The organism is Neisseria sp. Dent CA1/247, assembly GCF_022870825.1.
GTDB classification, from domain to species: Bacteria; Pseudomonadota; Gammaproteobacteria; order Burkholderiales; family Neisseriaceae; genus Neisseria; species Neisseria zoodegmatis.
In genome coordinates this window covers 288,358-346,028 of record NZ_CP091522.1, presented here as the reverse complement: position 1 = coordinate 346,028, position 57,671 = coordinate 288,358, and the positions used below count along the sequence as shown (strand labels likewise).

50 protein-coding genes, 6 tRNA genes, 2 pseudogenes and 1 riboswitch (2 of these 59 only partly in view) are annotated in these 57,671 nt (G+C 51.0%); of the genes and pseudogenes, 17 read left to right on the top strand and 41 right to left on the bottom strand.

The features are described from left to right. Nucleotides 1-836: the end of a hypothetical protein gene (locus LVJ85_RS01590; protein WP_244740877.1), read on the top strand. It extends 958 nt beyond the left edge of the window; 836 of the gene's 1,794 nt are visible here — the last part of the coding sequence; the start codon falls outside the window, past its left edge; it ends in the stop codon at nucleotides 834-836. A gap of 50 nt (nucleotides 837-886) precedes the next feature. On the opposite strand, the gene LVJ85_RS01585 is transcribed toward LVJ85_RS01590, so the two are convergent. The 3 genes from LVJ85_RS01585 to LVJ85_RS01575 all read right to left on the bottom strand — a co-directional run bounded on the left by LVJ85_RS01585 (nucleotide 887) and on the right by LVJ85_RS01575 (nucleotide 4,406). Then, nucleotides 887-3,055: a primosomal protein N' gene (locus tag LVJ85_RS01585; RefSeq protein WP_244740875.1), complete on the bottom strand. Its 2,169-nt coding sequence runs from the start codon at nucleotides 3,053-3,055 to the stop codon at nucleotides 887-889. Nucleotides 3,056-3,149: 94 nt separating this feature from the next. Further along, a complete protein-coding gene (gene aroG / locus LVJ85_RS01580) occupies nucleotides 3,150-4,193 on the bottom strand; it encodes a 3-deoxy-7-phosphoheptulonate synthase AroG (protein ID WP_244740872.1) in 1,044 nt (347 codons plus the stop codon). Between the two features lie 66 nt (nucleotides 4,194-4,259). Beyond that, nucleotides 4,260-4,406: a hypothetical protein gene (locus tag LVJ85_RS01575; protein WP_244740868.1), complete on the bottom strand. Its 147-nt coding sequence runs from the start codon at nucleotides 4,404-4,406 to the stop codon at nucleotides 4,260-4,262. 218 nt (nucleotides 4,407-4,624) lie between these two features. On the opposite strand from LVJ85_RS01575, the gene pgi reads away from it, so the two are divergent. Continuing rightward, complete coding sequence (pgi, locus tag LVJ85_RS01570) at nucleotides 4,625-6,262, top strand: glucose-6-phosphate isomerase (protein WP_244740866.1); 1,638 nt, start codon at nucleotides 4,625-4,627, stop codon at nucleotides 6,260-6,262. A gap of 264 nt (nucleotides 6,263-6,526) precedes the next feature. Then, complete coding sequence (locus LVJ85_RS01565) at nucleotides 6,527-7,972, top strand: hypothetical protein (RefSeq protein WP_244740864.1); 1,446 nt, start codon at nucleotides 6,527-6,529, stop codon at nucleotides 7,970-7,972. Nucleotides 7,973-8,051: 79 nt separating this feature from the next. Here the strand turns inward: LVJ85_RS01565 and LVJ85_RS01560 are convergent, their stop codons facing one another. Next, nucleotides 8,052-8,843, bottom strand: coding sequence for a methyltransferase domain-containing protein (locus LVJ85_RS01560; RefSeq protein WP_244740861.1), 792 nt, complete (start codon nucleotides 8,841-8,843; stop codon nucleotides 8,052-8,054). Between the two features lie 21 nt (nucleotides 8,844-8,864). Then, nucleotides 8,865-9,326, bottom strand: coding sequence for a cytochrome c (locus LVJ85_RS01555; protein ID WP_244740858.1), 462 nt, complete (start codon nucleotides 9,324-9,326; stop codon nucleotides 8,865-8,867). 126 nt (nucleotides 9,327-9,452) lie between these two features. Between LVJ85_RS01555 and LVJ85_RS01550 the strand changes: the two genes are divergently transcribed. Then, nucleotides 9,453-10,280 carry an SDR family oxidoreductase gene (locus LVJ85_RS01550; protein WP_244740856.1) on the top strand — a complete coding sequence of 276 codons (828 nt, stop codon included), beginning with the start codon at nucleotides 9,453-9,455 and terminating at the stop codon, nucleotides 10,278-10,280. Between the two features lie 149 nt (nucleotides 10,281-10,429). Further along, the gene (locus LVJ85_RS01545) at nucleotides 10,430-11,326 is read left to right on the top strand and encodes a patatin-like phospholipase family protein (RefSeq protein ID WP_085363457.1); all 897 of its coding nucleotides are present in this window, start codon (nucleotides 10,430-10,432) and stop codon (nucleotides 11,324-11,326) included. A 226-nt stretch (nucleotides 11,327-11,552) separates the two neighbouring features. On the opposite strand, the pseudogene LVJ85_RS01540 reads toward LVJ85_RS01545, so the two are convergent. Beyond that, nucleotides 11,553-11,714, bottom strand: a pseudogene (locus LVJ85_RS01540) (signal peptidase); the annotation flags it as partial. A gap of 109 nt (nucleotides 11,715-11,823) precedes the next feature. Then, nucleotides 11,824-12,300 carry a nicotinamide-nucleotide amidase gene (gene pncC / locus LVJ85_RS01535; protein WP_244740854.1) on the bottom strand — a complete coding sequence of 159 codons (477 nt, stop codon included), beginning with the start codon at nucleotides 12,298-12,300 and terminating at the stop codon, nucleotides 11,824-11,826. 518 nt (nucleotides 12,301-12,818) lie between these two features. Here pncC and LVJ85_RS01530 point away from each other — a divergent pair. Continuing rightward, nucleotides 12,819-13,427, top strand: a complete 609-nt coding sequence (locus tag LVJ85_RS01530; protein WP_244740851.1) for a YdcF family protein — start codon at nucleotides 12,819-12,821, stop codon at nucleotides 13,425-13,427. Between the two features lie 103 nt (nucleotides 13,428-13,530). Here the strand turns inward: LVJ85_RS01530 and LVJ85_RS01525 are convergent, their stop codons facing one another. Beyond that, a complete protein-coding gene (locus tag LVJ85_RS01525) occupies nucleotides 13,531-15,003 on the bottom strand; it encodes a YdiU family protein (protein ID WP_244742936.1) in 1,473 nt (490 codons plus the stop codon). Between the two features lie 277 nt (nucleotides 15,004-15,280). On the opposite strand from LVJ85_RS01525, the gene LVJ85_RS01520 reads away from it, so the two are divergent. Together LVJ85_RS01520 and miaB are read left to right on the top strand one after the other, a co-directional pair. Further along, nucleotides 15,281-15,661, top strand: coding sequence for a hypothetical protein (locus LVJ85_RS01520; RefSeq protein ID WP_244740849.1), 381 nt, complete (start codon nucleotides 15,281-15,283; stop codon nucleotides 15,659-15,661). Between the two features lie 21 nt (nucleotides 15,662-15,682). Beyond that, a complete protein-coding gene (miaB, locus tag LVJ85_RS01515) occupies nucleotides 15,683-17,002 on the top strand; it encodes a tRNA (N6-isopentenyl adenosine(37)-C2)-methylthiotransferase MiaB (protein ID WP_085363453.1) in 1,320 nt (439 codons plus the stop codon). Nucleotides 17,003-17,247: 245 nt separating this feature from the next. On the opposite strand, the gene LVJ85_RS01510 is transcribed toward miaB, so the two are convergent. The 3 genes from LVJ85_RS01510 to LVJ85_RS01500 all read right to left on the bottom strand — a co-directional run bounded on the left by LVJ85_RS01510 (nucleotide 17,248) and on the right by LVJ85_RS01500 (nucleotide 20,760). After that, complete coding sequence (locus LVJ85_RS01510) at nucleotides 17,248-17,742, bottom strand: heme-binding protein (protein WP_244740847.1); 495 nt, start codon at nucleotides 17,740-17,742, stop codon at nucleotides 17,248-17,250. 175 nt (nucleotides 17,743-17,917) lie between these two features. Beyond that, entirely contained in the window at nucleotides 17,918-20,077 is a 2,160-nt protein-coding gene (gene yccS, locus LVJ85_RS01505) for a YccS family putative transporter (RefSeq protein ID WP_244740843.1), read from the bottom strand. A gap of 263 nt (nucleotides 20,078-20,340) precedes the next feature. Beyond that, nucleotides 20,341-20,760: a hypothetical protein gene (locus tag LVJ85_RS01500; RefSeq protein WP_244740840.1), complete on the bottom strand. Its 420-nt coding sequence runs from the start codon at nucleotides 20,758-20,760 to the stop codon at nucleotides 20,341-20,343. A gap of 187 nt (nucleotides 20,761-20,947) precedes the next feature. Here LVJ85_RS01500 and LVJ85_RS01495 point away from each other — a divergent pair. Next, nucleotides 20,948-21,023 (top strand) — tRNA-Lys (locus LVJ85_RS01495). 577 nt (nucleotides 21,024-21,600) lie between these two features. On the opposite strand, the gene rpoC is transcribed toward LVJ85_RS01495, so the two are convergent. From rpoC to thiC, 21 genes are all read right to left on the bottom strand, one after another. Next, entirely contained in the window at nucleotides 21,601-25,779 is a 4,179-nt protein-coding gene (gene rpoC / locus LVJ85_RS01490; RefSeq protein WP_244740837.1) for a DNA-directed RNA polymerase subunit beta', read from the bottom strand. A 122-nt stretch (nucleotides 25,780-25,901) separates the two neighbouring features. After that, nucleotides 25,902-30,080, bottom strand: a complete 4,179-nt coding sequence (gene rpoB, locus LVJ85_RS01485; protein ID WP_244740835.1) for a DNA-directed RNA polymerase subunit beta — start codon at nucleotides 30,078-30,080, stop codon at nucleotides 25,902-25,904. 235 nt (nucleotides 30,081-30,315) lie between these two features. Further along, complete coding sequence (rplL, locus tag LVJ85_RS01480; protein WP_054599430.1) at nucleotides 30,316-30,687, bottom strand: 50S ribosomal protein L7/L12; 372 nt, start codon at nucleotides 30,685-30,687, stop codon at nucleotides 30,316-30,318. A gap of 50 nt (nucleotides 30,688-30,737) precedes the next feature. After that, nucleotides 30,738-31,238 carry a 50S ribosomal protein L10 gene (rplJ, locus tag LVJ85_RS01475; RefSeq protein ID WP_085364551.1) on the bottom strand — a complete coding sequence of 167 codons (501 nt, stop codon included), beginning with the start codon at nucleotides 31,236-31,238 and terminating at the stop codon, nucleotides 30,738-30,740. Between the two features lie 255 nt (nucleotides 31,239-31,493). Continuing rightward, nucleotides 31,494-32,186 carry a 50S ribosomal protein L1 gene (gene rplA / locus LVJ85_RS01470; RefSeq protein WP_244740832.1) on the bottom strand — a complete coding sequence of 231 codons (693 nt, stop codon included), beginning with the start codon at nucleotides 32,184-32,186 and terminating at the stop codon, nucleotides 31,494-31,496. A 1-nt stretch (nucleotide 32,187) separates the two neighbouring features. Continuing rightward, complete coding sequence (gene rplK / locus LVJ85_RS01465) at nucleotides 32,188-32,619, bottom strand: 50S ribosomal protein L11 (RefSeq protein ID WP_054599427.1); 432 nt, start codon at nucleotides 32,617-32,619, stop codon at nucleotides 32,188-32,190. A gap of 144 nt (nucleotides 32,620-32,763) precedes the next feature. After that, nucleotides 32,764-33,300 (bottom strand): transcription termination/antitermination protein NusG, encoded by a 537-nt coding sequence (gene nusG / locus LVJ85_RS01460; protein WP_085360684.1) that lies wholly within the window; start codon nucleotides 33,298-33,300, stop codon nucleotides 32,764-32,766. Nucleotides 33,301-33,302: 2 nt separating this feature from the next. Further along, nucleotides 33,303-33,584 carry a preprotein translocase subunit SecE gene (gene secE, locus LVJ85_RS01455; protein ID WP_085360700.1) on the bottom strand — a complete coding sequence of 94 codons (282 nt, stop codon included), beginning with the start codon at nucleotides 33,582-33,584 and terminating at the stop codon, nucleotides 33,303-33,305. 304 nt (nucleotides 33,585-33,888) lie between these two features. After that, nucleotides 33,889-33,964, bottom strand: a tRNA-Trp gene (locus LVJ85_RS01450). 6 nt (nucleotides 33,965-33,970) lie between these two features. Continuing rightward, a complete protein-coding gene (gene tuf / locus LVJ85_RS01445) occupies nucleotides 33,971-35,155 on the bottom strand; it encodes an elongation factor Tu (protein ID WP_085360686.1) in 1,185 nt (394 codons plus the stop codon). 45 nt (nucleotides 35,156-35,200) lie between these two features. Further along, nucleotides 35,201-35,275 (bottom strand) — tRNA-Thr (locus LVJ85_RS01440). A 10-nt stretch (nucleotides 35,276-35,285) separates the two neighbouring features. Further along, nucleotides 35,286-35,359 (bottom strand) — tRNA-Gly (locus tag LVJ85_RS01435). A gap of 42 nt (nucleotides 35,360-35,401) precedes the next feature. Then, nucleotides 35,402-35,485: transfer RNA gene (locus LVJ85_RS01430), tRNA-Tyr, on the bottom strand. A 134-nt stretch (nucleotides 35,486-35,619) separates the two neighbouring features. Beyond that, on the bottom strand, nucleotides 35,620-35,871 hold the full coding sequence (locus LVJ85_RS01425) for a YfhL family 4Fe-4S dicluster ferredoxin (RefSeq protein ID WP_244740828.1): 252 nt from the start codon (nucleotides 35,869-35,871) through the stop codon (nucleotides 35,620-35,622). A gap of 186 nt (nucleotides 35,872-36,057) precedes the next feature. Continuing rightward, nucleotides 36,058-37,461 (bottom strand): OmpP1/FadL family transporter, encoded by a 1,404-nt coding sequence (locus LVJ85_RS01420; protein WP_370686945.1) that lies wholly within the window; start codon nucleotides 37,459-37,461, stop codon nucleotides 36,058-36,060. Nucleotides 37,462-37,667: 206 nt separating this feature from the next. Continuing rightward, entirely contained in the window at nucleotides 37,668-37,952 is a 285-nt protein-coding gene (locus LVJ85_RS01415; RefSeq protein WP_244740825.1) for a hypothetical protein, read from the bottom strand. Nucleotides 37,953-38,199: 247 nt separating this feature from the next. After that, nucleotides 38,200-39,621 carry a deoxyribodipyrimidine photo-lyase gene (locus LVJ85_RS01410; RefSeq protein WP_244740823.1) on the bottom strand — a complete coding sequence of 474 codons (1,422 nt, stop codon included), beginning with the start codon at nucleotides 39,619-39,621 and terminating at the stop codon, nucleotides 38,200-38,202. 184 nt (nucleotides 39,622-39,805) lie between these two features. Continuing rightward, nucleotides 39,806-40,603, bottom strand: a complete 798-nt coding sequence (locus LVJ85_RS01405; RefSeq protein ID WP_244740821.1) for a thiazole synthase — start codon at nucleotides 40,601-40,603, stop codon at nucleotides 39,806-39,808. A gap of 137 nt (nucleotides 40,604-40,740) precedes the next feature. Beyond that, nucleotides 40,741-40,938 carry a sulfur carrier protein ThiS gene (gene thiS, locus LVJ85_RS01400; RefSeq protein WP_244740819.1) on the bottom strand — a complete coding sequence of 66 codons (198 nt, stop codon included), beginning with the start codon at nucleotides 40,936-40,938 and terminating at the stop codon, nucleotides 40,741-40,743. Further along, nucleotides 40,925-42,076, bottom strand: a complete 1,152-nt coding sequence (locus tag LVJ85_RS01395) for an FAD-dependent oxidoreductase (protein WP_244740817.1) — start codon at nucleotides 42,074-42,076, stop codon at nucleotides 40,925-40,927. Before LVJ85_RS01395 ends, thiS begins: the two co-directional genes overlap by 14 nt. Before the next feature lie 187 nt (nucleotides 42,077-42,263). Further along, nucleotides 42,264-44,138 carry a phosphomethylpyrimidine synthase ThiC gene (gene thiC / locus LVJ85_RS01390; RefSeq protein WP_244740814.1) on the bottom strand — a complete coding sequence of 625 codons (1,875 nt, stop codon included), beginning with the start codon at nucleotides 44,136-44,138 and terminating at the stop codon, nucleotides 42,264-42,266. A gap of 93 nt (nucleotides 44,139-44,231) precedes the next feature. Further along, nucleotides 44,232-44,332: riboswitch (TPP riboswitch) on the bottom strand. 81 nt (nucleotides 44,333-44,413) lie between these two features. Here thiC and LVJ85_RS01385 point away from each other — a divergent pair. Then, complete coding sequence (locus LVJ85_RS01385) at nucleotides 44,414-44,851, top strand: YiiD C-terminal domain-containing protein (protein WP_244740811.1); 438 nt, start codon at nucleotides 44,414-44,416, stop codon at nucleotides 44,849-44,851. Between the two features lie 79 nt (nucleotides 44,852-44,930). On the opposite strand, the gene rsmD is transcribed toward LVJ85_RS01385, so the two are convergent. Further along, the gene (gene rsmD / locus LVJ85_RS01380; protein WP_244740807.1) at nucleotides 44,931-45,500 is read right to left on the bottom strand and encodes a 16S rRNA (guanine(966)-N(2))-methyltransferase RsmD; all 570 of its coding nucleotides are present in this window, start codon (nucleotides 45,498-45,500) and stop codon (nucleotides 44,931-44,933) included. Between the two features lie 835 nt (nucleotides 45,501-46,335). On the opposite strand from rsmD, the gene LVJ85_RS01375 reads away from it, so the two are divergent. Further along, complete coding sequence (locus LVJ85_RS01375; RefSeq protein ID WP_085364130.1) at nucleotides 46,336-47,067, top strand: LytTR family DNA-binding domain-containing protein; 732 nt, start codon at nucleotides 46,336-46,338, stop codon at nucleotides 47,065-47,067. Nucleotides 47,068-47,161: 94 nt separating this feature from the next. On the opposite strand, the gene LVJ85_RS01370 is transcribed toward LVJ85_RS01375, so the two are convergent. The 4 genes and pseudogenes from LVJ85_RS01370 to LVJ85_RS01355 form a co-directional block, all read right to left on the bottom strand. Continuing rightward, complete coding sequence (locus LVJ85_RS01370) at nucleotides 47,162-47,650, bottom strand: TlpA disulfide reductase family protein (protein WP_244740805.1); 489 nt, start codon at nucleotides 47,648-47,650, stop codon at nucleotides 47,162-47,164. Further along, a complete protein-coding gene (locus LVJ85_RS01365) occupies nucleotides 47,647-48,036 on the bottom strand; it encodes a thioesterase family protein (protein ID WP_244740802.1) in 390 nt (129 codons plus the stop codon). Before LVJ85_RS01365 ends, LVJ85_RS01370 begins: the two co-directional genes overlap by 4 nt. 5 nt (nucleotides 48,037-48,041) lie before the next feature. Then, a complete protein-coding gene (locus LVJ85_RS01360; protein WP_085364132.1) occupies nucleotides 48,042-48,401 on the bottom strand; it encodes a VacJ in 360 nt (119 codons plus the stop codon). 111 nt (nucleotides 48,402-48,512) lie between these two features. After that, a pseudogene (locus LVJ85_RS01355) lies at nucleotides 48,513-48,652 on the bottom strand (signal peptidase); the annotation flags it as partial. Between the two features lie 325 nt (nucleotides 48,653-48,977). Between LVJ85_RS01355 and LVJ85_RS01350 the strand changes: the two are divergent. The 3 genes from LVJ85_RS01350 (at nucleotide 48,978) to rlmH (ending at nucleotide 51,094) form a co-directional block, all read left to right on the top strand. Beyond that, the gene (locus LVJ85_RS01350) at nucleotides 48,978-50,324 is read left to right on the top strand and encodes a Na+/H+ antiporter family protein (RefSeq protein ID WP_244740799.1); all 1,347 of its coding nucleotides are present in this window, start codon (nucleotides 48,978-48,980) and stop codon (nucleotides 50,322-50,324) included. Continuing rightward, on the top strand, nucleotides 50,324-50,542 hold the full coding sequence (locus LVJ85_RS01345) for a SlyX family protein (protein ID WP_244740796.1): 219 nt from the start codon (nucleotides 50,324-50,326) through the stop codon (nucleotides 50,540-50,542). Before LVJ85_RS01350 ends, LVJ85_RS01345 begins: the two co-directional genes overlap by 1 nt. Nucleotides 50,543-50,623: 81 nt before the next feature. Next, a complete protein-coding gene (gene rlmH, locus LVJ85_RS01340) occupies nucleotides 50,624-51,094 on the top strand; it encodes a 23S rRNA (pseudouridine(1915)-N(3))-methyltransferase RlmH (RefSeq protein ID WP_085360044.1) in 471 nt (156 codons plus the stop codon). Nucleotides 51,095-51,364: 270 nt separating this feature from the next. On the opposite strand, the gene LVJ85_RS01335 is transcribed toward rlmH, so the two are convergent. After that, a tRNA-Met gene (locus LVJ85_RS01335) sits at nucleotides 51,365-51,441 on the bottom strand. 131 nt (nucleotides 51,442-51,572) lie between these two features. Continuing rightward, a complete protein-coding gene (gene mgtE, locus LVJ85_RS01330; protein WP_244740794.1) occupies nucleotides 51,573-53,009 on the bottom strand; it encodes a magnesium transporter in 1,437 nt (478 codons plus the stop codon). A gap of 186 nt (nucleotides 53,010-53,195) precedes the next feature. On the opposite strand from mgtE, the gene LVJ85_RS01325 reads away from it, so the two are divergent. Together LVJ85_RS01325 and LVJ85_RS01320 are read left to right on the top strand one after the other, a co-directional pair. Further along, nucleotides 53,196-53,363, top strand: coding sequence for a hypothetical protein (locus tag LVJ85_RS01325; protein ID WP_244740791.1), 168 nt, complete (start codon nucleotides 53,196-53,198; stop codon nucleotides 53,361-53,363). A 47-nt stretch (nucleotides 53,364-53,410) separates the two neighbouring features. Beyond that, nucleotides 53,411-54,070, top strand: a complete 660-nt coding sequence (locus LVJ85_RS01320) for an HAD-IA family hydrolase (RefSeq protein ID WP_244742929.1) — start codon at nucleotides 53,411-53,413, stop codon at nucleotides 54,068-54,070. Between the two features lie 396 nt (nucleotides 54,071-54,466). Here the strand turns inward: LVJ85_RS01320 and LVJ85_RS01315 are convergent, their stop codons facing one another. Further along, the gene (locus LVJ85_RS01315) at nucleotides 54,467-55,273 is read right to left on the bottom strand and encodes an inner membrane protein YpjD (protein WP_115134962.1); all 807 of its coding nucleotides are present in this window, start codon (nucleotides 55,271-55,273) and stop codon (nucleotides 54,467-54,469) included. Nucleotides 55,274-55,395: 122 nt separating this feature from the next. Here LVJ85_RS01315 and ffh point away from each other — a divergent pair, with 122 nt between their 5' ends. After that, nucleotides 55,396-56,766 (top strand): signal recognition particle protein, encoded by a 1,371-nt coding sequence (gene ffh / locus LVJ85_RS01310; protein WP_244740788.1) that lies wholly within the window; start codon nucleotides 55,396-55,398, stop codon nucleotides 56,764-56,766. Nucleotides 56,767-56,968: 202 nt separating this feature from the next. Here the strand turns inward: ffh and LVJ85_RS01305 are convergent, their stop codons facing one another. Continuing rightward, on the bottom strand, nucleotides 56,969-57,671 hold the 3' portion of the coding sequence (locus LVJ85_RS01305) for a hypothetical protein (protein WP_244740786.1). It continues 569 nt past the right edge of the window; only the last 703 of its 1,272 coding nucleotides appear in the window; the start codon falls outside the window, past its right edge; its stop codon occupies nucleotides 56,969-56,971.

Below are 57,671 nucleotides of genomic sequence, written 5' to 3'. Positions count from 1 at the left end.
CGGAAGAAAAATACCAATTGTCCTTAGCCCTCAAGCCTGATGATTATGGAGTTGCCTACAACTGGGGAAATACTTTAAATCACGAAGCCCAAGTTTTGGCCACACAGGGCGATACCGAAACAGCATTTAAAACATGGCGCAGGGCGGAAGAAAAATACCGACTATCCTTAGCCATCAAGCCCGACAATAATGGAGCCGCCTACAACTGGGGAAATGCCTTAGACAACGAAGCACAAGCCTTGGCCGCACAGGGCGATACCGAAGCGGCATTTAAAACTTGGCTCAAGGCAGGAGAAAAATACCAACTATCCTTAGTCATTAAGCCCGATGATTATGAAGCCGCCTACAGTTGGGGAATCGCTTTAAATAATGAAGCACGGATGTTAGCTAAGCAGGGAGAAACCGCAGCGGCATTAGAAAAATGGCGCGACGCAGGAGAAAAATACCGACAAGCATTGGCTATCAAGCCTGACATGTATCAAGCCGCCGATAACTGGTTAGGTACTTTACTGCGCGAGCACCATACTTTAAAAGAAAAAGACAATCAACCTGCCGAAGTACAAACCAAACTGCAACAAGCCCGCGATTTGGTTAATGACTTTTTAAGCAAAAATCCGCAACATCAAGAAAAGCTGGCTTACAACCATGCCTGCATATACGCCTTAGAAGGGAATGTAGCCGAAGCGGTAAAACAATTACGCCTTGCACAACAAGTAAATAACTTCCCCGACAAGGATCATATTGAAACAGATCCCGACTTCGACAACATCCGCCACACCCCCGAATTCCAAGCATGGTTTAAAGAGGCTTTTCCCGAATCTTCTGCCGAAAGCTAACCATTCATAACCTTAAAGGCCGTCTGAAAAATCATTTTCAGACGGCCTCTTCACATCTCTTGCGGGTCGATATCCACCGACCATCTCACTTTGCCGTCGCGGTACTGCTGCAACACCTGCACCCACAGGCTCACGGCGTGGTGCAGGTCTTTGCGGGAGGCGGATTCTAAAAACACTTGTGCGCGTTCGCGTTCGGCCAGCCGCGCCATCAGCATGGGCACGGGGCCGAAGGCGGATACAATTTCGGGCAGCAACGGTTGGGTAACGGCTTGGATGTCGTTGAGAAACTGCACGGCTTCGTCGATTTTGACGGCATCGGCGCGGATGGCTGTCTGAAAACCGAAGGGCGGCATATTGAATGTTTGCCGTTCGTTCAGCTCGTTTTCGGCGAAGATGCGGTAGTTTTGTGCTTTTACGGCGGCGAATACGGGATGTTCGGGCAGTTGGGTTTGGATAAGCACTTTGCCGGCGGCTTCGGCGCGCCCTGCCCGGCCGGAAACCTGCATCAGTTCGGCAAACAGTCTTTCGGGGGCGCGGAAGTCGGCGCTATAGAGGCTGCCGTCGGCGTTTAATACGATCACGAGGTTCAGCCGTGCGAAGTCGTGGCCTTTGGCGAGCATTTGGGTGCCGACGAGGATGTCGATGTCGTTGGCGGCGATGCGTCGGTATAAATCGGCCCAGTCGTTTTTGTGGGCGGTACTGTCGCGGTCGACGCGGGCAACTTTGGCTTGCGGGATGAAGTTGCGCAGGGTTTCTTCGACGCGTTGGGTGCCGTGGCCGACGGCGGTGAGGTCTTGGTTGCCGCATTCGGGGCATTTGTAGGGTACGGGCCGTCTGAAATCGCAATGGTGGCAGCGCAGTTGGCGGGCGCGTTGGTGCAGCACCATTTTGGCGGAGCAGCGCGGGCAGCCGAAGGTGTGGCCGCAGTCGCCGCAAAACAGGGCGGGTGCGAAGCCGCGGCGGTTGAGATACACCAGCGACATGCCGCCTTGTTCGTGGTTGGTTTTGAGCAGTTTCAGGGCTTGCGGCGAGAAGCCGTTATCGAGCGGCAGGCGGCGCACGTCTAGGATATCGACTTGCGGCAGTTGGGCGGCGGAATGGGCGCGTTCGGTCAGTTCGAGCAGTTGGTACGCGCCGGTTTGTGCTTTGTGCCAGCTTTCCAAACTGGGGGTGGCGCTGCCGAGCACGATGGGGCAACTGCTTTGCCGTGCGCGCCAAACGGCCAAATCGCGGGCTTGGTAGCGCAGTTCGTTGTCTTGTTTGAATGAGGAATCGTGCTCTTCGTCCACCACCACCAAGCCCAAATCGGGCAGCGGGGTGAACACGGCCAGCCGCGTGCCGATAATCAGTTTGGCCTGCCCGAGCATGGCGCGCAGATAGTCTTGCGTGCGTTTGCCGGACGCGGTTTGGCTGTGCAGCACGGCGGTCGGCACGTCGGCAAAACGGGCTTCCACGCGCTTGAGCAGTTGCGGCGTGAGGTTGATTTCGGGCAGCAGAAACAGCACTTGCCTGCCCGCCGCCAGCACTTTGGCCATCACGTCGAAATAGACTTCGGTTTTGCCGCTGCCGGTGATGCCGTAGAGCAGGAAGGGTTTGAAGGTATCGGTGGCCGTCTGAACGGCTTGCGCGGCGGCTTGCTGCTCGGCGTTTAATCGGTGTTCAGACGGCCTCAACACGGGCGCGGCGGCTTGGGAGGTGCGTATCCAGCCGTTTTCCATCCACTCTTGCAGCAGTTTCGGCGCTTGGTTGTTGATGTGTTTCAAGGCCGCCATGCTGAGGCCGTCTGAAAACAAAGCCTGCCACAAGGCGTGTTTTTTGTGGAAACGCTCCGGCGGCGGGGTTTGCGCTTTGCCTGCTTCGTTCAAAGCATAAAACTGCGGCGGCTGCGGTGCTTCAACGGGCTTGGTCTCTTTCAAGCCCAAAGGCAGCGCGGTAAACACGGCCTGCCCGAGCGGATAATGGTAATAGCGCGAAGTGAACTCCAGCAGCTTGCACCAGCTTTCGGGAAACAGCGGCTCGTCGGTAAAGGCCGTCTGAACCGGCAGGATTTTCGCCGCATCAATCTCCGGCGCTACGCCGCCCGCCCACACCACACCGGCAACGGGTTTGCCGCGAAACGGCACCACTACCCGACAACCTTTGGGCAAGGCGGTCGGGTGGCCGTAGGTTAAGAGGCCGTCTGAAATGGGGATGTTGAGGGCGATGTGGTGGTAGATCATGCGGGTATTATAACTGAGGCCGTCTGAAAAGATTTCAGACGGCCTGTATTCTAGCGTAGCATTATGCCGTTTACTTAAAAAAACACCTAACGGATTACACGCGGCTGCGGTTGGCTTCTGCCAGCAAGGCGAGCAGCTCTTCGGTTTGCTCCCAGCCGATGCAGGCGTCGGTGATGCTTTGGCCGTAGCATTCGGGCTTGTCTTGGCGGCCTTCTACCAAGTGGCTTTCCACCATCACGCCCATGATGTTGTTTTCGCCGTCGCGGATTTGCTGTGCAACATCTTGGGCAACTTCCATTTGGCGGCGGTAATCTTTGCGGCTGTTGGCATGGCTGAAATCGACCATCAGTTTGGGCGTTACGCCTGCCTGCGTGAGCTGTTCGGCTGCGGCTTTCACATGTTCGCTGCTGTAATTCGGCTCTTTGCCGCCGCGCAAAATCACATGGCAGTCGGGGTTGCCGGCGGTGTGGACAATCGCGGAGTGGCCGGCTTTGGTAACCGACAGGAAATGGTGCGGATGGTTAGCGGCGCCGATGGCATCGATGGCGATTTTCAGGTTGCCGTCGGTGCCGTTTTTGAAGCCGACCGGGCAAGACAGGCCGCTGGCCAGCTCACGGTGCACTTGGCTTTCGGTGGTACGCGCACCGATGGCGCCCCATGAAATCAGGTCGGCATAGTATTGCGGGGTAATCATGTCGAGAAACTCGGTCGAAGCGGGCATACCCATATCGTTGAGCGTAAGCAGCAGCTTGCGGGCTTGGCGCAGGCCGAAGTTGATGTCAAACGTGCCGTCGAGGTGCGGGTCGTTGATCAAACCTTTCCAGCCGACGGTGGTGCGCGGTTTTTCAAAATAAACGCGCATCACGATCAACAGTTCTTTTTCGTATTTTTGACGCAGCGGCAGCAGGCGTTGCGCATATTCGAGCGCGGCTTTGGGGTCGTGGATGGAACACGGGCCGATAATCACCAGCAGGCGGTTGTCTTTACCGTGTACGAGATCGGCCACTTCATGGCGGGTTTGGTGAACCAAATCGGCCGCTTTTTCGGTGATGGGCAATTCGTAAAGATGGGCAATCGGGGGGAGCAGTTCTTTAACTTCTCTGATTTTTACATCGTCTGTTTGGTGGCGTGGTGTCATGATTGTTCTTTTCTGTGCAATGAATCAGGCTGCAAGGTTAACGGTTCGCACCGTTAATGGCAAGGCTCACAGTTTATTTTTAGCTATTTTATTGTCTAAATCTATGATTTTATCTTTCGTGAGAATTAAAATTTTTCTTTTTGGAAAATATTGGTATTTTATTTTAATAGAATGCTGAAAAATTAAACCAGCATGAGCATTTTCAGACGGCATGAACTTTATCCGCCTGAATTTGCCCAATCCATAGACTGCCCGTTACGGCGCGTCTTGGCTTCCATTCAATCACAAAGATAAAAATAACCTTGCGGATTGTTATATACTACACGGCACTACATCGAGATAACTGCTGCTCCGCTGAAACCGTTTTCAGACGGCCTGCAACAACCGTTTAAACTCACTAACCACAAGATTTCATTAAAGCGTCCCACCATATGACTAAAGAACTGACTGCCATCTGGCAAGACCTGCAAGCCCATCAGATCAATACCTCGTCGCTCAACATGCGCGACCAATTCCAAGCCGACCCTGCGCGTTTCGACAAAATGCACGAAACCCTGCACGGCCTTTTGCTTGATTACAGCAAAAACCGCATCAGCGAAGAAACCCTCGATTTATTGTGCCGCTTGGCCGACGCCTCAGGCGTCAAACAGCAGGCCGAAGCCATGCGCCGCGGCGACAAAATCAACCTCAGCGAAAACCGCGCCGTGCTGCACACCGCCCTGCGCTTACCCGCCGGCTCGCCCGCCGTGTATGTGGACGGCGAAAACGTCCTTTCCGATATCCACCGCGAACTGGAACGCGCCTCAACCTTTGCCGACAGCCTGCTCAACGGCTCGCACACCGGCGCCACCGGCAAACGCATTACCGATTTCGTCCACATCGGCATCGGCGGCTCCGATTTAGGCCCCCGGCTTGCCGTTCAAGCCTTGCAGCCTTACCTGCAAAACATCCGCGTGCATTTCGTTTCCAACTCCGACGACGCCAACATTGCCCAAGTGCTGGCACCGCTCAACCCCGAAACCACCGTATTCTGCGTGGCCAGCAAATCGTTCGGCACTCCCGAAACCCTGCTCAACGCCCAAGCTGCGCGCAATTGGTTCTGCAACGGCGGCTTAAACGAAGCCGACATCGCCCGCCACTTCACCGCCATCTCCAGCAATGTCGAAGCCGCCCGCGATTTCGGCATCACGCCCGAGCATGTGTTTGCCATGTTTGACTTTGTCGGCGGGCGTTATTCCGTCTGGTCTGCCATCGGCCTGCCCGTGATGGTTGCCATCGGCAGCGCCCGCTTCCGTGAATTGCTCAACGGCGCACACGCTATGGACGAGCACTTCTTCCATACCGATTTCCGCCACAACATGCCCGTTTTGCTCGCCTTGCTCGGCGTGTGGTACGGCAATTTCTGCAACGCTTGCGGCCACGCGGTCGTGCCGTACAGCCACAACCTCCGCCGCCTGCCCGCCTATCTGAAACAGCTTGATATGGAGAGCAACGGCAAACGGCGCACCTTGCAGGGCGAAACCGTGAGCTGGCACACCGGCGGCATCGTGTTCGGCGAAGAAGGCGTTAACGGGCAGCATGCCTTTTTCCAGCTGCTCCACCAAGGCACACGCCTGATTCCTACCGACTTCATCGTGCCCATGCGCACACCCTACAATATCGGCCGCCAACACTGCTTCACCGTTGCCAACGCTTTCGCGCAGGCCGAAGCGCTGATGCTGGGTAAAACCCTAGACGAAGCCCGCGCAGAGTTGGCCGGTTTGCCCGAAGCCGAACGCGAAGCATTGGCACCGCACAAAGAGTTCCCCGGCAACCGCCCCAGCAACAGCATCCTTATCGACGAGCTAAATCCATTCAACCTCGGTATGCTACTCGCCTTATACGAACACAAAATCTTTGTGCAAGGCGTGATTTGGAACATCAACCCGTTCGACCAATGGGGCGTGGAATACGGCAAAGTGCTCGCCAAAAACATCGAACCCGAGCTGGAGCAAACCGCCGAACTGCATCACGATGCCTCCACCAACGGCTTGATCGGTTTCTACCGCCGCTGCACCCGCGATACTTAACAGCAGTCCCCCCCTAAACCCAATGAGGCCGTCTGAAAATCCTTGTGCAGATTTTTCAGACGGCCTCAAGTTTGATATCACATCCCATCGGATCCAAAATCCATCATACTTGTTTGCAGCATTTCAGCCTTCAAAATCCACACCCATAATTCATAACGAACACTCAAGCAAACATGCTGGACAAATAATTCACTCTTCCCGATAATCGGCGAAATTTACACAACCCCATCCAACAACCAACCACTTAAATCCCAAAGGAAAATAATGAAAATAAGCGCATTAACCGCAGCCTTGGCCTTAATCGGCTTGAGCGCGTGCAGCACTTTAGACGGTAAAAGTCCTCACGAAATGATCAGCCACTCCGTAGAACGCGGCCTGACCAAAGATTACAGCTACAACTTCCAAGGAGAAATCAAAGTTGCCTTTACCCCGTTCGACAAAGGCTACGCACCGAAACAGGCAGCCAAAGAAAAAGCCGCTGCCGACTTAGCCGCCGGCCTTGAAGCAGCCAGCCTTGAAGCTGCATCCGAAGCAGAAACTGAATTTGAAGCAGCATATGAAGAAGTTGCCGCAGCCTATGCCGAACCCGTAGAAAGCGACAACGAATATTCAGACGGCACCGATACCGAAAGCGATAGCGAAAACAGTTCCAAGGACTACCGTGCAGCAGCCTTCATGCTCAAAGCCATGACGCCGTCGTTGCTGACTACCCTACCCTCCAGCGCCAACAATACGGGCAGAAAAGTGGCCGACTATCTTCACGACCGCCCGGCCATGGCACGTTACCTTGAAAACGCCCGCATCAAATATTCCGGCGCTTTGGATTTAAGCCGCAAAAAATTAGAACTGACGCCGGAATTTTCAATGGTTAACCGCAATGAAAGTACCCGCATCAGCATGCCCATGGTGTTTGACGGCGAAGAAATGAGCGTGATCGTCGATCTGCCCGCCTCCGTGCCGGCCGCACTCAACCTCGTTGCCCCGCCGTCCCTGCGCGAACGTTTGATTCACGAACCGATTTATCTGAAGCTGTCTGATTTGGATGAGTTGGTAAACGAAGAAGAAGACAAAGAAAAACAAGATTCGCCGAAAAACTATCCGCTCAAAACCATGGTAAAAGCCATGTTTATCGCCGCTTACCGTGCTTATGCCGATATTCCGCCGCAGTATTACCACAGCCTGCCGCCCGACGAATACACCAAACAGGCCGGCGGCACATACCGCATCCACTATCTGATGGACGATAAATTCGAGAAACTCTTCACGCTGGCGATGAAAAAACATTTCTCGCAAGAATTCGACCGCTTGCAGAAAGAAAAACCCGAACCCACCGTCAGCAAGGAGAAATACGAAAAAACCAAACAACTGTTTCTCGGCGCGTTTGACAGCCTCAACGACAGCGCCCGCTTAAGCGACATCGCAGGCATGCCCATTTCATCCGATTGGTATCTCGATAAAAAAGGACGCTTGGTCGGCGTGCGCCATTATATGCAAATCAACGGCGAATTACAGGCGCTCAATATCGACTCCGTTCTCTATATGAACCGCTTCGGTAAGCCGGTGTTTACCTTTAACCCCGACAAAACCAAAACCATCAGCCTGAAAGAAGCCATCAAAGCATTTAAGGGCGATAAAAGCGATGAAACGGCCGATATTCCCGACAACGAAGATCAAGAGCCATACAAAATCTACGAACACGTCGAGCGTTAAGCCCGCTGTATTCCATTGATTCGCATATAAAAACACCTGCCGCAAGCCAAACCCGCGGCAGGTGTTTTTATATGCGCTTCTATTGCGGCTTTTTCGGATAAAACTGAACCGGGCTTTCCCCTTGCGGCAACATCAGTTTCTTCACCGCATGGCCGTACACCGTTTCCAGTGTCACCGCCAATTCACCCTCTTCGGCAAACACCGCCTCCACCGCTTCCCGCGCCGCAGCTTGATCATCAAACACCAGCGACGCCCACAAGCCCAGAGTATCCATATCCTGCCAAAACGTTTCCGCCCGACGGTAATGCAATTCCAGCTTGGCCGTATCCATCACCGGATCATAAAAGCCGTGATGAAACAGCATATCGCCCAAATCGTGCATATCAAACAGCATCGGCGTTTCCACCGCAATGCCCCGCTTTTTCAGACGGCCTGTCAACCCGCTTAAAGTATCAATGCCGAAATGGGTAAAAAACAGCAAGCCGTTGGTCTTCAACGCACGCGCCCAGTTTTCAAACACCGGCACAGGCTCTTTGGCCGTGATCAAGGCCAGATTCGCCCACAACATATCCGCTGCGGCTTCAGGCAGCGCCGCTTCAACGGCTTGGCAATGCTGCACCACTTTCTTGCCCGTGAGCTTCTGCCACAAACCCGACTTACGCGCTTGGGCGGCCGCTTCCAAAAAATCAGGGCGCGGGTCGTATTCCGTAAACACGGCTTTAGGATAACGGGCGGCAAGCAGGCTGCGGCTTTCATCGGCATCCGCGCCCACCAAAACAATCTGTTGCGGCACATGGCGCACCAGCTGCAAACGCTCGTCGGTATTTCGGGCAAGATAGCGGTGAATCTGCCAGCGGTCGGAGGAACTCATATTTTTACGGTATCCGGCAAATTATTTAGGACGGCGGAACGTATCGTGGCAAGATTTGCAGTTGGCGCCCACTTCGCCGTAAGCCGCTTTGATTTCTTCCAAATTGCCGCCTTGTGCTTTGGCATTCAGATTGGCCACTGCCGCGTGGAACTTCTCTTCCGCCGCTTTGAATTCATCCGGCTTTTCCCATGTTACCGGCAGCGTATCGCCGTCGCCCTGTTCGTCTTTTTGGAAGTGTTCAAACGGTTTTTTACTCTCTTCCACAAACACGGCAGCCGCGGTTTTGAATTTTTCCACTTCGTAAGGCTCGTCACCTTTAACCATTTTTCCCATGCTGCTGAAATTGGGCATCATGGATTTGAAAGCGGTGGTGCGTGCTTCGGAAATCGGCCCTTTGGCAACTTGAGGTTCCGCGCCTCCGCAGGCGGCAAGCGTGAAAACGGTTGCGGCGGCTAAGGCTGCCTGTGTGATTTTTGCGTTCATGCTAATGTGTTCCTTTCGGTATGGTAATATTGTCGGGATTTTTCGGCATCATACCTTATAAAGTTAAAGTGATAAAACGGGGCCGGCGACAACGTTCAGACGGCCTCATACCAATAGGAGAAGATTATGGCGATTTTAATTACGGGCGCATCGGCCGGATTCGGCGAAGCAATGTGCCGCTCATTCGTGACGGCAGGCCACTACGTTATCGGCGCAGCCCGCCGCATTGAAAAATTACACACCTTGCAAGCCGAGTTGGGCGAGCGTTTTCTGCCGCTTGAAATGGACATCACCCGCAGCGAATCTGTGGATCAGGCTTTGCAAAACCTGCCTGAAAACTTTGCCGTTATCGACTGCTTAATCAACAATGCCGGCCTCGCTTTGGGCTTGGATGCCGCCGACAAAGCCGATTTTGCCGATTGGCAGACCATGATTCAAACCAACATCATCGGCTTAACCTACCTCACCCACAAAGTGTTACCACAAATGACCGGGCGCAAAAACGGCTACATCATCAATATCGGTTCCATCGCCGGCACTTACCCCTACCCCGGCGGCAATGTGTACGGCGCCACCAAAGCCTATGTGCGCCAATTCAGCCTCAATCTCCGCGCCGATTTGGCCGGCACAGGCGTGCGCGTGAGCAATATCGAGCCGGGTTTGTGCGGCGATACCGAATTTTCCAACGTGCGCTTCAAAGGCGACGACGAACGCGCCGCCAAACTGTATGAAAACGTGCAATTTATCCGCCCGCAAGACATTGCCGACACCGCTTTATGGCTCTACCAACGCCCCGCGCACATGAACGTTAACACCATCGAAATCATGCCGGTGGCACAAAGCTTCGGTGCACTTCCCGTCCACCGCGAAGCACCTCCGCCCGTTACGGCTGAAAACGGATTCGACAAGCAAAGCATGTCGCTGTTTCAAAAGATTAAGTCTTGGTTTAAATAAGCCGGCTGCCTATCGAGGTCGTCTGAAAAACCCGACAAAACACCGTTAAATCCCGTGCTGCTGTTCAAAACCGGCGGCACGGGTATTTTTCCGCCACGCGCAAACCGTTACAATAAGCGGTTTTTGAACCAACCATGCCATCTGAAAATATGAATAAACTTTATACCCGCCGTGCATTAATCGCGGCAGCAGCGGCATTGGCACTCTCCGCCTGTGTAACCCAAACACCTTCCGGCCAATCGTCCAAACCCACCACCCAAGCCAAACCCAAAGCCGTAGTCGGCTTAGCCCTCGGCGGCGGCGCATCGAAAGGCTTCGCCCATATCGGCGTGCTTAAAGTGCTCAAAGCCAACAATATTCCCGTCAACGTCGTTACCGGCACCAGCGCCGGCTCGATTGTCGGCAGCCTCTACGCCGGCGGCATGTCGCCCGACCGTTTGGAATTGGAAGCCGAAATTTTGGGTAAAACCGATTTGGTGGACTTAACCCTCTCCACCACCGGCTTCATCAAAGGCCAAAAACTGCAAGACTACATCAACCGCAAAGTAAACAACCGTCCGCTGCAAAACCTGCCGTTGAAATTTGCCGCCGTAGCCACCGATTTGGAATCGGGCAAAATGGTAGCGTTTAACCGCGGCAACACCGGCCAAGCAGTAAGAGCATCGGTAAGCATCCCCAACGTATTCCAGCCCGCAGTGATCAACGGACGCAATTATGTGGACGGCGGCTTATCCGCCCCCGTGCCGGTAACCGCAGCCAAAAATATGGGCGCGAATTTCATTATCGCCGTGGATATTTCCGCCAAACCGGCCAAACTTTCGGAAGCGGGCTTTTTCTCTTATCTCGACCAAAGCCTCAATATCATGAGCGCGGCGGCACTGCAAAACGAATTGGGCAAAGCCAACGTAGTCATCAAGCCCAAAGTTCAGCACTTGGGGGCGGTCGGCGGATTTGACCAAAAAACCCAAGCCATCAAGCTGGGCGAACAAGCCGCATTGGCCGCGCTGCCTGAAATCAAACGAAAACTTGCGGCATACAGCCGTTGATAAACAGGCATATCTTGGCAACATTCCGGATAACCGTCTCAAATAGTTTGAGGCCGTCTGAAAACGGACTTGGCGGGCTGAATTAAACCGGTTTCGCCAAGCATTTGGGGTGCAGCAAACCGCTTTCGCAGGGGCGGATTGCGTATCCGCCCGCGGGCAGTAGCCGGTAATCTATGCCAATCAGACAAAAAAGCCGTTCCCATCCATCGGGAACGGCTTTTTCGTAAGACTGAGACCTTTGCAAAACCTCCAGATGTGGATGCAGTTCAAGGCGTAGCAGCGCAGTGAGTGCAGACATATCATATAGATAGGCAAGCGAGCGGGCAGCGCACAACGCAGAAATGCGCCGCAGATGGGGGTTTTGCAAAGGTCTCAGACTGTTTTTCAGACGGCCTCAAGCACAATTATCTTGCTTGAGGCCGTCTGAAATATATTAAGAAGCTGATGGCGTGTTGCTTGACAACCAACCCAAATGACAACACGCAACCGCTACTCTCTCAAACCTCTTCTATCTTTTCACACAAAAAATCCAACGCAAACTGCACGGCTTGGGCGCGGATGCTGTCTCTGTCGCCGCTGAACAAAGCCGTTTTCGCCCAAATACGCTGCTTGGCGGCCAAGCCGAACCATACCGTACCAACGGGCTTTTCATCGCTGCCGCCGGTGGGGCCGGCAATACCGGAAATGCTGAGGGCAAAATCGGCTTTGGCGGCAATCAGCGCGCCCAAAGCCATTTCGCGCACGGTTTCTTCGCTAACAGCGCCGTAAAAAGCCAATGTGTTGTCTTTCACGCCCAGGAGCTGCTGTTTGGCTTCGTTGCTGTAAGTCACGAACCCGGCTTCAAACCATGCCGAGCTGCCCGGTAGTCGGGTCAGTTCGGCCGCTAATAATCCGCCGGTGCAGGATTCTGCGCAGGTAACGGTTTGCCCGCATTCGCTGAGTCGGGCGGTAATTTTGGCAAGGGTATTATGCATATGGTTGCCTTTACTTTATATGATGTGGTTGACGTTTGTGTGTGCAGTTAATGTGATGCGTCAGAACATATCATCGCGCTGTTTTGCGCCTAGCATATTCCGTTTGGGTATTCATGCTGCGCATTATACCTTTCTTTAATTTGTGTTTTTCGTTATGGTTTCAAATGGCATTATTTACAAACAAACGGTTCAACATACGTACAACACCCATATTTCAACTGTAATAGCGCGTGGATTATTTTTTATTTTAAAACATATCCGCAGGCAGTTTCAGAGCAAATGCACCCGCTTGGCAGGTTTTGAAACCGCTTGTTTCTAAGCTTTATGCCGATAATGCTTGGGTTTGGTAAGCTTGTATTATTACGCGGCCTGCCGGGCAATTTTTACACACATTTTTGTTTGCTGCCTTTTCTGCACATCGGTTTGCGGTAAAGTGTGCCCCAAAATCATGTTGCTTCCTTTTTATGCCGATTTACGCTGACGAAGCAACAGTCATCAACCTGTCTTTTCTGATATGCATGAGTAAAAAACGTATTATGTTTGTTTATGTGCCTGTGGTATTGGCGGTTATCTGGCTGATACTGCTGATGTGGGTGCATGTATCGGCTTTATCCTTCCGTTATATTACCGTAGATGAAATCCAACCGGCCGATGCTGCGCTGGTGCTGGGCAATTCTGTTTATAAAAACGGCAAACCCAATCCCTGCCTGCGTTCGCGCGTGGCTGCCGGTGCGGAGCTGTATCATGCGGGCAAAGTGCCGAAACTGGTGGTAAGCGGCGGCACCGACAGCGACGGCAGCAACGAAGCCCAACATATGAAAGCGATGGCGGTAGAAATGGGCGTGCCTGAGTCGCACATCCTCACGGAAGGCAAGTCGGAAAACACTTATGAAAACATCCTCTTCAGCTCGATTCCCTTGTCCAATAATTCGAGCGTGGTGCTTGTAACTGCCGATTACCACCTCAAACGCGCTTCATGGCTCGCGCGCCGCCAATGGCACGACAGCAAAACCATTCAGGCGTATTCGGGTAAAGTTGAATGCGACGATGAAAGCACCGGCTATCTGCGCAAAATCGTGCGCGAAAGCTTGGCTTGGATCAAAGCTTATTTCATGACTCCGGAGTGATTCATCCGGCGCATCATAAACCGGTCAACCAAATCTGAAACATCACACAAAGGCCGTCTGAAAAAACTTTTTCAGACGGCCTGATTCCTTGCAAAACCCGACATCAACTCGAACAACTCACACAAATCCCTTCCGCCCATTGCGGCGGCAGTTCGGCAAAATCGGCAAACTCTTTGCGCTCGACAAACGGATTCTGCATACAGCGGTGCAGGCGTTCGATTTCGCGGAAGTCGCCGCTTTTCGCCAACTGTATGGCCTGCTCCAGCAAATAGTTTCGCAACACATACAGCGGGTTAACGGCATTCATACGCTCGGCGCGTTCGGCAGGACGGCTGTTTTCCGCCCGCAGCCTGCCGCGGTAACGCCCCATCCACGCCGTAAACGCTTCGGTGGGGCCATGAAACAGCGCCGACAGTTTTTCGGGCAACGGTTCGCCGTGGACATTACCCACTTCGCTCAAGTATCTGAAAAACAGTGTGAAATCGACTTTACGGCTTTGCAGGGCGGTGAACATATCGGCCACCAGTTCGTCGTCGCCTTTTTCTTCCGTTTGCAAACCGAGTTTCGCACGCATTTTTTGCAGGTAGGCCGTCTGAAAAATATCGGGGAAGCGTTCCAACTCTGCCACCAAATCGTCTTGCGACACCAGCGGCAGCAGGCACGAGGCAACGCGCGACAAGTTCCAATGCACCACATACGGCTGCTCGTTGTAGGCATAGCGGCCGCCCGTGTCGGAATGGTTGCACACATGGCGGCGGTCGTAGGCATCGAGAAAACCGAACGGGCCGTAGTCGATGGTCAGCCCTAGAGCCGACATATTGTCAGTGTTCAACACGCCGTGGCAAAAGCCGACGCTCTGCCACGCGGCCACCAACTCGGCGGTGCGGCGGGAAACGGCTTGAAACAAGGCCAAATAAGGCTGGTCAACTTCGCGGCACTCGGGGAAGTGGCGGTCAATCAGAAAATCCGCCAACACGGGCAGGTTGTGATGTTGGCCGGTGTGATACATGTATTCAAAATGGCCGAAACGGATGAAACTAGGCGCAATGCGCGTAACCACCGCTGAAGTTTCGGCTTCTTCGCGGTAAACGGCATCGTTGCTGCCCGTAATCGCCAGCGCGCGCGTGGTCGGAATGCCCAAGCCGTGCATCGCTTCCGAGCAAAGATATTCGCGGATGCTCGAGCGCAACACCGCCCGCCCGTCGGCAAAGCGCGAATACGGCGTTTTGCCCGCACCTTTAAGCTGCCATTCCCAACGCAGGCCGTCTGAACCGACCGAATCGCCGATCAACACCGCACGTCCGTCGCCCAATTGGCGCACATACACGCCGAACTGATGACCGCTGTACACCGAAGCTATCGGCGCAGGATCATATTGTTTGGCACTGCCGGCCAAATAAAGCAGGTTGTCGGCGTTATCGAAAATTTCAGACGGCCTCAGGCCTATTTCTTCCGCCAAAACATGATTTTGCGCCACCCAATACGGTTCGCCCAAAGGCTCGGTGCTCACGCGGCTGTAAAAAGCCTCCGGCAACTCTGAAAACGCTTGGATGTGCAGAGGAAGTGTGTGCGGCATGTGTTTTTCCTTATCAGTATCGTCGCGCAAGAATACGCCAAGCTGCGTTTTCAAACAATCCTCATGCTGCCAACCCTGCTCGTGCGGCGCTTGAAGTTGATCAAGCATGAAAGCTTTCGATCGCACTCCCTATTTTTCAGACGGCCTCATTTTCAGACGGCCTCAGCGACACCATCTGTAAAAAATCCTATTAAAAACAACAAACCGCCTACGTTAAAAAGCGTGCTGTGCTATAATCCGCGGCTGTCCTACTCACTCAGATATAAGAAAAACCATCATGCGAAAATTTTTTACCCTTTTGATTTTATTGTGTTCTTCCCTAACTTGGGCGCAACGCACCGTTCCCGCCGATATGGATGTTGCCGTATTGAAGCAGGTAAATTATCCGCAAGTTGTGTTGAGCAACGGCGGTTTTCCGTGGCTGAAAATCCTCACGCTGGGCTGGCTGGATAACAACGTTTCCGCCTTCAACACCACACACGACCTGCGCATCAAAGACGAACGCAACCGCTTCATCGTGCGCGGCAGATTAGTGGGCCACATCGGCAAAACCGTCGCCGTGCGCCGTGACGATTCCGGCAATATCAGCGAAATCTGGGTGCTGACCGACAGCGAGCAAAAAGCCTTCGAGCAACGTGCCGCCGCCCTCCAACCATAATTATTTCCCTATCCACACAACATGAAAAAAGTATTTATCCGCACTTTCGGCTGCCAAATGAACGAGTATGACAGCGAAAAAATGCTGTCCGTGCTTGCCGAAGGCGACGACCTCGTGCAAGTCAGCGAAGCCGAAGAAGCCGACATCATTCTGTTCAACACCTGCTCCGTGCGCGAAAAAGCGCAGGAAAAAGTGTTTTCCGACTTAGGCCGCATCAAACCGCTGAAAGCGAAAAATCCCAATCTTATCATCGGCGTAGGCGGCTGCGTTGCCTCTCAGGAAGGCGAAGCGATTGTGAAACGCGCGCCTTATGTCGACGTGGTGTTCGGCCCGCAAACCCTGCACCGCCTGCCGCAAATGATCGTCGATAAAGAAACCACCGGCCTCTCGCAAGTGGATATTTCTTTCCCCGAAATCGAAAAATTCGACCACCTGCCGCCGGCTCGTGTGGAAGGCGGTTCCGCTTTCGTATCGATTATGGAAGGCTGCTCGAAATATTGCAGCTTCTGCGTGGTGCCCTACACCCGCGGCGAAGAGTTTTCGCGCCCGTTAAACGACGTGCTTACCGAAATTGCCAACCTCGCCCAGCAAGGTGTGAAAGAAATCAATCTGTTGGGACAAAACGTCAACGCCTACCGCGGCGCAATGGACGACGGTGAAACCTGCGACTTCGCCACCCTGCTGCGTATCGTTCACGAAATCCCCGGCATCGAGCGCATGCGTTTCACCACCAGCCATCCGCGCGAGTTCTCCGATGCGATTATCGAATGCTACCGCGACCTGCCCAAGCTGGTATCACACCTGCACTTACCGGTGCAAAGCGGCTCCGACCGCGTGTTGAGCGCGATGAAACGCGGCTATACCGCACTGGAATATAAATCCATCATCCGCAAACTGCGCGCCATCCGCCCCGATTTGTGTCTGAGCTCCGACTTTATCGTCGGCTTCCCCGGCGAAACCGAACGCGAATTCGAGCAAACGTTGAAACTGGTGAAAGACATTGCCTTCGATTTGAGCTTCGTCTTCATTTACAGCCCGCGCCCCGGCACGCCGGCCGCCAACCTGCCCGACGACACGCCGCATGAAGAAAAAGTGCGCCGCTTGGAAGCCTTGAACGAAGTAATCGAAGCCGAAACCGCCCGCATCAACCAAAGCATGCTCGGCACGGTGCAACGCTGCTTGGTGGAAGGTATTTCCAAAAAAGACCCCGACCAACTGCAAGCGCGCACCGCCAACAATCGTGTGGTGAACTTCACCGGCAATCCGCGTTTGATCAATGAGATGGTGGATTTGAAGATTACTGAGGCTTACACTTTCTCTTTACGCGGAGAAATCGTATAGCTATGAAACTGAATCTTTTATACTGCGTTGGCTCGCCTTAGCTCAAAGAGAACGATTTTGTAAGCCGCTGAAGCGGCAACAAAATCAATTTCGTACTATCTGTACTGTCTGCAGCTCGCCGCCTTGTATAAAAACTTCATTTTCACAGCCATAACCGCCGAATCGTAATCATCGTTTACGGCAACCATCAAACAAGAGGCCGTCTGAAAATCTTTCAGACGGCCTCTACCGTTATCACAACTCAATCAACGACCATGTAAAGCTTTAGCACCGGCTTTGGCCACCGTTTCATCTTCTTCCACCGTGCCGCCGCTCACGCCGATGCTGCCGACGATGGTACCTTTTTTATCGGTGAGCAGTTCGCCGCCGCCGAAAATCACCAAACCGCCGTTGGTCACTTCGATACCGTAAAGCGGCTGCCCGGGCTGCGACGCTTTGCCTAAGTCGCGGGTGGACATATTGAAATAGCGCGCCGTGCGGGCTTTGCGTTCGGCAATATCGATACTGCCCAAAAACGCATCATCCATCCGCGCAAACGCTTTCAGGTTGCCGCCTGCATCCAGCACGGCGATATTCATCGATACTTTGATGGCTTCGGCTTTCTTCAAGGCCGTCTGAACCACTACTTGCGCTTGGTTCAAGGTCAGATCGCCCGGTAGGGTTTTGGTTAAGCCCGCCGATAATGCCGAGCCGCTGAACAACAATGAGAACAACAATACTGCCGCTTTAGGGTAACGCATGTTTTTTCTCCTCATAAAGTGAACGACAATGTTCACTTTTGATTTAAAACCCTTTTTTTAGCAGGGTCAACCGTTGCCGCAGATTATTTTGACCGTTATCAGAGTTGCCGGGGCCGTCTCAATTTCTCTATCAACAACCTAAAAGCAAACCAACCGCCCTCTTCCCTGACGCCGATTACTCGGCTTGCGCCGACACGGCAGGAGTGCCTTCGACGCTGCCGTGCAAAGCGGTGTAGCAAGGGTCAAGCTGGCGGGCAATCAGGCTCAACTGCTGCCACAAAATACTGCTCTGCCTATCTTCGCCAATCAAGCCGTGCAAATGCTGCAAACCCTGATTGACCTGAGCTAAGGCCGTCTGAAAAGTTTCCGGCGAAGCAGTCGCAAGCGTTTCCAACATATCCGCAATTTGGTTGGCGGTTTGGAAAAAGCCTGCGGTAAATTCGGGCGCACAGCCGCCGACCATCTGGCTGCGGTAGGCGCCGAGAGCGGAAATATAGCCGATGAGGGCGTAGCTGAGTTTGAGCAGGTTGAAACCGTCTTGCAGTTTGCTGCCGTATTTTTCCGGCTCCCCGCTCATGTCCGACAAGGTGCTGCTCAATGCGGCGGCGGCTTCATGCGCTTGGCGGCGCACTACTCGGTAGGCAACGTCGTCGGAACCGCCGGTTTGAAGCTGGCCGAGAATATGGCGCAGATACTGGCCGTTGCGGTTGACGGCTTTTCCGGCGGTACGGCTGAGAGTTAGATAACGCCAGTCCGGCCACAAATAGCTGACCGCCACCCACGCAATCGCCGTTCCGGCAAGGGTATCGGTAAAGCGCGTCCATGTGAGCGCAAACACATCCTCACCCGCCAGCGACATTGCCGTCAACGCCTGCACGGTAATGAAAAACGTGGAAAAACTGTATTTATTGGTGCGGAAAAAGAAAAACAGCGTGGTGGCCGCCAACACAATCCACAATTTGGTTTCCACAGACGGCGTGAAGTAAGGCACGAGCGAGCCGACCACCACGCCCAAAAGCGTACCGGCAATACGCTGATAAATACGGCTTTTGGTGGCCGAATAGTTGGGCTGGCACACAAACAAAGCCGTCAGCAAAATCCAATAACCCATGTGCAGATGAAAAATCTCTACGATACTGCACGCCGTAAACACCACAATCGCCAAGCGTACTGCATGCCGAAACACCGCGGATTCAAAGTTCAGCTGGCTGCGCACCGTCCGCCACACATTGCGCAAACCGCCGCTTTCCATCGCCGCGATACGGGTTTTGTCCGAAGCCCCCTCATCGGCCGTCTGATCGCCGCTTTCGATATGGCTGAGTTGGTAATCGACGCTAAACAGGTTTTCCAGCAGCCGCTGCAATGTGTGCACTTCACTGCCGTTATGCCTTTCAGCATACACTTTCAACGACTGGCGGCATCCTTGAATCGCGCGCTCCAGCCGTTTGCTGTATTGGTAAGGATGGCCGCTGCGCAGACTCTCCGCCACATCACGGCACGCCTGCCCTTGCAGCTCCAGCAAACGGTTGATGCGGAAAATCAAATCGGTATTTTTCAAACGCTCCGCCAACTCGCGGTAATCCACATGCGCCGAGCTGATGCGCTCGTGAATATCCTGCGCGGTAAAGTAATAACGCAGCATACGCATCGTGCGCGGATGCCGGTGCTGCCCGCGCATACGGTAAAACAAAGCATTGCGGCAATGATTGAACACTTCGATGATTTCCGTGTTTTTCATCGCCAAGTCAATCTGACGGCTTTCCAACCAATCCGCCTCGTCCGGATCGAAAAAAGCCGCTTTCGCATCCAAATATCCGCCTAAAGCCGCATAAGCCGAAGCCATGTTTTCCTGAACCGGACGATGGGGAAAAATAATGTGCAGCACCAAAGTCATCATGCTGTACAGCAACGTGCCGCATAAAATCAGCACAGGGTTCACAAACCACGGCATCGCCGGCGTATAAGCCAGCGTGGTGTACGTTGCCACCGCCAACGTACCAAACGCCAGCGTACGGTAACGCAAGCCCACCGCACCCAGCAGCGTGAACACAAAAGTCAGCAGCGTCATCACCAAAATAAACGGCAAGCCCGAACCGTGCGTGAACTGCGCCGCAAGCGAAGAAACCGAAAACAGCAACAAAGTAATCACGATATTTTTCAGACGGCCTGTCAAACGGTTGTCCAAATCAACCAAACCGCCGGCGATGATGCCCAACACAAAAGGCGTCGTCAGCTTGGGCACATCAAAATACCAAATCAGCGTGGTGGCGATAAACACGCTAAAAAACACCGGCAAGGTGGCGATAACTTTGGGATTAACAGCAGGTGTGCGCATAAGACGTTGGCGGTAAGATAATCAATCGGTTAATGAACACAAATTGTACAGCATTCAAAGCAGTAACAAACGCAGGAAAAGCAATACAGGCCGTCTGAACATTTTCAGACGGCCTGTACTTTAGAAAGCAAAAACACATCATTCAAAAAGTTGTTTATTGAAAATGCGTTTCCAGCCCAAAATCATGTATCCGAACGAACCGTTTGGCCAAACAAAGCAGGTTTTAGACACTCTTTGCCGACACAGCCCGCTCTCTGCACAGATTACTTGGTTGCTTCTTTAGCTTTATCGCCGGCTTCTTGAGCGGCATTTTTCACGTCAGCCGCAGCGTCTTTGGCAGCAGCTTTAACATCAGCAGCGGCATCTTTAGCCGCAGCTTTTACATCGGCAGCAGCAGCTTTAGCATCAGCTACTGCATCTTGAGCGGCAGCTTTAGCATCGGCAGCAGCTTCTTTACCGGCTTCAGCAGCATTGGAAGCAGCATTTTCCGCTTTCGCACCGGCTTCTTTAGCCGCCTCAACCGCGCCGCTTACAGCAGAAGCCGCTTTGTCTTTAGCGTCTTGAACGTCGGTTTTCACTTCAGAAGCAACAGCTTGAGCAGCTTCTTTGGTTTCTTGTTTGGTTTCTTGCGAGCAAGCCGCCAAAGCAGCAGCTGCCATAAGAGCGATCAGAATTTTTTTCATCTGTGTTTATCCTTTTAAATATTTATTTAATGCCCAACGAATACATTTCATCGGAACGGCTAAAATCATAGCACAGTCACCCAACAGATAAAATAAATAAATTCTCTTCTTTTACATTGAGATGCAAAAAAAGAAGCAAATACCCATTGACAGAAAAACCCGTTATATCTAAAATGCGCAGCTTATCGGGTCGTTAGCTCAGCTGGTAGAGCAGCGGACTTTTAATCCGTTGGTCGAAGGTTCGAATCCTTCACGACCCACCAGATAAATCAACAAAACAGGCCGCAAGCAATTGCGGCCTGTTTTGTTTTTAGGTATTTAAAACATTCCAAAGCAACGGGAATCCGCACCGTTGCTTTTTTGTATTTGAGGCCGTCTGAAAAAGATTTTAACAAAACCAACGAAGCCCGTTTTCAGACGGCCTTCTGATCAATGTCAGCTATATTCCCGTTGTAGCATTGGCAGTGTCACTGAAAGCACGTTTCTATGTCAGATTTATTCCCTATCAAATGAGCAAATTCGTATTGACAGACGCTTGCCAGTATATTGCTGTACTTGGTATCAACTAAAACTCATCATTAAATACAAAGTGGCAAGCAATAAACACCGCAAAGGAAACAGAAACGGTTTTACAGGCTTCTCAAGCAGGAAAATCACGCGCACATTAGCAGTATTTATGTAACTGTATTCAAACTTTTGCCCCTTCGTATTTAAGATTTTTTATTTTCAGCACTCCAGCGTCTCTATTGAGGGTTGCGTCCATTTTTTGACTGATAAAATAAAAACGCCGACTGTATAAACACAGTCGGCGTTTTGTACTGGCTTTTAAGCCGTTTTATTTTACTCGGCTTCGTCAACCTGCTCGGCTACTTCGGCTTCGTGATGTGCCTGCCATGCTTGGCGACGGGTACGGTGGTAAGTCAAACCGGTACCGGCCGGAATCAAGCGGCCGACAATCACGTTTTCTTTCAAACCGCGCAGCTCATCTTGTTTGCCCATAATCGCGGCTTCAGTCAACACGCGTGTGGTCTCTTGGAACGAAGCGGCTGAAATGAAGCTGTCGGTAGACAACGAAGCTTTGGTAATACCCAACAACACGTTTTCAAAGCGTGCAGGTTCTTTACCGTCGGCCAATGCTTTTTCGTTGGCCAAAGCAACATCGCCACGCTCTACCTGTTCGCCGGTAATAAAGCCGGTTTCACCTGCATCGGCAATATTCACACGACGCAGCATTTGGCGAATGATCACCTCGATGTGCTTGTCGGAAATCTTCACACCTTGCAGGCGGTAAACCTCTTGCACCTCTTGGACGATGTAGCGGGCCAACGCTTCGATACCTTGCAGACGCAGAATATCGTGCGGGTCAACTGCACCATCAACAATGGTTTCACCGCGGTTTACCACTTGACCGTCGTGGACAAGAATCTGTTTCTCTTTGGAAATCAGTGTTTCGTAAGCCACGCCGTCCACATCGGTAATAATCAGGCGTTGTTTGCCTTTGGTTTCTTTACCGAAAGACACGGTACCGGTTACTTCGGCCAACATGCCGGCATCTTTGGGGACGCGTGCTTCAAACAGCTCGGCTACACGCGGCAGACCACCGGTAATATCGCGGGTTTTGGAAGACGCTTGCGGAATACGTGCCAATACGTCACCCTTGCCGACTTCTTGGCCTTCCCGAATGGTGATCACCGCACCAACCGGGAACGCCATAGAAACAGCGGTCGTCGTGCCCGGCATACATACTTCTTCGCCGTTTTCATCCAACAGTTTTACTGTCGGGCGCAACAATTTAGAAGCTGAAGCCGAACGGCGTTTGCCGTCGATCACCACCAAAGTAGACAAACCGGTTACATCGTCGGTTTGCTTGGCAACGGTTACGCCCTCTTCCACGTTTTCAAAACGTACTTGACCGGCATGCTCGGTAATCATCGGACGGGTATGCGGATCCCATGTAGCCAAGGTTTGGCCGGCTTTCACCGCAGCACCGTCTTGTACCAACAGAATGGCACCGTAAGGCACTTTATGGCGCTCGCGCTCACGACCGATTTCATCGTGAATCACCACTTCGCACGAACGGCCGATCACAACCAACTCGCCTTTGTTGTTGGCAACATAACGCATTTGGCTGCTGAAACGTGCGGTACCGTTTGATTTGGCTTCCACTTGGCTGGCGGCAGCGGCACGAGATGCGGCACCACCGATGTGGAAGGTACGCATCGTCAACTGTGTACCCGGTTCACCGATAGATTGGGCGGCAATCACGCCGACAGCTTCGCCGGTATTCACCAACTTGCCTCGCGCCAAATCGCGTCCATAACAGTGGGCGCACAAACCGTAGCGGGTTTTACAGGTGATCGGGGTGCGGACTTTAACCTCATCGACACCGGATTGGTCAATCAGGTCAACCAATTGTTCGTTCAACAGCGTACCTGCTTCAACAAGCGTTTCTCCGCTTGAAGGATCCACCACGTCTGAGGCAGCAACACGGCCGAGAATACGGTCGCGCAGCGGCTCAATCACATCGCCGCCCTGCACCACGGCTTTCATGACAAAACCGTCAGTCGTGCCGCAATCGTCTTCTACCACTACCAAGTCTTGGGTAACGTCCACCAGACGGCGGGTCAAATAACCTGAGTTTGCCGTTTTCAATGCGGTATCCGCCAAACCCTTACGCGCACCGTGGGTCGCAATAAAGTATTGCAATACCGTCAAGCCTTCGCGGAAGTTTGAAGTAATCGGCGTTTCGATAATCGAACCGTCCGGCTTGGCCATCAAACCACGCATACCGGAAAGCTGTTTAATCTGGGCTGCCGAACCACGGGCACCCGAATCGGCCATCATGTAAATGGAGTTGAACGATTCTTGGTCTACTTCGTTACCTTCGCGGTCAATGACTTTCTGTTTGGAAAGATTGTCCATCATCGCTTTAGCGATTTTATCGCCGGCACGACCCCAAATATCCACCACTTTGTTGTAACGCTCGCCGTTCGTTACCAAACCTTGGCGGTATTGGTCTTCGATTTCTTTAACTTCTGTTTGCGCTTCGGCCAACAAGGCGGCTTTTTCTTTGGGGATTTCCATATCGTCGACGCAAATCGAGATACCGCCTTTGGCTGCGAATGCAAAACCGGTATACATCAAGTGGTCGGCAAAAATAACAGTATCACGCAGGCCGCACAGACGGAACGATGCATTAATCAGCTTAGAAATTTCTTTCTTCTTCAGCGCCTTGTTAATGTATTCAAACGGCAGACCTTTAGGCAGAATCTCGCTCAACAAGGCACGGCCTACTGTGGTTTCGTAGCGTTTTACCACCGGTTCCAACTCGCCTTGGGCATTTTTCTCCCATTCGCGCAGACGCACGGTAATTTTCGTACCCAACTCGACTTGTTTGGTATGGTAGGCGCGGTGTACTTCTTTCACGTCTGCAAACAGGCTGCCTTCGCCTTTGGCATTGATACGGTCGCGGGTCATGTAGTACAAGCCCAATACGATATCCTGCGACGGCACGATAATCGGTTCGCCGTTGGCGGGAGACAGTACGTTGTTGGAAGCCAGCATCAAAGTGCGTGCTTCCATTTGTGCTTCCAAGCTCAACGGAACGTGTACGGCCATTTGGTCACCGTCGAAGTCGGCGTTGAACGCGGCACAAACCAGCGGATGCAGCTGAATGGCTTTACCTTCAATCAAAATCGGCTCAAACGCCTGAATACCCAAACGGTGCAGGGTCGGCGCACGGTTCAGCATGATCGGGTGTTCGCGGATCACTTCTTCCAAGATGTCCCATACTTCCGGCACTTCTTGCTCTACCAGCTTTTTAGCCGCTTTAACTGTTGAAGCCAAGCCTTGTTTTTCCAGTTTGTGGAAAATAAACGGTTTGAACAATTCCAAGGCCATTTTCTTCGGCAAACCGCACTGATGCAGGCGCAGGTAAGGTCCTACGGTAATCACGGAACGGCCTGAATAGTCCACACGTTTACCCAACAGGTTTTGACGGAAGCGGCCGCCTTTACCTTTAATCATATCGGCCAATGATTTCAGCGGACGTTTGTTGGCACCGGTCATGGCTTTACCGCGACGGCCGTTATCCAGCAGCGAATCTACGGCTTCTTGCAGCATACGTTTTTCGTTGCGTACGATAATATCCGGCGCATGCAATTCCAACAGACGTTTCAAACGGTTGTTACGGTTGATCACGCGGCGGTACAAATCATTCAGATCGGAAGTGGCGAAACGGCCACCATCCAGCGGTACCAACGGACGTAAATCAGGCGGCAACACCGGCAGCACATCCATAATCATCCATTCGAGTTTCATACCCGAACGTTGGAATGCTTCCAATACTTTCAAGCGTTTGGCGATTTTTTTGATTTTGGTGTCCGAGCCGGTAGATTCCAACTCTTGACGCAACACTTCTACCTCTGAAGCAATGTCCAAGCTGCGCAATAATTCGCGGATACCTTCAGCACCCATCTTGGCATCGAAGTCGTCGCCGTATTCTTCCAACTTGGCGTAATAATCGTCTTCAGTCAGCAATTGGCGGCGTTGCAGCGGTGTCATACCCGGGTCGGTAACCACATAGGCTTCGAAATACAACACGCGTTCGATGTCGCGCAACGTCATATCCAAAACCATACCCAAGCGGGACGGCAGCGATTTCAGGAACCAAATATGGGCAACAGGTGCGGCCAACTCGATATGGCCCATACGCTCGCGGCGTACTTTAGACAAGGTAACTTCCACGCCACATTTTTCACAAGTTACACCTTTGAATTTCAAGCGTTTGTATTTACCGCACAAACATTCGTAGTCTTTCACCGGACCAAAAATCTTGGCACAGAACAAACCGTCGCGCTCCGGCTTGAAAGTACGATAGTTGATGGTTTCCGGTTTTTTCACTTCACCGTAAGACCATGAACGGATGGTTTCGGGAGATGCAATACCGATTTTGATTGCATCAAATTCTTCTTCCATGCCGGCAGACTGCAACGGATTAAATAAGTTTAACAAATTCATTTTTGCTCCTTATGGAACGGTGGTTTTCAGACGGCCTGAGTTTGCTCGAAAGCTGTTTGCTTGCAACTGTCTTTTCAGACGGCCTGTAACTGATGAGGCCGTCTGAAAACCTGTTCCGATATTTAGTAACGTTCCAGATCGATATCCAAGCCCAATGAGCGAATCTCTTTAACCAATACGTTGAAGGATTCGGGCATACCGGCATCGATTTTGTGTTCGCCTTTAACGATGTTTTCGTACATTTTGGTACGGCCGGCTACGTCATCCGACTTCACAGTCAGCATCTCTTGCAGCGTGTAGGCGGCACCGTAAGCTTCCAGTGCCCACACCTCCATCTCACCGAAACGTTGGCCACCGAATTGGGCTTTACCGCCCAGCGGTTGTTGGGTAACAAGGCTGTACGGACCGGTAGAACGGGCGTGCATTTTCTCGTCAACCAAGTGGTGCAGTTTCAAATAATGCATCACTCCGACGGTTACTTTGCGGTCAAACGGTTCACCTGAACGGCCGTCGTAAAGGGTGATTTGGGTTTTACTGTTGTTGAAGCCGAGTTTTTCTACTTCAGGATCGTCGCTCGGGTAAGCCAAGTCGAGCATCTCGTAGATTTCGTTTTCTTTAGCACCGTCGAATACCGGCGAGGCGAATGTGGCTCCGCGTTTCAGATTCTCAGCCAAGGCTAAAATTTCTTCATCGCTCAGCTCGTCCAGATTTTCCTGCTTACCGCTGTTGTTATAGAGTTTATTCAGGAACTCACGGATTTCGCCTACTTTACGCTGCTCGGCCAACATGCGGTCGATGCGCTCACCAATACCTTTTGCTGCCCAGCCCAAGTGAACCTCAAGAATCTGTCCGATATTCATACGGGACGGTACACCCAGCGGGTTCAGAACGATATCGACGGGGCGGCCGTCTGCCATATAAGGCATGTCTTCCACCGGCAGAATGCGCGATACCACACCTTTGTTACCGTGGCGGCCGGCCATTTTGTCACCGGCTTGCAGGCGGCGTTTGATGGCGATAAATACTTTTACCATCTTCTGAACGCCCGGCTGCAGTTCATCACCTTGTGTCAGTTTTTTCTTCTTCACTTCATATAAGGCATCAGCTTCTTCGCGTTTTTGTTGCAAGCTGACTTTGATCAGCTCCATTTGCTTAGCCAGCGATTCATCAGCCAAACGGATATCAAACCAATCGTGCTTGCTCGGCAAAGATGCCAGATATTCGGCAGTAATTTCACTGCCTTTAGCCAACTTCATTGGGCCGCCATTGGCTTTTTGGCCGACAATCATGCGCTCGATACGGCTGAATGCGTCGTTATCAAAAATACGCAACTGGTCGCCCAAATCTTGGCGGTAACGTTTCAGCTCTGAATCAATAATCGATTGTGCACGTTTATCGCGTTGGATACCTTCGCGGGTAAATACCTGTACGTCGATTACGGTACCGCTCATGCCGGTAGGCATACGCAATGAAGTGTCTTTCACGTCCGACGCTTTTTCACCGAAAATGGCACGCAGCAGTTTTTCTTCCGGTGTCAGTTGGGTTTCGCCTTTAGGCGTTACTTTACCTACCAAAACATCGCCGGCTTCAACTTCCGCACCGATATAAACGATACCGGATTCGTCCAAACGGTTTTGCATGCGCTCGGATAAGTTCGGAATATCGCGGGTAATGTCTTCCGCGCCCAATTTGGTATCACGTGCCACTACATTCAATTCTTCGATATGGATAGAAGTGTAGCGGTCATCGGCTGCCACTTTTTCAGAAATCAGAATCGAATCTTCGTAGTTGTAACCGTTCCACGGCATGAAAGCGATGGTCATGTTTTGACCCAAGGCCAATTCGCCTAAATCGGTAGAAGCGCCATCCGCCACTACATCGCCGCGTTGCAGTACATCACCGGCTTTCACGACAGGACGTTGGTTGATATTGGTTGATTGGTTTGAGCGGGTAAATTTCACCAAGTTGTAAATATCCACACCCACTTCACCGGCAGTCGCTTCATCATCGTGCACGCGAACAACGATACGGTTAGCATCTACATATTCCACAACACCACCGCGACGGGCAACGATTGCAGTAGCAGAGTCTACGGCTACCGAACGCTCAATACCGGTACCTACCATCGGTTTTTCAGGGCGCAAGCAGGGCACTGCTTGACGTTGCATGTTGGCACCCATCAAGGCACGGTTCGCATCGTCATGCTCCAAGAAAGGAATCAGTGATGCGGCCACAGAAACCACTTGACCTGTCGCTACGTCCATGTATTGCACACGGTCGGCAGTTGCCATGATGGTTTCGCCCTTCTCACGACAGGTAATCAAGTCACCGGTCAAGCGGCCGTCTGAATCCAATTCGGCGTTTGCCTGTGCAATCACATAGCGACCTTCTTCGATAGCAGACAAATAATCGATTTCATCGGTTACCTTGCCATCCACCACTCGGCGGTATGGGGTTTCTAAGAAACCGTATTCATTGGTGCGTGCGTAAACAGACAATGAGTTAATCAAACCAATGTTCGGACCCTCAGGTGTTTCAATCGGACACACACGACCATAGTGAGTCGGGTGTACGTCGCGCACCTCAAAGCCTGCACGTTCACGTGTCAAACCACCCGGACCTAAAGCAGACACACGACGCTTGTGGGTAATTTCCGACAGCGGGTTGGTCTGATCCATAAATTGGCTCAACTGACTGGAACCGAAAAACTCTTTAATTGCGGCAGAAACCGGCTTGGCATTAATCAAATCATGAGGCATCAGATTTTCAGATTCCGCCTGATTCAAACGCTCTTTCACCGCCCGCTCAACACGAGCCAAGCCGCTGCGGAACTGGTTCTCCACCAATTCGCCCACCGAACGCACACGACGGTTACCCAAATGGTCGATGTCGTCCACTTCGCCATGACCATTGCGCAATTCAACCAAAGTGGCAATAGAAGCAACAATATCTTCCACGCTTAATACAAAACCGCCTTTTTCAGCCGCACCGGCAAAAGTTTGGTTCAATAAGCGTCCGTACCATGATTCAGCTTGAACATCGCTTAATTTTTGTTCATAAGTACGTGTATTGAATTTCATACGGCCTACACGTGACAAATCGTAGCTGTCTTCATTGAAGAACAAGCGATTGAACAGCAACTCCACAGCTTCTTCAGTAGGAGGTTCGCCCGGGCGCATCATACGGTAAATAGCCACTCGCGCAGCCTGCTGGTCGGCAGTTTCATCCGTACGCAGAGTGTTGGAAATATAGCCACCCTGATCTAATTCGTTGATATACAGGGTTTCTACTTTTTCAACACCGTGAATATCAAGTTTAGCCAGCAACTCTTCGGTAACCTCTTCGTTGGCGGTCGCCAACACTTCACCGGTATCAGGAACGATCAAGTCTCTAGCCAAAACTTTGCCTAACAAAGTTTCAGGGTCAACATCCAAGCGGGTTAAACCTGCATTGCTGATATCGCGGATATTCTTAGCCGTAATGCGCTTGCCTTTCGCAACCAATACATTACCTTCTTTATCTACAATATCGAGCTTCGCAGTCTCCCCTTTCAGACGGCCTGCAATTAAATCTGTTTGAACGCCATCTTTCGAAAGATAGAACGTTTCTTTATCATAGAAGGTATCCAAAATCTTTTCGTTATCATATCCCAAAGCTTTCAATAGGATAGATACGGGCATCTTACGACGACGGTCAATACGGAAATACAATAAGTCTTTAGGGTCAAACTCAAAGTCAAGCCAAGATCCACGGTAAGGAATGATTCGAGCTGAGAATAACAATTTGCCGGATGAATGCGTTTTACCGCGGTCATGTTCGAAGAAAACACCGGGAGAACGGTGTAATTGAGACACAATCACACGCTCAGTACCATTAATGACGAATGATCCGCTCGGTGTCATCAATGGAATTTCACCCATATATACTTCGTTTTCACGAACTTCTTTTACCGTAGGCTTGGAAGACTCTTTATCCAGTATGACCAAACGGATACGTGCACGCAAAGGAGAAGCGTATGTAATACCACGAAGTTGACACTCAGGAATATCAAACAATGGTTCACCCAAAACATAGTGAACAAACTCTAAGCGAGCATAACCATTGTGACTCACAATCGGGAAAATAGAATTAAAAGCAGCTTGAAGACCCTCGTCATTACGCTGATCAAAAGGCTTGCCTAACTGTAAAAATTTAGAATAAGAATCCAATTGAGTTGCCAAGAGAAACGGCACATCCAATACGTTGGCACGTTTAGCAAAACTCTTACGGATACGTTTTTTCTCGGTAAAAGAATAACTCATAAAAGAGACTCCAAGGTAGGGAGATTATTGTGTAAAACAAAAAATTTGATATTTAATGTGAAAGTGAAACAACAAAACAAATGTATTTTGATCAAACCAGAAACAGATTAAATATTTACATTTATTAACTATTTATAAATTTTTAATTGAAAATATACGTAAATATTCAAAATTAGGTTACAAATAAGCAAAACAAGGCTGGCAGAAAACTGCCAGCCTTTTCTTTAAAATGGAATTATTTGATTTCGACTTTAGCTCCGGCTTCTTCCAATTGTTTTTGGATATCTTCAGCTTCAGCTTTAGAAACGCCTTCTTTAACAGTCTTAGGTGCGCCGTCAACCATATCTTTAGCTTCTTTCAAGCCCAAGCCGGTAATAGCGCGAACAACTTTAATTACACCTACTTTTTGATCACCGGCAGAAGCCAAGATTACATCAAATTCAGTTTTCTCTTCAGCTGCAGCCGCACCACCCGCTGCAGGACCAGCAACAGCAACAGCTGCTGCAGAAACGCCGAATTTTTCTTCAAATGCTTTAACCAGGTCATTCAATTCCATAACGGTCAAAGAACCAACTGCTTCTAAGATATCTTCTTTAGTAATAGCCATGCTATTTAAACTCCAAATATTGTATTAAAAATTAACAGAAACAAAATCGATTAAGCGGCTTCTTCAGTTGCGTTTTTTTCAGCCAAGGCAGCCAACGCACGGGCAAAGCCAGATACAGGCGCTTGCATAACGAAGAGCAATTTAGACAGCAACTCTTCACGGCTCGGAATAGATGCCAGCTCACTTACTTGAGCAACATCTAAAACACTACCGTTATAAGAACCGGCCTTAACAATAATTTTGTCATCTTTTTTCGCGAATTGATGCAGTACTTTAGCAGCAGCAACAGGATCTTCAGAAGCAGCATACACCAAAGGTCCAACCATTTGGTCAGCCAGTGCAGCAAATGAAGTTCCTTCTACTGCACGACGAGCCAATGTGTTTTTCAGAACGCGCAAATATACGCCTTCTTTACGAGCATTAGCACGAAGTTCAGTCATACTGGCAACACTGATTCCACGATATTCAGCAACAACCATAGTTTGAGCATTGGCAATAGCTTTGCTAATCTCTTCTACTGTTGCTTTCTTGGTTTCAATATTGAGACTCAAGGTCTACCTCCCACTGTTAAACAAAGAAATACTTACGTATTCCACCAGCGCGGCAACCTAAAAAGATATTAATCACGAAACGGTTGATTATGATTATTCAATTCAGGACTACCGTCTGCGTAGGGCAATTACGATTAAATCTTACGATCCCTACGGTCTTGGACATCTACTTAAAATTAAGTAGCCCAAATTCAGATGGCCATACTTACCATGAAAATAAAGTATGTATAGTCATCCAAAAATTTTGCTTAAGTATTAATTCACGCTTGAAGTATCAACGCGTACACCCAAACCCATAGTGCTTGATACAGCTACTTTTTTAAGGTATTGACCCTTAGCTGCAGCAGGTTTAGCCTTAACAATCGCATCCAACAGCGCATTGAAGTTTTCACGCAAATCAGCTTCTGCAAATGAAGCTCTGCCAATAGTAGCATGCACAATACCAGCTTTATCTGTACGATATTGAACTTGACCTGCCTTGGCATTCGTAACAGCTTCAGCAACATTTGGAGTAACTGTGCCTACTTTGGGGTTAGGCATTAAACCGCGCGGACCCAAAATAGTACCTAACTGACCAACGATACGCATTGCATCAGGAGAAGCGATTACAACATCAAAATTCAAATTGCCTTTTTTCACTTCATCTGCCAAATCTTCAAAGCCAACAACATCTGCACCTGCAGCTTTAGCAGCTTCGGCATTCGCACCTTGCGTAAATACAGCAACACGGGTTGTTTTACCCGTGCCTTTAGGCAATACAACTGAACCACGAATCACCTGATCTGATTTACGAGGATCTACACCAAGGTTAAACGAAACATCCACTGATTCATCAAATTTGGCAGTTGCTGCTTTTTTTACCAACGCAATAGCATCATCAATAGAATATAATTTATTTGCTTCTACAGAAGAACGCAGTTCTTTTAAACGCTTAGAAATTTTAGCCATTTTACGCACCCTCCACATCTAAACCCATAGAACGGGCAGAACCAGCAATAGTGCGCACAGCCGCATCTAAATCAGCCGCAGTCAAATCAGGTTCTTTTGTTTTTGCAATCTCTTCCAATTGAGCACGAGTAATTTTACCCACTTTATTGGTTAACGGGTTAGAACTACCCTTCTGCAAACCAGCAGCTTTTTTCAAAAGAATAGAAGCAGGAGGAGTTTTCATCACAAAAGTGAATGATTTATCAGCAAACGCTGTAATCACAACAGGAATGGGCAGACCCGGCTCCATAGATTGCGTCGCAGCATTAAATGCTTTACAAAACTCCATAATATTCAAACCACGTTGACCCAACGCAGGACCAACAGGAGGAGAAGGGTTGGCTTTACCTGCAGGAATCTGCAGCTTAATGTAGCCTACAATTTTTTTTGCCACTTATAATTACTCCTAACAAAACGGGTATAACGCGAAAATAAATAATCGCTCCCCAAAAAAAGAGAGCGATTATTATAATTTAACCAATAAAAAACTTCAACTAAATCTTTATATCTAAGTTACTTAAGTTGGAATTAAATCAATTTATAAGATCTTCTCTACTTGGTTAAATTCAAGCTCAACCGGAGTTTCACGACCAAAAATCTGCACAGTTACTCTTAACTTATTTCGCTCATAATTAACTTCTTCAACAACTCCATTGAAGTCTGCAAATGGGCCTTCATTCACTCGTACCTGTTGGCCAACTTCAAATTCAACTTTGGGTTTGGGCTTTTCTACGCCTGACTGAACTTGTTGCAAAATAGCATCAACTTCTTTTTGAGAAATAGGCATAGGTTTATTAGCCGTACCACCAATAAAACCTGAAACTCTTGGTGTACTTTTTACCAAATGCCAAGAATCATCAGTCATTTCCATTTCAATCAGCACATATCCAGGAAAAAACTTACGCTCACTGATTGTTTTTCGACCATTCTTAACATCAACGACCTCTTCGACAGGCACTAGGATTTTTCCAAAATAATCATCCATTCCCTCTCGACTGATACGTTCTTTCAAGGTTTTTTGTACATTCTTCTCAAAGCCGGAATAAGCCTGCACTACATACCAACGTTTCGACATCTTTATCCCCTCTTCAGCAATAAATCAAAAAACAACCAAGAAATCAAACTATCTACCGCATAAATGAATAACGACAATATAGCCACAAAAACAACTACAAAAACTGTCATTCTAGTAGCATCTTTCCTCGGAGGCCAAACAACTTTTTTAAATTCTGTTACAGACTCTCGAATATAAGTAATTAGTCGTTTACCAAAATCACACCAGTAGAAAACTACTAACAACCCCAACAACAAACCAACAACAGGGAATATTAGTCTTACATAGATGGATAAATGCAGCATATTATAAAACAGCCACATACCACAAGAAGCCAATAGAACGGCAATAAGCAACTTAAACCAATCTGCACCTTTAAAAGCAGAGTTATCTTTATGCTCAGACAACTTTCCTTCCATTCGGCTAAAGTGTTCTTTTTTATCTTCCGCCATCTTTTATCCAATATTAAACATAAATTTAGAACCCACTTTTAAACAGAGCTTTGATTCTTTTTAAGTCAAAAAGAAGAATATTTTTAGTAAAGTGCATTTACAAACTTTACAGATAGTAAAAAAATTAACCGGCACTTAGGCCGGTTAATTTTTTTATTGGCAGGCCAGGAGGGTCTCGAACCCCCAACCCTCGGTTTTGGAGACCGATACTCTACCAATTGAGCTACTGGCCTCTAATATTAAGCGATGATAGAAGATACTACGCCAGCACCTACAGTACGGCCGCCTTCGCGAATCGCAAAACGCAAACCTTCTTCCATAGCAATCGGAGCAATCAATTCTACAGTAATGGTCACATTCTCACCGGGCATTACCATCTCAACGCCTTCTTCCAAAGTTACCGCACCGGTAACGTCGGTAGTACGGAAGTAGAATTGAGGACGGTAGTTAGCGAAGAACGGAGTATGACGACCACCCTCTTCTTTGCTCAATACGTACACTTCAGCTTTAAACTTGGTGTGCGGAGTGATAGAGCCGGGTTTAGCCAATACTTGACCACGCTCAACGTCTTCACGTTTGGTACCGCGCAACAGTACGCCAACGTTATCACCGGCTTGACCTTGATCCAGCAATTTGCGGAACATCTCAACACCGGTACAAGTGGTTTTTTGAGTCTCTTTCAGACCTACGATTTCAATCTCGTCACCTACGTTGATAATACCGCGCTCTACACGACCGGTTACTACGGTACCGCGGCCTGAAATAGAGAATACGTCTTCAATCGGCAACAAGAAAGGTTTGTCAACTGCACGCTCAGGAGTCGGGATGTAGCTGTCCAAAGCAGCAGCCAATTCAAAGATTTTTTCTTTGTAAGCTGCATCGCCTTCCAAGGCACGCAAAGCAGAACCTTGAACGATCGGGCAGTCATCACCGGGGAAGTCGTAGCTGCTCAGCAGATCACGGATTTCCATTTCTACCAATTCCAGCAGCTCTGCATCGTCAACCATATCGCATTTGTTCATGAATACGATGATGTAGGGTACACCTACTTGGCGAGCCAACAGGATGTGCTCGCGGGTTTGCGGCATAGGACCGTCAGCAGCAGAACATACCAAAATAGCGCCGTCCATTTGGGCAGCACCGGTAATCATGTTTTTAACGTAGTCGGCGTGCCCCGGGCAGTCTACGTGTGCGTAGTGACGGGTTTCGGTTTCGTATTCTACGTGAGAAGTATTAATGGTAATACCGCGGGCTTTTTCTTCCGGGGCATTGTCGATTTGATCGTAACCTTTAGCCTGACCGCCGAATTTTTCAGCCAAAATAGTGGTCAATGCAGCAGTCAAAGTGGTTTTACCATGGTCAACGTGACCGATGGTGCCAACGTTTACGTGCGGTTTGCTCCGCTCGAATTTCTCTTTAGCCATGGCAATTTCCTATTCCTAAGCTTTAAGTTTGGGTAAATTTAGTGATGGTGCCCATGGGCAGAATTGAACTGCCGACCTCTCCCTTACCAAGGGAGTGCTCTACCCCTGAGCTACATGGGCTGAATTATTTTGGAGCGGGTGAAGGGAATCGAACCCTCACCGTAAGCTTGGAAGGCTTCTGCTCTACCATTGAGCTACACCCGCTTACTTACATGCTTTTCTCTGCTCCAATTTTGATTGGATTTTTGGTGGAGGGAGAAGGATTCGAACCTTCGAAGCTTTCGCAACAGATTTACAGTCTGCCCCCTTTGACCGCTCGGGAATCCCTCCTAAAGAGAAACGCAATATTAGACAGTTATTTTTTTGCCGTCAAGTGCGTTTTTTATTTTTTTGCAGCTGAAAAGTTAGCATATTAATTTTAAATAGTTTTATTTTATGCCATCTTTGGTTTGATTTGAGTCGGATTACTTTTGTGCAATAATCCGCTCGTATTTGGCTTGCAATTCTTCTTGCGTTTCGGGATTTTCTTCATCAATCAGAATACAGTCTACCGGGCACACTTGCTGACATTGCGGCTCGTCATAATGGCCGACACATTGCGTGCACAGGCTGGGGTTGATTTCGTAAATCTCATCGCCTTGTGAAATGGCGTCATTGGGGCACTCGGGCTCGCAAACGTCACAGTTAATGCACTCATCTGTAATAAAGAGCGACATTTTCTTTCCTTTTATATAAATATTTATTCAAAACCGGGCTGGGATTATATCACAAACTTTTTTACGGTCATGAACTTACTGATATTTCAATAAATGTGTTCAGGCCGTCTGAATATTTTCAGACGGCCTGAACATCATGAAAAAGACTCATGCTTTTTCACAAGTATAAGCCATTCAATGCGGCAATTAGAATTTGTAGGTATATTGCAGACCTACGATATTACCGTGGCTCTTATAGTTTGCAGAAGATGAAACATTGCTGTCGATGGTGGTTACTTCTGCATTGGAACCTTTAGCCTGAACAACGGCTTTGGCTTTTTGGATGTGGATGTAGCTATAAGCAGCATTGATAGTGTGCTGTTTGCCCAAGTCGTATTTCATACCGACTGAGTACCAAATGCGGTTGTTGTCGGGCATGGTCACCAAGCGCTCTTCTGCTCTGCGTACGGGCGATTGGTCATACGCCACACCGAAACGCAGCTGCAACGGATCTTTAACTTGATAAGACGCACCTACTGCAACTTTATAGGTATCACGCCAATTCGGTGTGATCACGGTTTGGTTGGATGTTTTTCCGCTGGCCGTGAGCTTTTCGTTTTCAAATTTCAGCTCTGCGCGGTTGAAACGCGAGTGTCGCGTCCAAGTGACATCGCCAAACACATCCCAGCGGGGTGACACTTGATACATGCCGTGTACGGAAAGTGATTCGGGTGTCGTTACTTTCAGGCTGGCTTTTTCATGCGGCACATAACCCAAGCCGCCTTCTTTGATCGGCTTACCGATATTGGCTGCATAAATTCCTTTGGCCATCGCGCCGTCTGCTTGCCAATCAGCTGTACCTTTCAGATTGTGTTTAACGCGTGAGCGGTAATTTACGCCGACGCGGGCGCGGTCGTTAATGCCCCACATCCAAGCCAAGTGGTAACCCAAGCCCCAGTCTTTACCTTTCACTTCGGCATGGCCGTCGAGCAAACCTAAGCCTGCCGGATCTGCAAGAGGTCGTTTTGATGAACCCCAGTCTGCATATTTACGCAAGCCGGCGGTGCTGTATTGTGCAACCACACCTGCGGCCACCGAATGCTGTTCGTTCACTTTGTACGCCACAACCGGCTCAACAGCGATACTGGTCAGCTCGGTTTTATTCAGGTTGTAGCGCAACACGGATTTTTTGTCGTACTCGGTTTCCGAACCGAAAGGCACATAAATGCCCAAACCTGCTGTGAAGTTGTCGTTGATTTTATAAGCGCCGTACACATGGGGGGCAAGCACCACATCGGGAGTGATTTTTCCGCTGGTAGTGCCGACGGCAACTTTTTGGCCTTTGTTGTAAACGGCTTGGCCTTCGCTGTATTTCACGCTGGGCGCAACCACGTTTACCGACGCCGAAATTTCATGGCTGTCGAGTTTGCTCAAACCTGCGGGGTTGTAAAACAGGGTGGAAGCATCGGCGGCCTCGGCAGCGGAAGAGTTGGCGGTGCTTTGTGCGGAAACGGACTGCGTGCCGAAGTGATATCCGGATGCTTGAGCGGCAAATGCAGCCAGCGCAGCGTACATAGCCAAAGAAAAACGATGTAGTGAGTATTTCATAATCTTGAAGTTATATTTAAGGTGAAAATGATAAAAGGCCGTCTGAAAACAGCCGTATATGATGGAACATTCATTCTGCCCGCAAGAAAATCCGGGCTGTCTGCCATCTAGTGTAGAGACTCAATTCTATAACAATATTTTGCACTTCATGTGATATTTTTTCATTTCACCGCCAAACACCGCTCAAAACACCGGTTTTGCCAACATTTTCAGACGGCCTGTTGCCCTATTTTGGCCATCCACGCCAACGGAAAGCCGATTTGCCACAACATCAGCAGCAAACCTTGAATCACGATGGCGCTGTCGCGTTGGCGTAAGGCAAGCACTACGGCGGCGATGGCAACCAGCGCACCTAAAAACAACAATATCACGGCGGCAAAGGCGGCGACGCTCTCGGCGGAAGCATACCGCCACAGCAGCAAAGTGCCGACAACGGCAGTAAAAACCGCCAATCCGCGGTACGGCTGGGGCGTGACCAAATAAGGGGCAGACATGTCGTATCCTTTCTTCAATCGCTTATATCAAAATCGGAAATCACTATATCAGCTTGAAAAATTTGCTAAAACTACCGCCGCTATTCATGCAGCAACAGAGTACCGACAGGTCTTTATATCAGTTCGGATAAAAGCCAAAGTAATCTTTAAAGGCTTGAGGCCGTCTGAACATTTTTAGCGAAACTCACAGCCCGCTTTCAGACGGCCTCAAGCACCTCGCAGCCATAAGCTGCTTAGCCTAATCTATTCATTCAGTTTGATCATTGCGCTTGAACAACGCCAACGCTTTTTCACGCTGCTCGGCGTGATTGACCATCGGTTCGGGGTATCCGTGGGTGTCGATGCTTTCGCGCGCCAGCCACGGTGCGTGGACGACGTCTTTGCCCAAATGCGCCAGTTCCGGCACATAGCGGCGGATAAACTGCCCGTCCGGATCGAATTTCTGCGATTGCAATATCGGGTTGAAAATACGGAAATACGGCTGGGCATCGCAGCCTGTGCCGGCAGACCACTGCCAGCCGCCGTTATTGGCCGCCAAGTCGTAATCAATCAATTGCTCGGCGAACCATGCTTCGCCCCAGCGCCAGTCGATCAGTAAATCTTTAACCAGAAAACCGGCCGTAATCATGCGCAGGCGGTTGTGCATCCAGCCGCTGCTTTTAAGCTGGCGCATGGCGGCGTCGATAATCGGGTAGCCGGTCTGCCCTGCTTTCCAGCGTTCAAACCATTCTTGCTGGTTTTCCCAAACGATGGAACGGTATTCCTGCCGGAAACTTTCTTCTGCCGCATTCGGATGATGAAACAGCACCTGCTTGAAAAATTCGCGCCAAATCAACTCGTTCAACCATACATTCGCGCCTTCGTTGTCGGCCTGCTTGGCCAGAAACACCAAATGGCGCGGCGACAGCATGCCGTGGCTCAGATATGGAGACAATCGGCTCGTGCCTTTCTGTGCGGGGAAATCGCGGGCGAGATGATAATTGCCGATGTGTTCGAGAAAGCGGCCGAGCTGTTTTTGCGCGGCGTCTTCTCCGCCTGCAAACATGGTGGCTTGGTGAGTGAACCCGATTTCTTCGGGCGCAGGCATACGGGGAGGGCGGCAAGCGGCGTCGGGCAGCGCAGCCTGCAAAGCGGCTAAAGCGGCCCAATCGTCGGCGGGCTGCCAGTGCCCGAAACAGCGTGAATAGGTTTGCTGCCACGCGGTTTTATAAGGCGTAAACACGGTGTAGGGGCGGCCGTTGTGCGTCATCACGGCGGCTTTGGGCAGCACCACCTGATCGTCCACCCGCACCATTTCACGCCCTGCGGCATCAAGCGTGTGCCAGATGCGGTTGTCGCGTGCGGAGGCTTGGGGTTCGTCTTCGTCGGCACAGACCACGGCGGCGGCATGAAGCTCTTGCGCCAGCTTGGGAATCTCGATTTCCGCCTGCCCGTGCAACACATACAGCGGCACGTTTTTGGCTCTTAAGGCCGTCTGAAAAGCGACCACGCTGTCGTAGAGGAAACTTTGCCGACGGTGGTTTTGCTGCGTAGCGGGATTGGCACCGGTATCGAAGATATAAACACCGGCAACAGGCAGCCCGCGGCGGATGGCGGTTTGCAAAGCGGTATTGTCAAACAGGCGCAAATCGCGGCGGAACCAGATGAGCGTAATGGGTTGCACAGTCATAGGCCGTCTGAAACGCTGTGTGGGAGATGGAGGCATTGTAAAGGTTTTTGGGCGGCAACGGTAAGCCTGCACATCGGCAAAGCTTGCGTGACACGATGCGAAACGGCGGCATGATGTTGAATCGGCTTAATGTAACACGCGCCCTATTCCGGTTAAGCCGTCGAATAGGGCGCGTGTGCCGCGTTTAAACCGCCCCGCCGTAATTTTCGCTGTGCCAGAAAGGCTGGCCGACGGTGGGCGTACTGGCGCGGGTATGCTCCGAAGGCGGCATCGGCACGGCTTCATAGGCGTTGCGGCCTGCTTCGGTGGCCTGTGCGAATGCTTTGGCCATCTGAACGGGATTGCCGCTGCGTGAAACCGCGCTGTTCAGCAACACGCCGTCGAATCCCCACTCCATCACCTGCGCCGCGTGCGAAGGCAGCCCCAAACCGGCATCAACAATCAACGGCACATCGGGCAGCCTGTCGCGCAGCAGCCGCAATGCGTAGCCGTTAACCGCGCCCAAGCCCGTGCCGATTGGCGCCGCCCACGGCATCAACGCTTGGCAGCCCGCGTCGAGCAAACGGCGGCAGACAATCAAATCTTCGGTACAGTAAGGCAGCACTTTAAAGCCGTCGCGGATGAGGATGTCGGCGGCCTCCACCAACTGAAACACATCGGGCTGCAAGGTGTCGTCGTGGCCGATCAATTCGAGTTTGATCCAATCGGTATCAAACAATTCGCGCGCCATCTGTGCGGTGGTTACGGCTTCTTGAACGCTCAAACAGCCGGCCGTGTTCGGCAGCAACGGAATGCCGGACGCTTGCAGCAGCGCCCACAATTCGCCGCCGCTGTCGGAAGCGGGATTGTGGCGGCGCAGGGCAACGGTAATCATGGCCGGATCGGCAGCCGCCACAGCCTGATGCATGATGTCTAAAGAAGGATAAGCCGCCGTACCCAACAGCAGGCGGGAGGGGAAAGAATGTCCGTAAAGCGTGAGCATGGATGTTCCTCAAATATTTAGAGATGGCCGCGCTGTTGTTTTCAGACGGCCTGAATATAGATAGGCAAACGAGCGGGCAGCACACAACACATAAATGTGCCGCAGATGGGGGTTTGACAAGGGTCTCGGTTGATGATTCAGCCGCCGACCACGGGGCGCACGATGTCTAATTCATCGCCGTTGCACAGCTCGGTTTCGCCGTAACGCTGTTTCGGCACGAAAGTTTTGTTGACGGAAACGGCAAAAGGCGGCTGCGGCGGGTGTTGTGCGAGCCAATCGGCTACGGTGCGGCCTTCAAAACTTTGGTTTGCTCCGTTGATTTTAATGTTCGGCATGGGTAAAGACTTTCTGATCAGATGCTTCGTTTTGATGTTCCGAAGAGGCTGCTTGAGAATCGATAAGCGGTACATGGCTGTTTGGCGGCAAGTGTGAGCCGCCCAGCAAAGCCTTAACGTACTCGACCACCGATTCGGCTACGGCAGGAGAAATCATAAAACCGTGTCGGAACAAACCGTTCGCTTCCAGCAGGCGTTTGCCGGCATCGCAGCGGATTTCCGGCCTGCCGTGCGGAAGGGTCGGGCGCAAACCGACGGCGTTTTCGAGTATCCGCGCTTCGCCGAAAGCGGGATGAACCGCATACAGCGCGGAAAACAATTCCAAGCTGCTGCGTACCGACATCGGGCTGGCGTCTTCGCTGTCGATTTGGGTGGCGCCGACGACAAACAGGCCGTTTTCTTTCGGACACACATACAGCGGATAACGCGGATGCAGCAGGCGCACGGGGCGGTTGAGGCTGACTTCGGGCGCATAAACCCGCGCCACTTCGCCGCGCACGCCGCGCAAACGGCTGCCGTCTGCACCATTCCAAGCCTGCTTGGCACCGACGCCGCGGCAGTCGATGACCCATTCCGCTTCATCATACAGGGTGTGCGGTTCGGCGGGCATGTTCCAATGGCACACCGCTCCGGCCTGCGCCGCGGCTTCAGCCAATGCCGCCAGCACTTGGCGGTTATCAAGCTGCCCTTCGCCGTCAAGAAACAAAGCCTGCCGGAAACGCCCGGCCAACTGCGGTTCGGCGCGGGCAATATCCTCCGGCTGCCACCGTTGCGCCGGCTGCATGCCGCCGTGTGCCAGCTGAAGATGCTGCAAAAAGCGCGTACTCAAGGCAGCATCTTGCGGATGCCACACAATCAGACTGCCGTTTTGCCGGAAAAACACCTTGCTTGACCACCTGCCGACGTAATCGCGCCACAACGCTAAACTTTTCCGTCCCAAAGCCGTTACCGAAGGCTCGGCTTCTATCGATTCGGCCGCAGGCGCAAGCATGGCCGCCGCCACATACGCCGCGCTGCCCTCGCCTTGCGGAGAGGCGGCATCATAAAGCACGGTACGCACGCCCGATTCGGCCAAACGCCACGCCGTCAGCCGCCCGAGCAGCCCGCCGCCCAGCACCGCCGCTTGGTAGGTTTTCATCGTGTATTCCTTTCCGGCCGCCCGCTCATGCAGGCGGTTTTTATGCTTTGTTTCGTTGACTTGCCTCGGCATGGTTTTTCAGACGGCCTCTTTAAGCCGAAATCATGCCGTCTGTCAAAACCATACATAGTTATGATAAGAGGCCGTCTGAAAAAACATCTGCGTTTTCAGACGGCCTCGAAGCGCATCAACTGTAAATCTCAGCACCTTTCTTCATAAACTCAATCGCTTTTTCTTCCATGCCTTTTTGCGCGGCGGCATAGTCGCGCACTTCCTGCGTGATTTTCATCGAGCAGAATTTGGGGCCGCACATCGAGCAGAAGTGGGCGATTTTCGCGCCTTCGGCCGGCAGGGTTTGGTCGTGGTAGCTTTCGGCGCGTTCAGGGTCGAGGCCGAGGCGGAACTGGTCGCGCCAGCGGAATTCAAAGCGGGCTTTCGATAAGGCGTTGTCGCGCAACTGTGCACCCGGCCAGCCTTTGGCCAAGTCGGCGGCGTGGGCGGCCAGTTTGTAAGTGATGATGCCGGTGCGCACGTCTTCTTTGTCGGGCAGGCCCAAATGCTCTTTCGGGGTGACGTAACACAACATGGCCGTGCCGTACCAGCCGATATTGGCCGCGCCGATGCCCGAAGTGATGTGGTCGTAGCCGGGGGCAATATCGGTAACCAACGGGCCGAGCGTGTAGAACGGCGCTTCAAAGCAGTGTTGCAGCTCTTCGGTCATGTTTTGTTTCACGCGTTGCAGCGGCACATGGCCGGGGCCTTCAATCATCACTTGTACATCGTGCTTCCACGCTTTGGCGGTCAGTTCGCCCAGCGTGTGCAGTTCGCCGAACTGCGCGGCATCGTTGGAATCGGCAATGCAGCCGGGGCGCAGGCCGTCGCCGAGGCTGAACGATACGTCGTAAGCCTTCATGATTTCGCAGATTTCGTCGAAATGGGTGTAAAGGAAGTTTTCCTGATGGTGTGCCAAACACCATTTCGCCATAATCGAACCGCCGCGCGACACGATGCCGGTGATGCGGTCGGCAGTCAGCGGCACATAACGCAGCAGCACGCCTGCATGGATGGTGAAATAATCCACGCCTTGCTCGGCCTGCTCGATTAAGGTGTCGCGGAACAAATCCCACGTCAGGTTTTCGGCCACCCCGCCCACTTTTTCCAATGCCTGATAAATCGGCACGGTGCCGATGGGCACGGGCGCATTGCGGATAATCCATTCGCGCGTTTCGTGAATGTGCGCGCCGGTGGACAAATCCATAATTGTGTCGGCACCCCAGCGCAGCGACCACACCATTTTTTCCACTTCCTCTGTGAGCGAGGAAGTAACGGCGGAGTTGCCCAAGTTGCCGTTGATTTTCACGCGGAAATTGCGGCCGATAATCATCGGTTCCAACTCGGGGTGGTTGATATTGGCAGGAATAATCGCGCGGCCGGCGGCAATTTCGCTGCGCACAAACTCGGGCGTGATTTGGTCGGGATGGATGGGCAGGTTTGCACCGAACGATTCGCCCGCGTGCTGCTTGATGATTTTGGCGTAACGCGGGTCGCGCCAGATTTCTTCCATTTTCATGCGCTCGCGCAGGGCAACAAACTCCATCTCCGGCGTGATGATGCCTTGTCGTGCATAGTGCATCTGGGTCACGTTTTTACCCGCTTTGGCGCGCAGCGGCCGGGTAATTTGGTTGAAACGCAGGTGGGCGGTTTTCGGGTCGTGGGCGCGTTGCAGGCCGTATTCGCTCGACAAACCGGCCAAGCGTTCGGTGTCGCCGCGTTCGGCAATCCACGCACTGCGCACATCGGGCAGGCCTTGTTTGAGATCGATTTTGGCAGACGGATCGCCGTATACGCCGCTGGTGTCGTATACCGGAATCGGCGGATTCGGCTCGCGGCCTTTGTCGGTTACGGTATCGTCTTGGGCGATTTCGCGCAGCGGCACGCGGATGTCGCTGCGGCTGCCTTGCAGATAAACTTTGGTGGAATTCGGGTATTTGAAGCGGATGCCGATGTCTTGGCTCAACTCGTCAAGCTGGGCGGCCTCGTGGCCGGTGGTTTTCGGTGCCATAAAAAATGCTCCTGTTTTCTCGTTCGCAAAAAGAGAAACAGGAGCGTCGGTTTGTTTTCAGACGGCCTACTGCTTGAGGCCGTCTGAAAAAATGCTTATACGCTGAAAACTCCCCACGCAAGTATTATCTTGTTCGGGTATAAAGGGTAACTCTCAGCCGCACAATTTAAAGTGCAGCACCCCTGTTTCGTTGTGCGGATTAAAACACAATTCGCAAACACCAATCAAGTGCCGGTTTAACGATATAATCGGCCAACGCCAATCCGATTGTATTAATGATGAACGCCGCCGAACTGCAAACCTTCCTCCACCACAATATCCCCGCCTCCGCCGCCTTGTCATTAGGCGTGAGCGAAAGCTCGCCGCAACGGGTGGTGTTGTCCGCACCGATTTCCATCAACCGCAACCACCATCACACCGTGTTCGGCGGCAGCATCTCCATGCTCGCCACTTTGTGCGGCTGGTCGCTGGTGCATCTGAATTACCCCGAATACCACGGCAAAATCGTGATTCAGGAAAGCACTATCCGCTATACCAAACCCGCCACCGGCGATTTAAGCGCGGTATGCGAAAAAACAGACCCCGAAGCATGGACGCTGTGCAGCCGAATGCTGTCGGAACGCGGCAAAGGCAAAATCAGCGTAACCTGCATTCTGTTGAGCGAAGGCATCGAAGTTGCCCGATTTGAAGGGAAATATGTGGTCTTGACTTGATATTGGATAAGAAAACCACCTAAACCGCATTCCCCGAAATCAGCTAATGATTTATCTTAAATCGCCAGACTTAACGGCCTCATGGCTCCGACGGCTCTTCATCATACGCCAGCAAAGCAAACTTACTCATGCCCGCTTTGCCTTCACGGTAAACAGCCAGCCATGCAGGTATTTCCGGCAAACGGCCTGCTTCCATATAAACCATCGCCCCCCGATTCAGACGGCCTTTGAGCAATTCAAACAGCTCCGGCCACTGCTGCCAGTTAAACGGCGGATCCAAAAACACAGTATCAAAACACTCCCGCCCCTGTTTCAAATACGAAAAGCCGTCTGAAAACACCGTTTCTATCTGCGCCAGCTCCAGCTCGCGCACATTGTTTTGAATGTTCGCCAGCGTTTTGCGGTTGTTTTCCACCACCACCACCTTACGCGCATGGCGCGACGCCGCCTCCACACCCAAAGCCCCGCTGCCGCCGAATAAATCCAACACGGCCTGCCCGGTCAAATCTTGCCCCAACCAGTTAAACAAACGCTCGCGCACACTGTCGGGTGTGGGCCGCAAACCGTCTGCGTCCGAAAAATGCAGCTTCCTGCCGCGGTGCGTGCCGCCGATAATGCGGATTTGATTATGGTGCTTAGTGTGTTTCATAGATGGCGAACCCGGTAAACCTCAAAAAATATACTTATATAATATATAAAATCTTTGATATAACTCTTCTCAAAGCAAACGAAGACGAAAAACATGCGTAAACGTATTTTCAGACGGCCTTTTCACGCATAAATAATGAGCCTATATCTGAAAGACAGCCGCTTAAAACGCCCTATCGTTAAAATATTCATTCAATCATTATGCCGTTGCGCAAACGAATCCAATACACAGCAGATTCGTTTACCATACCGCAAACGATACACCGTTTCCCACCCGTGTTTTCTTACACAAAATCTGCCGCCAAAATTTTCATTGCAGTTTAGCAACAGATTATTTACATTACCCCATTATCGCAGTTTGTGACACAACAACGCAGATTCTCCCGAATCACCGTCAAGAGCAATCAAACAAAAAAAATGCTTGAAAAGCCCATGATTCAAGGCTTTTCGCCTTCACTATTTTAATAAAAGCAAAAGCACACCCGCCTAAATTTTGAGGCCGTACTCAGTTCAAAATTGTAAACAATGGTATAATATTCATAAGTTTTATTTATTTTTGTGAACTTTTACTTTGTTGTTTATTTGAATTTGATTTGAATTTTAATATAATCACAGCTTCTTGATTAATAATTTTAATTCTTTGTCATTTTAAAATGTTATGTGTATATTATGGCTTTTAAAGTGAATATTGATATATGTTATCGCTCGGGATACGATACATGTATATAAGCTTTTTTTATCCCTTTTAGCAGTTTGATAATATATTGCCACTCGTGGTAATTTCTTGGTCGTTCGTATTCGAACATTTAATGATAAAACCAATAGACTGACAGAATATGCTGAGTGCGATTATTGTTGAAGATGAAGTATTGGCGGCAGAACGCCTGCGGGTTTTGCTGGAAGAATGCAACGTAGTATTGCTGAAAATTTTCCACCATGCACAACCTGCGCTGGATTGGTTGAGCATTCACGAAGCAGATATTGTGTTTGCCGACATCGGCCTGCCCGAAATCACCGGCTTGGAATTGGTGGAACGCATCAAGCGCGTTGCCAAGAAACAGCCCGAAGTGATTTTTACTACTGCCTACGAAGAACATGCCTTAAGAGCGTTTGAGCTGGCCGCAGCAGATTATCTGTTGAAGCCGATCAAAGTATCGCGCCTGCAAGCGGCTTTAGAGCGCCTGAACGAAAAACACCGTGAAAAAGCCGACGATTTCACCCATTTCAAAGTGTTCAACCGCAACAGAATGGTCGAAATCCCGTGGCAGCAAGTACGCTATCTGATGGCCGAACACAAAACCGTGTTCCTGTTTACCGGCGACGGTCAAAGCTACGAACTGCCCAAAACACTGGTTTACTGGGAAGAGCTGCTGGGCGACAAAATCATCCGTATCCACCGCAACGCTTTGGTGTTCCGCCACACTTTAGACTGCCTGATCCGTTTGGACAGCGGCGAAGAAGACGACACCAATGCCACTTGGGGCGCAAGAGTTTTGGATATCGACAAGCCTTTGGCCGTCAGCCGCCGCCAGCTTGCCGCCATCCGCAAAATTTTGCGTGAAGGTTGATACATATACGGTAAGCGTTTAACAACATTCAATCATTCAATAGCAAAAAGGCCGTCTGAAAATTTTTCAGACGGCCTTTTCTTTGTATATGTATTTATTGAGCCAATTCACGGTCAATCTCTTGGTACAACTGTGCAAAATCCGGTTCACCGACAAAAGTTTTCAGCAATTCGCCTTTTTTATTCACAAAAAACGATGTCGGCGCAACCTTAACGCCAAAAGCCTTACCCGTTTTTCCGTCCGCGTCATACATCACCGTAAAAGGCAGCTTGCGGTCTTCTGCATAATTGACAACGCTCTCAATCGGATCGTAAGGCAGTGAAATGGCAATAATCTGGAAGTCTTTGCCTTGATAATCTTGCGCGGTTTTCATCAGTTTCGGCATCTCGCTAACACAGCCCGGGCATGAGGGATACCAAAAATTAATCAGAGTAACTTTACCCTGCAAATCGGCATTGCTGACGATTTTGCCTTTTAAATCCGGCAATGAAAAGGCGGCAACGGGTTGGTTTTTCGGCCATAAAACAAAAGCGAGCAAGGCTGCTACGGTCAAAACGGCAGCAAAAGTAAAAAATTTTTTCATGATGTGATGTGTTGTGTGAGAAAAGTCGAGAGTTCTTCGGGTAAATCGATGGCGCGGCCGTTTGAACCTACGGGCACCAAAGTGATTCCGGCCTCGGTAATCGTTTTGCCTGTGTCGGCGCGCACGATGGTTTGGGTTAATAAAACCTGACGCGGTTCAACCGCATCAACGCGGGTTTTGATATGCAATTCATGCCCTTCTTGAGCGGCGCGGCGGTATTGTATGTCGATACGCGTTACCACCATCATGATGCTTTCCAAAAGCGGCAACCAATTTTGCTGCTCAAAAAACGCCCAGCGCGCTTCTTCGAGAAACTCGAGGTAGCGCGCATTGTTGACATGGCCGTAACCGTCTAGATGATAGCTTCGTACACGGATAACTGTCATGGGCATCAATTAAGGGTAATCGGCTGGAAAATCTCGCGGCCCAAAGGCTCTTGTTCCAAATCCGTGACTACGGTAGAAAGCTGGATGTCGAACCATTCATTGAAAATATCGGCATCCAAATCGGGCCACAAACTTTCGTCTTCACACCAATCGGCCAACTCCGCGGCGAAAATCTGTTCAAAGCGGGCTTCGATTTCGTCCCACACTTCATCGGCGGTTTCGCACGGACGGATCAGATAGGAGTTTGCATCAGACTGCAAATCTTCCAAAGTGATGTCCATCGGGGTTTCCGGCAGTGATTGCAGCCAATTCCAAAAAGGCTCCAAGGGGATCAGTAAAAATACGCTGCGGTTGACTTCATACATGGCTGTGCTCCTGCTTGTAATGGTCGAAATGATATAGCAAAGACATGGGAAAATCCATACGGCGCGCCAAAGGCCGTCTGAAAATCCTTCTATTTTCAGACGGCCTGAGACCTTATGCAAAACCCTCAGATGTGGATGCAGTTCAAGGCGTAGCAGCACAGCGAGTGCAGACATATCACACGATAGGCAAACGAGCGAGCAGCGCACAACGCAGAAATGCGCCGCAGATAAGGGTTTTGCAAAGGTCTCAGCCTGAATCAAGCTCTATATCGGTGATACCGCATTCTTATCATTCGGCGAACCATCTAACACAAATTCCGACTTCGGCTACTGCTCCACCCTTTCCTTGAAAACAAAGACAAACCGAGTCCGCATGGAATATTCGGTTTAATTCATGAGCATATTTGTAAACTTTCTTGATGACGGGTAAAATCAGGCGGTTTTATTAACATGATTTGTATGCGGCAAAGCGTCTGAAACGGTTCGGTAACAACCCGACCTTTTAAAAGTTATGCCGCATCGAAAATGCTAACCGCCGCGGCAAGAACGCCGTGCTGAAAAACAAAGGGAATAGATATGAATGCCGTTGTAATTGCCGTTGCCGTGATGCTGATCTTGTCACTGGCGCGGGTGCATGTGGTGCTGAGCCTGCTGCTGGGCGCGCTGGCAGGTGGTTTGCTCGGCGGTTTGGGGTTGAGCAAAACCATGGAAGTATTTCAAACCGGTTTGGCCAACGGTGCGCAGATTGCACTTTCTTACTCCATGCTGGGTGCGTTTGCCGTGGCCATCGCCCATTCGGGTTTGCCGCAAACGCTGGCCAATGCCGTTATCCGCCGTTTGGATAACAGCCACGTGCGCGACAATGTGCCGGGCAGCGTCAACACGGTGAAATGGGGGTTGCTGCTGGCCTTGCTGGCGATGAGCGTGATGAGCCAAAACCTGATTCCCATCCACATCGCGTTTATTCCGCTGATTATTCCGCCGCTGCTGTTGGTGTTCAACCGCATCCAAATCGACCGCCGTCTGCTGGCCTGTGTGATGACTTTCGGTTTGGTCACCACTTATATGTGGCTGCCAGTGGGCTTCGGTGAAATCTTCTTGAAACAGATTTTGGTCGGCAACATCACGAAAGCCGGTTTGGACGTGGCAAATATCAACGTCGTTCAAGCTATGACCATACCCGCTCTGGGCATGATTGCAGGCTTGCTGGTGGCGGTTTTCATCAGCTACCGTCGTCCCCGTATTTATCAAAATACCGCAGCAGACGTGGAAGCCAACCACCAAGCCGCGGCACAGCCTAAAATTTCCACCTACCGCAGCATTGTCGCAGTATTGGCGATTGTGGTTTCTTTTGCGGTGCAGTTGTGGGCAGATTCACTGCTGCTGGGTGCAATGGTCGGTTTCGCCGTGTTTATGGCGGCGGGCGTGGTGCGCTGGGGCGAAGCGGATACGGTGTTTAACAACGGCGTGAAGATGATGGCGATGATCGGCTTCATCATGATTGCCGCGCAAGGCTTTGCCGAAGTGATGAAAGCCACCGGCCAGATTGAACCGCTGGTAAAAGCCTCTGCCGACATGTTTGCCGGCAACAAAGGCATGGCCGCATTTGCCATGTTGTTGGTAGGTTTGCTGGTAACCATGGGCATCGGCAGCTCGTTTTCCACCTTGCCGATTATCGCCACGATTTACGTGCCCTTGTGCATCAGCATGGGCTTCTCGCCGATGGCTACTTTGGCTTTGATCGGTACGGCGGGCGCATTGGGCGATGCCGGTTCGCCCGCATCCGATTCCACCTTGGGCCCCACCGCCGGTTTGAATGTGGACGGCCAGCATGACCACGTGCGCGATACGGTTATCCCTACCTTCCTGCACTATAACCTGCCGCTGATGGTTTCCGGCTGGGTTGCCGCAATGGTGCTGTGATGAACGATTTGGAAGCACGCGTTACCGAGCTGGAAATTCAGACGGCCTTACAGGAAGACCTGATTGCCAGCCTGAACGATACCATTGCCAAGATGCAGCAAACCCTTGATTTACAGCAAGGACAGTTGCGGTTGCTGTATCAGCGGATGCAGGAAAAAAGCAGCGGCGACGGTAGCGAGCCGTACAGCCTGCTTGATGAGATACCGCCGCATTATTAACCTTAATGATGAGGCCGTCTGAAAAAAGTTTTCAGACGGCCTCATCATTATCCAAGCGAATTTTCGGAAAGAGAAAGAGCCATGAATATTACCGTTTTAGCCGTCGGCACCAAAATGCCGCGCTGGGTGGACGAAGCCGTGAACGAATACGCCAAGCGCTTCGGGCGCGACGTGAACTACACCTTGAAAGAAATCAAACCCGAAAAACGCGGCGCAGGCGTGAATGCCGCACAGGGCATGGCTGCGGAAGAAAAGCGCATTCTCGAAGCAGTTCCGCAAGGTGCATTTTTAGTGGTGTTGGACGAACGCGGCAAAGCGCCCACTTCGGTGGAACTGGCGGAGCATCTGAAAAACTGGCAGCAAAACGGCGAACACGTCTGCTTCGTGATCGGCGGGGCGGACGGCATGACCGACCGCCTCAAACAGCAGGCACGGCTGATGCTGCGCCTATCCAGCCTCACTTTGCCGCACGGCATGGTGCGCGTGCTGCTCACCGAACAGCTTTACCGCGCCGTGTCGATTTTGCACAACCATCCTTACCATCGGGAATGAAGCGCAGCCTTTATACAGAAGCAACTAACTTCACGAACTTATTAAAAGGTTCAGAAGACTTGCGCGGAAATATCCACCCGACTTGCCTTGAGGCGGATAGAAATGAGAAAAGCTGAACAAAAGCAGAAATTGAAAAACGAATTCGAATTTGTAGATTTCTAAGATTCCAACCATTCAAATATTCTTAAGATCAAATATCTCAAAAAATCAAAAAAGCATTGACTGCAAATACAAAAAAGCACCTTTTGAAAAGGTGCTTTTTTAGAAATTTGGTTGCGGGGGCAGGATTCGAACCTACGACCTTCGGGTTATGAGCCCGACGAGCTACCATGCTGCTCCACCCCGCGGCAGATTTGTAATTATAGGTACACTATATATTCATGTCAACACATTTCAGCATTTTTTATCGCTGAGTAAACAAAAAGTTTTTAGCAAAACTCACACAGCCCGTTTTCAGACGGCCTCTTCACAATATTCATCACATCAAAAACATCGTTGCCAAGCCGAGGAAAATCAGGAAACCGCCGGAATCGGTAACCGCGGTAATCAGCACCGAACTGCCCAATGCTGGATCACGCCCCGCTTTATCCATCGCCACCGGAATCAGCACGCCGACGGTGGCGGCCAGCAGCAGGTTGAGCGTCATGGCGGCAATCATCACCAAACCGATGCCGAAATTATCGTACAGCAGCCACGACACCACGCCCATCACCGTGCCCCAAATCAAACCGTTCACCAAAGCCACGCCCACTTCTTTTTTCAACAACCGCCCGGCCTGAGTACCGGAAAGCTGGCCCATCGCCATCGCGCGCACGATCATGGTAATGGTTTGGTTGCCGGAGTTGCCGCCGATACCGGCCACAATCGGCATCAACGCGGCAAGGGCGACGATTTTTTCGATGCTGCCTTCAAACGCACCGATCACGCGGCTGGCGATAAATGCGGTGCAAAGGTTGATGGCGAGCCACATCCAGCGGTTTTTCACCGAATCCAGAATCGGCGCAAACAGGTCTTCTTCCTCTTGCAAACCGGCCATATTCAACATATCGGCTTCGGTTTCTTCGCGGATCACGTCCACCATTTCGTCGATGGTGATACGGCCGATCAGCTTTTTGTCGGCATCGACCACAGGCGCAGTTACCAAGTCGTAGCGTTCGAACGCCTGTGCCGCTTCTTCCACGTTGTCCTCGGGGCGGAACCGCACCACGTCGGTGGCCATCACGTTTTCCACCAGCTCTTCGGGGTCGGCCACCAGCAGTTTGCGGATGGGCAGTACGCCTTGCAATACGTCGTCGTGGTCAACCACGAAAATTTTATCGGTGTGGTCGGGCAGGCTTTCAAAACGGCGCAGGTAACGCAACACCACTTCGCAAGCGACATCGGCACGGATGCTTACCAGCTCGAAGTCCATAATCGCGCCGACTTGGTCGTCTTCATACGACATCGCCGCCTGCACTTGCGCCCGCTCTTCGGCATCACGGGTTTGCAGGGCTTCATACACCACTTGGTGCGGCAGATCGCCGGCAAGCTCGGCCAGTTCGTCGGCATCCAAATCGTCTACCGCCGCCAGCAGCTCTTCGGTATCCATCGATTCGATCAGCGTTTCGCGCACCGCATCGGATACTTCCAGCAAAACTTCGCCGTCTTCTTCGGGCGCAGCCAAATGCCACACCAGCGTCCGCTCTTTCGGCGGCAGCGATTCCAGCACATTGGCCACGTCCGCCGGATGCAGTTCGTGCAAAATGCTGATTAATTCGACTAACTTGGTATTGAGTTCGATGTCTTCAATCTCCTGCCCTTCTTCGATTTGCGAAGAAACGGGCAGCAGCGCTTCAGACAATTCGTGAATGCGCTCGATATCAAGCGGCAAGCGGTCTAAATCGGTTTGAGTCGGGATGTCTTGCTCGATGCTCATAAATACTCCGCCCGCCTGTGTTGCGGGAGCAGTATTCAGGCGGGGTGATTAAACGGTAGGGTTGTCGTTATAAGGTTGTAATGATGAACTGGGAAGGTCCATAGCATGTGCCTGCGCTCTGCAGGTCTTGAGTTGGAAACGGCGCATATTCTACACCGATTCGGCCCGCTTTACCAATGCTTACATATGCCGGCAAAAATCTTGCCGACATCTTCGGGCAAGGTTTTACGGAGTGTGAGGCCGTCTGAAAACAACAAACCCGAAGCCGCATTTTTTCAGACGGCCCCCAACCCGTGCCAACTATGGAAACCCACCCTTACGCCCATTAGAGATTCCAATAATCCCGCTGTATAATCAACCATCTGATGCAGCAGCAACCCGCCTACCGACAGGACGACACCATGAAACCCAAACTGATTATTTTCGATTGGGACGGCACGCTTGCCGACACCACCGGCCCGATTATCAACACCTTCCAGCACACCTTTGCCGACTGCGGCCTGCCTGCACCCGAAGCCGACACGATACGGAGCTTAATCGGTTACAACCTTGTTACCATCATCCACCGTCTGATTCCCGATGCCGACCAGCATCTGAAAGAACAACTCGCCGAAACCTACGCCCACCATTATCTCAACCCCAACAACCACAACATGCGCCTCTTCGACTCCGCCCTGCCGTGCCTGCGCACCTTAAAAGAACAAGGCTACTGGTTGGCCGTCGCCACCGGCAAAGGCCGCATTGGGCTGGACAAAGCCATCGCCCAAACCGGCACGGCAGATTTCTGGCTGGCCACCACTTGCGCCAGCGAACAGCCTTCCAAACCCGCACCCGATATGGTTTTCAAACTGTGCGACGAGCTGGGGCTGCAACCCGCCGACAGCGTGGTGGTCGGCGATACCGTTTACGATCTGGAAATGGCCGCCAACGCCGGCGCACCCGCCATCGCTGTAGCCACCGGCGCACATTCCGCCGCACAACTGGCCGGGCAGCCCTGCTTGGCCGTCTTAAAAGATTTATCCGCACTGCCCGAATTTTTGTCAAAAATACAGATGACATAACATTTTCTTCTATCAACGTTTTTTGACTTTACCTGCGCTTTTTGCCCGAAAAACGCTTAACATTTAATTCCATTAAACCAGAAATAGCTGGCTTTAAACGCCAACACAAGCATTCTTTCAATCAGAACCGAGCTTTATTGCTGCTTTCAACTATTCCGAGCTTGCGCTTTCAATTAATATGAATTACATTGCACTACATACAACGTGATTTCAATCACAAAGCCAAGTAAGCAAAGGCTACAAAAATAGAGAGAGAATTGAAGTAGTTATCAGCATTAGCAAAACAGGCTGCCCATCAAAGGCAGCCTGTTTTATTTACTGTGTTTCGATATTTAATTTAAGCAAGGCAAACTCGGATCGGTTTGCCCGAAAAGCTTGCAATCAGCTTTGAATCACTTAGCGGTGCAATATAATTTCCATCACAAATTTACTGCCCACATAAGCCAACATCAAACTTAGAAAAGCAATAATAGTCCACACCGCCGCCTTTTTACCGCGCCACGCCGTCATCCCGCGTTTCAGCAACAAACCGCCGTAAATCAGCCACGATACAATACCGAAGAGCGTTTTATGGGTGAAATGCACAGGCTGACCAAAGACATCGTCGGCAAAAAACGTACCGCTCACTACTGCATAAGTTAGCAAAAGAAAGCCCGCCCACATACCTTGAAACATCAGCTTTTCCAAGCTGAGCAACGGCGGCAGGAACGACACCAACGGCGAAAACCTTTTTTTGTGCAAATCGTGATTCAACAGCAAAATCAGCACTGCCAGCAAAGTAACGATGCCGAATAAACCATAAGCCAGCAGCGACGTGCCGATATGCAGCATAAACGGCCAATCGTTGATGGGATAACCCGACATCTTGCCGGGAAACACCGCGCCCAATACCAACGACAAGACCACACAAGGATACAGCAGCAGCTGCAAACCGCGCAGGCAATAAAAAAAGCTGCCCGTCCAATACAGCATCAGCATCAGCCACACAATCAGACTGACCGCATAACCAAAACCCATTACCACCACATGGTCTTGCACCACGGGCAAAAACAGCACCGCACCGTGCACCAGCAAGGTCGGAGCGAGCACGGCTAATTCGGCTTTAACCGGATAAGGCTTGTCGCTGCGGGTTTTGTGATGGAACCACACAAAGCCCGCCAACGCGGCATACACCAGTATCAAACAAACCAATACAATCGGCATGACAAACTTTCTCTTGCGTGCATATTCAGCGGCGCACGCCTAGTGTAAAATAAAATAATTTTATCAAATAACGTCCGATTCGGGCAGCTATTCTCATTATCAATGAATGTTCAAGGACAAGTATGTTAGACAACTTAACCAGCCGCTTCAGTAATGTGTTGAAAAACATCCGCGGCCAGTCCAAACTGACTGAAGACAACATCAAAGAAGCCCTGCGCGAAGTGCGTTTGGCTTTGCTGGAAGCCGACGTAGCGCTTCCCGTGGTTAAAGAATTCATCAATAGCGTGAAAGAAAAAGCGCTCGGACAAGAAATCACCGGCAGCCTCACGCCCGACCAAGCCTTTATCGGCGTCGTCAACGAAGCCCTGATCGAGTTGATGGGCAAAGAAAACAGCACCTTAAACCTCGCCAGCGCACCGCCCGCCGTGGTGTTGATGGCCGGTTTGCAGGGTGCGGGTAAAACCACCACCGTGGGTAAATTGGCGCGCCTGCTCAAAAACGACCACAAAAAGAAAATCCTCGTGGTTTCTGCCGACGTGTACCGCCCTGCCGCCATCGAGCAGCTGAAATTACTGGCCGAACAAGTGGGCGTGGATTTCTTCCCTTCCGATGCCGGCCAACAGCCTGTGGACATTGCCAAAGCCGCTATTGATCACGCCAAGCGCCATTTTTACGATGTGCTGATGGTCGATACCGCGGGCCGTTTGGCGATTGACGAAGAAATGATGAACGAGATTAAAGCGCTTCATGCTGCGGTTAATCCCATTGAAACCCTATTCGTGATTGATGCCATGCTCGGCCAAGATGCCGTGAATACCGCACAAGCCTTCAACGAAGCCTTGCCGCTCACCGGCGTGATTCTCACCAAAATGGACGGCGACTCGCGCGGCGGTGCGGCATTGTCCGTGCGCCAAGTTACCGGCAAACCGATTAAATTTATCGGCGTCGGCGAAAAAATCAACGGCCTCGAGCCTTTCTATCCCGACCGCATCGCCAGCCGCATCTTGGGCATGGGCGACGTATTGAGCTTGATTGAAGACGTTCAAAAAGGTATCGACGAAGAAGCCGCCGCCAAAATGGCGAAAAAACTCCACAAAGGCAAAGGCTTCGACCTCAACGACTTTAAAGAACAAATCCAGCAGATGCGCAACATGGGCGGCTTGGAAAGCCTGATGTCTAAAATGCCGGGCGAACTCGGCCAACTTTCCAAACAAATTCCCGAAGGCACGGCCGAAAAAGCGATGGGACGTGTGGAAGCCATCATCAATTCGATGACGCCGAAAGAGCGCGCCAACCCTGCTTTGATTAAAGCCAGCCGCAAGCGCCGCATTGCCGAAGGTTCGGGCACTTCGGTGCAGGAAGTGAACAAAATGCTCAAGCAGTTTGAACAATCTCAACAGATGATGAAGATGTTCAGCGGCAAAGGCATGGCCAAGCTGATGCGCATGGCCAAAGGCATGAAGGGAATGAAAGGCATGTTCCCCGGCTTGTAAGCTGTTCAACTTGTTTTTCAGACGGCCTCCACTTCTCAGTCAGTAAGGCCGTCTGAAAAGAAACAGCACTTTCTCAACTTGGATACATCGTTATCGCTGTTGAGAAAGTGCTTTTTGTTTATGGCCGAACCGCTTTGGTCTTAATTAAGACTTGTGCGGGTTTCAGCTGATTTTTCAGACGGCCTCACTCACAACCTCAAGATCAGGCATCCACAGCCGCCACCGTAATCTTAGACAGGCCGTCTGAAAAGCCTTTTGAATAACGCCGCGGGATCATGCCGCTGATTTTGCCGTTTTGAACGGTGGTTTCATAAGCGCACACCAGCCGCTCTTGGGGCAGCAGGTTGTGCGAATAATCGCGGTTGAGCAAGGGCGAAATGCGGCTGAACAAACGCCAGCAGACGCGGCTACCGTCGGGCAGGTCAAAGGCCGCCTGAAAATGGCTGTTGCCTTCGTTGCAGCCCACATGAAAATGTTCGTAGTCAAAGGCTTCGGTATCGGGAAACGGCCGTGCGTCGGCAAACCCAAAAATACGGTCATGCGCCGACAAGCTTTGGCAGGCATACGGCCATACCTGTTCACGCAGAAAAAATTGGTCGGCAAAATGGCGTGATTCCAAAGGTTTGCTCACATAAGCTTCTATTTTTGCGCGCATTTCCGGCACGCTGCCTGCGACGGCGCCCCATAAGCCCGCCATCATCAATTCGGTATGCGTACCGGCATCGCGCAGGGTGTGAAACAGCTTTCCGCCCGCCTCCCACTCGGCAACGGCGCGCGCTTCCCGCTGCGAAATCACCGAATCCGCATCCCGGAAAATAATGCGCGACGCTTCGGGGTCATCCATGGCAAGAAACCGCCACATCGTACCCGGCCACTGCTCTGCCGCCGCATCTACCCGCACGATT

Bases quoted from the DNA above. Each gene is read 5' to 3' on its own strand.
- LVJ85_RS01585 (WP_244740875.1), bottom strand. From the start codon at position 3,055: ATGATCTACCACCACATCGCCCTCAACATCCCCATTTCAGACGGCCTC.
- aroG (WP_244740872.1), bottom strand. From the start codon at position 4,193: ATGACACCACGCCACCAAACAGACGATGTAAAAATCAGAGAAGTTAAA.
- LVJ85_RS01575 (WP_244740868.1), bottom strand. From the start codon at position 4,406: ATGCCGTCTGAAAATGCTCATGCTGGTTTAATTTTTCAGCATTCTATT.
- pgi (WP_244740866.1), top strand. From the start codon at position 4,625: ATGACTAAAGAACTGACTGCCATCTGGCAAGACCTGCAAGCCCATCAG.
- LVJ85_RS01565 (WP_244740864.1), top strand. From the start codon at position 6,527: ATGAAAATAAGCGCATTAACCGCAGCCTTGGCCTTAATCGGCTTGAGC.
- LVJ85_RS01560 (WP_244740861.1), bottom strand. From the start codon at position 8,843: ATGAGTTCCTCCGACCGCTGGCAGATTCACCGCTATCTTGCCCGAAAT.
- LVJ85_RS01555 (WP_244740858.1), bottom strand. From the start codon at position 9,326: ATGAACGCAAAAATCACACAGGCAGCCTTAGCCGCCGCAACCGTTTTC.
- LVJ85_RS01550 (WP_244740856.1), top strand. From the start codon at position 9,453: ATGGCGATTTTAATTACGGGCGCATCGGCCGGATTCGGCGAAGCAATG.
- LVJ85_RS01545 (WP_085363457.1), top strand. From the start codon at position 10,430: ATGAATAAACTTTATACCCGCCGTGCATTAATCGCGGCAGCAGCGGCA.
- pncC (WP_244740854.1), bottom strand. From the start codon at position 12,300: ATGCATAATACCCTTGCCAAAATTACCGCCCGACTCAGCGAATGCGGG.
- LVJ85_RS01530 (WP_244740851.1), top strand. From the start codon at position 12,819: ATGAGTAAAAAACGTATTATGTTTGTTTATGTGCCTGTGGTATTGGCG.
- LVJ85_RS01525 (WP_244742936.1), bottom strand. From the start codon at position 15,003: ATGCCGCACACACTTCCTCTGCACATCCAAGCGTTTTCAGAGTTGCCG.
- LVJ85_RS01520 (WP_244740849.1), top strand. From the start codon at position 15,281: ATGCGAAAATTTTTTACCCTTTTGATTTTATTGTGTTCTTCCCTAACT.
- miaB (WP_085363453.1), top strand. From the start codon at position 15,683: ATGAAAAAAGTATTTATCCGCACTTTCGGCTGCCAAATGAACGAGTAT.
- LVJ85_RS01510 (WP_244740847.1), bottom strand. From the start codon at position 17,742: ATGCGTTACCCTAAAGCGGCAGTATTGTTGTTCTCATTGTTGTTCAGC.
- yccS (WP_244740843.1), bottom strand. From the start codon at position 20,077: ATGCGCACACCTGCTGTTAATCCCAAAGTTATCGCCACCTTGCCGGTG.
- LVJ85_RS01500 (WP_244740840.1), bottom strand. From the start codon at position 20,760: ATGAAAAAAATTCTGATCGCTCTTATGGCAGCTGCTGCTTTGGCGGCT.
- rpoC (WP_244740837.1), bottom strand. From the start codon at position 25,779: ATGAATTTGTTAAACTTATTTAATCCGTTGCAGTCTGCCGGCATGGAA.
- rpoB (WP_244740835.1), bottom strand. From the start codon at position 30,080: ATGAGTTATTCTTTTACCGAGAAAAAACGTATCCGTAAGAGTTTTGCT.
- rplL (WP_054599430.1), bottom strand. From the start codon at position 30,687: ATGGCTATTACTAAAGAAGATATCTTAGAAGCAGTTGGTTCTTTGACC.
- rplA (WP_244740832.1), bottom strand. From the start codon at position 32,186: ATGGCTAAAATTTCTAAGCGTTTAAAAGAACTGCGTTCTTCTGTAGAA.
- nusG (WP_085360684.1), bottom strand. From the start codon at position 33,300: ATGTCGAAACGTTGGTATGTAGTGCAGGCTTATTCCGGCTTTGAGAAG.
- secE (WP_085360700.1), bottom strand. From the start codon at position 33,584: ATGCTGCATTTATCCATCTATGTAAGACTAATATTCCCTGTTGTTGGT.
- tuf (WP_085360686.1), bottom strand. From the start codon at position 35,155: ATGGCTAAAGAGAAATTCGAGCGGAGCAAACCGCACGTAAACGTTGGC.
- LVJ85_RS01425 (WP_244740828.1), bottom strand. From the start codon at position 35,871: ATGTCGCTCTTTATTACAGATGAGTGCATTAACTGTGACGTTTGCGAG.
- LVJ85_RS01415 (WP_244740825.1), bottom strand. From the start codon at position 37,952: ATGTCTGCCCCTTATTTGGTCACGCCCCAGCCGTACCGCGGATTGGCG.
- LVJ85_RS01410 (WP_244740823.1), bottom strand. From the start codon at position 39,621: ATGACTGTGCAACCCATTACGCTCATCTGGTTCCGCCGCGATTTGCGC.
- LVJ85_RS01405 (WP_244740821.1), bottom strand. From the start codon at position 40,603: ATGCTCACGCTTTACGGACATTCTTTCCCCTCCCGCCTGCTGTTGGGT.
- thiS (WP_244740819.1), bottom strand. From the start codon at position 40,938: ATGCCGAACATTAAAATCAACGGAGCAAACCAAAGTTTTGAAGGCCGC.
- LVJ85_RS01395 (WP_244740817.1), bottom strand. From the start codon at position 42,076: ATGAAAACCTACCAAGCGGCGGTGCTGGGCGGCGGGCTGCTCGGGCGG.
- thiC (WP_244740814.1), bottom strand. From the start codon at position 44,138: ATGGCACCGAAAACCACCGGCCACGAGGCCGCCCAGCTTGACGAGTTG.
- LVJ85_RS01385 (WP_244740811.1), top strand. From the start codon at position 44,414: ATGATGAACGCCGCCGAACTGCAAACCTTCCTCCACCACAATATCCCC.
- rsmD (WP_244740807.1), bottom strand. From the start codon at position 45,500: ATGAAACACACTAAGCACCATAATCAAATCCGCATTATCGGCGGCACG.
- LVJ85_RS01375 (WP_085364130.1), top strand. From the start codon at position 46,336: ATGCTGAGTGCGATTATTGTTGAAGATGAAGTATTGGCGGCAGAACGC.
- LVJ85_RS01370 (WP_244740805.1), bottom strand. From the start codon at position 47,650: ATGAAAAAATTTTTTACTTTTGCTGCCGTTTTGACCGTAGCAGCCTTG.
- LVJ85_RS01365 (WP_244740802.1), bottom strand. From the start codon at position 48,036: ATGACAGTTATCCGTGTACGAAGCTATCATCTAGACGGTTACGGCCAT.
- LVJ85_RS01360 (WP_085364132.1), bottom strand. From the start codon at position 48,401: ATGTATGAAGTCAACCGCAGCGTATTTTTACTGATCCCCTTGGAGCCT.
- LVJ85_RS01350 (WP_244740799.1), top strand. From the start codon at position 48,978: ATGAATGCCGTTGTAATTGCCGTTGCCGTGATGCTGATCTTGTCACTG.
- LVJ85_RS01345 (WP_244740796.1), top strand. From the start codon at position 50,324: ATGAACGATTTGGAAGCACGCGTTACCGAGCTGGAAATTCAGACGGCC.
- rlmH (WP_085360044.1), top strand. From the start codon at position 50,624: ATGAATATTACCGTTTTAGCCGTCGGCACCAAAATGCCGCGCTGGGTG.
- mgtE (WP_244740794.1), bottom strand. From the start codon at position 53,009: ATGAGCATCGAGCAAGACATCCCGACTCAAACCGATTTAGACCGCTTG.
- LVJ85_RS01325 (WP_244740791.1), top strand. From the start codon at position 53,196: ATGCCGGCAAAAATCTTGCCGACATCTTCGGGCAAGGTTTTACGGAGT.
- LVJ85_RS01320 (WP_244742929.1), top strand. From the start codon at position 53,411: ATGAAACCCAAACTGATTATTTTCGATTGGGACGGCACGCTTGCCGAC.
- LVJ85_RS01315 (WP_115134962.1), bottom strand. From the start codon at position 55,273: ATGCCGATTGTATTGGTTTGTTTGATACTGGTGTATGCCGCGTTGGCG.
- ffh (WP_244740788.1), top strand. From the start codon at position 55,396: ATGTTAGACAACTTAACCAGCCGCTTCAGTAATGTGTTGAAAAACATC.